At 64.0% G+C, this 57,671-nt stretch carries 51 protein-coding genes and 1 pseudogene (1 of these 52 running past the window's edge); 33 read left to right on the top strand and 19 right to left on the bottom strand.

From position 1 onward, the window contains the following. The first annotated feature begins 43 nt into the window (after positions 1–43). Positions 44–610 (top strand): NAD(P)H-dependent oxidoreductase, encoded by a 567-nt coding sequence (locus ACFWEM_RS12625; protein ID WP_283303672.1) that lies wholly within the window; start codon positions 44–46, stop codon positions 608–610. Positions 611–682: 72 nt separating this feature from the next. Here ACFWEM_RS12625 and ACFWEM_RS12620 read toward each other — a convergent pair whose 3' ends face one another. Beyond that, a complete protein-coding gene (locus tag ACFWEM_RS12620) occupies positions 683–1,510 on the bottom strand; it encodes a siderophore-interacting protein (RefSeq protein ID WP_378533894.1) in 828 nt (275 codons plus the stop codon). A 291-nt stretch (positions 1,511–1,801) separates the two neighbouring features. Between ACFWEM_RS12620 and nrdH the strand changes: the two genes are divergently transcribed. The 3 genes from nrdH to nrdE all read left to right on the top strand — a co-directional run bounded on the left by nrdH (position 1,802) and on the right by nrdE (position 4,735). Continuing rightward, entirely contained in the window at positions 1,802–2,032 is a 231-nt protein-coding gene (gene nrdH, locus ACFWEM_RS12615; protein ID WP_019747886.1) for a glutaredoxin-like protein NrdH, read from the top strand. An 82-nt stretch (positions 2,033–2,114) separates the two neighbouring features. Then, on the top strand, positions 2,115–2,594 hold the full coding sequence (gene nrdI / locus ACFWEM_RS12610; protein ID WP_230812772.1) for a class Ib ribonucleoside-diphosphate reductase assembly flavoprotein NrdI: 480 nt from the start codon (positions 2,115–2,117) through the stop codon (positions 2,592–2,594). Then, positions 2,552–4,735 carry a class 1b ribonucleoside-diphosphate reductase subunit alpha gene (gene nrdE / locus ACFWEM_RS12605; RefSeq protein WP_378449137.1) on the top strand — a complete coding sequence of 728 codons (2,184 nt, stop codon included), beginning with the start codon at positions 2,552–2,554 and terminating at the stop codon, positions 4,733–4,735. The genes nrdI and nrdE overlap by 43 nt, the downstream gene beginning before the upstream one ends. A 62-nt stretch (positions 4,736–4,797) precedes the next feature. Here nrdE and ACFWEM_RS12600 read toward each other — a convergent pair whose 3' ends face one another. After that, a complete protein-coding gene (locus ACFWEM_RS12600) occupies positions 4,798–5,010 on the bottom strand; it encodes a hypothetical protein (protein ID WP_003944723.1) in 213 nt (70 codons plus the stop codon). 12 nt (positions 5,011–5,022) lie between these two features. Beyond that, entirely contained in the window at positions 5,023–5,940 is a 918-nt protein-coding gene (locus ACFWEM_RS12595; RefSeq protein ID WP_378533891.1) for an SPFH domain-containing protein, read from the bottom strand. A 170-nt stretch (positions 5,941–6,110) separates the two neighbouring features. Here ACFWEM_RS12595 and nrdF point away from each other — a divergent pair, with 170 nt between their 5' ends. Continuing rightward, positions 6,111–7,076: a class 1b ribonucleoside-diphosphate reductase subunit beta gene (gene nrdF / locus ACFWEM_RS12590; RefSeq protein WP_003944744.1), complete on the top strand. Its 966-nt coding sequence runs from the start codon at positions 6,111–6,113 to the stop codon at positions 7,074–7,076. 95 nt (positions 7,077–7,171) lie between these two features. Here nrdF and ACFWEM_RS12585 read toward each other — a convergent pair whose 3' ends face one another. The 3 genes from ACFWEM_RS12585 to ACFWEM_RS12575 all read right to left on the bottom strand — a co-directional run bounded on the left by ACFWEM_RS12585 (position 7,172) and on the right by ACFWEM_RS12575 (position 9,851). Next, positions 7,172–7,645 carry an NUDIX domain-containing protein gene (locus tag ACFWEM_RS12585; protein WP_378533889.1) on the bottom strand — a complete coding sequence of 158 codons (474 nt, stop codon included), beginning with the start codon at positions 7,643–7,645 and terminating at the stop codon, positions 7,172–7,174. A gap of 66 nt (positions 7,646–7,711) precedes the next feature. Beyond that, complete coding sequence (locus ACFWEM_RS12580; protein ID WP_378533887.1) at positions 7,712–8,806, bottom strand: iron-siderophore ABC transporter substrate-binding protein; 1,095 nt, start codon at positions 8,804–8,806, stop codon at positions 7,712–7,714. Between the two features lie 49 nt (positions 8,807–8,855). Then, positions 8,856–9,851 (bottom strand): ABC transporter substrate-binding protein, encoded by a 996-nt coding sequence (locus tag ACFWEM_RS12575; protein WP_378533885.1) that lies wholly within the window; start codon positions 9,849–9,851, stop codon positions 8,856–8,858. A 350-nt stretch (positions 9,852–10,201) separates the two neighbouring features. Here ACFWEM_RS12575 and ctaD point away from each other — a divergent pair, with 350 nt between their 5' ends. From ctaD to ACFWEM_RS12555, 4 genes are all read left to right on the top strand, one after another. After that, a complete protein-coding gene (ctaD, locus tag ACFWEM_RS12570) occupies positions 10,202–11,992 on the top strand; it encodes a cytochrome c oxidase subunit I (protein ID WP_020907234.1) in 1,791 nt (596 codons plus the stop codon). A 116-nt stretch (positions 11,993–12,108) separates the two neighbouring features. Then, positions 12,109–13,329: a phosphoserine phosphatase SerB gene (gene serB / locus ACFWEM_RS12565; protein ID WP_020969288.1), complete on the top strand. Its 1,221-nt coding sequence runs from the start codon at positions 12,109–12,111 to the stop codon at positions 13,327–13,329. Between the two features lie 71 nt (positions 13,330–13,400). Further along, positions 13,401–14,147, top strand: coding sequence for a peptidyl-tRNA hydrolase (locus tag ACFWEM_RS12560; protein ID WP_378534555.1), 747 nt, complete (start codon positions 13,401–13,403; stop codon positions 14,145–14,147). Positions 14,148–14,183: 36 nt separating this feature from the next. Then, on the top strand, positions 14,184–14,978 hold the full coding sequence (locus ACFWEM_RS12555; RefSeq protein WP_378533883.1) for a YitT family protein: 795 nt from the start codon (positions 14,184–14,186) through the stop codon (positions 14,976–14,978). On the opposite strand, the pseudogene glgX reads toward ACFWEM_RS12555, so the two are convergent. Continuing rightward, positions 14,891–16,933 (bottom strand): annotated as a pseudogene (gene glgX, locus ACFWEM_RS12550) (glycogen debranching protein GlgX); the annotation flags it as partial. The gene ACFWEM_RS12555 and the pseudogene glgX sit on opposite strands and share 88 nt — an antisense overlap. A 51-nt stretch (positions 16,934–16,984) precedes the next feature. On the opposite strand from glgX, the gene ACFWEM_RS12545 reads away from it, so the two are divergent. From ACFWEM_RS12545 to ACFWEM_RS12525, 5 genes are read left to right on the top strand one after another with little or no spacing between them, the layout of a single operon-like run. Beyond that, positions 16,985–17,806 carry an ABC transporter ATP-binding protein gene (locus tag ACFWEM_RS12545; RefSeq protein WP_003944728.1) on the top strand — a complete coding sequence of 274 codons (822 nt, stop codon included), beginning with the start codon at positions 16,985–16,987 and terminating at the stop codon, positions 17,804–17,806. Positions 17,807–17,862: 56 nt separating this feature from the next. Continuing rightward, positions 17,863–18,681, top strand: coding sequence for an NUDIX hydrolase (locus tag ACFWEM_RS12540; RefSeq protein WP_378533881.1), 819 nt, complete (start codon positions 17,863–17,865; stop codon positions 18,679–18,681). A gap of 10 nt (positions 18,682–18,691) precedes the next feature. Then, on the top strand, positions 18,692–19,471 hold the full coding sequence (locus tag ACFWEM_RS12535; protein ID WP_230812784.1) for an enoyl-CoA hydratase/isomerase family protein: 780 nt from the start codon (positions 18,692–18,694) through the stop codon (positions 19,469–19,471). A gap of 53 nt (positions 19,472–19,524) precedes the next feature. Further along, on the top strand, positions 19,525–20,541 hold the full coding sequence (locus ACFWEM_RS12530) for a class I SAM-dependent methyltransferase (RefSeq protein ID WP_003944733.1): 1,017 nt from the start codon (positions 19,525–19,527) through the stop codon (positions 20,539–20,541). 1 nt (position 20,542) lies between these two features. Next, a complete protein-coding gene (locus ACFWEM_RS12525) occupies positions 20,543–21,700 on the top strand; it encodes a class I SAM-dependent methyltransferase (protein ID WP_378533879.1) in 1,158 nt (385 codons plus the stop codon). Position 21,701: 1 nt separating this feature from the next. On the opposite strand, the gene ACFWEM_RS12520 is transcribed toward ACFWEM_RS12525, so the two are convergent. Then, a complete protein-coding gene (locus ACFWEM_RS12520; protein WP_378533877.1) occupies positions 21,702–23,009 on the bottom strand; it encodes a PQQ-binding-like beta-propeller repeat protein in 1,308 nt (435 codons plus the stop codon). A gap of 137 nt (positions 23,010–23,146) precedes the next feature. Between ACFWEM_RS12520 and ACFWEM_RS12515 the strand changes: the two genes are divergently transcribed. Next, positions 23,147–23,911, top strand: a complete 765-nt coding sequence (locus ACFWEM_RS12515; protein WP_283303684.1) for an acyltransferase — start codon at positions 23,147–23,149, stop codon at positions 23,909–23,911. Between the two features lie 97 nt (positions 23,912–24,008). Next, positions 24,009–24,644 carry a maleylpyruvate isomerase family mycothiol-dependent enzyme gene (locus tag ACFWEM_RS12510; protein WP_283303685.1) on the top strand — a complete coding sequence of 212 codons (636 nt, stop codon included), beginning with the start codon at positions 24,009–24,011 and terminating at the stop codon, positions 24,642–24,644. 2 nt (positions 24,645–24,646) lie between these two features. On the opposite strand, the gene ACFWEM_RS12505 is transcribed toward ACFWEM_RS12510, so the two are convergent. The 3 genes from ACFWEM_RS12505 to ACFWEM_RS12495 are packed head-to-tail and all read right to left on the bottom strand — an operon-like array spanning position 24,647 to position 28,223. Beyond that, positions 24,647–25,891 (bottom strand): glycosyltransferase family 4 protein, encoded by a 1,245-nt coding sequence (locus ACFWEM_RS12505; protein WP_378533875.1) that lies wholly within the window; start codon positions 25,889–25,891, stop codon positions 24,647–24,649. After that, positions 25,888–27,414, bottom strand: coding sequence for a 1,4-alpha-glucan branching protein domain-containing protein (locus ACFWEM_RS12500; protein ID WP_378534553.1), 1,527 nt, complete (start codon positions 27,412–27,414; stop codon positions 25,888–25,890). The genes ACFWEM_RS12505 and ACFWEM_RS12500 overlap by 4 nt, the downstream gene beginning before the upstream one ends. Positions 27,415–27,443: 29 nt before the next feature. Next, positions 27,444–28,223 carry a class I SAM-dependent methyltransferase gene (locus ACFWEM_RS12495; protein WP_378533873.1) on the bottom strand — a complete coding sequence of 260 codons (780 nt, stop codon included), beginning with the start codon at positions 28,221–28,223 and terminating at the stop codon, positions 27,444–27,446. A 271-nt stretch (positions 28,224–28,494) separates the two neighbouring features. On the opposite strand from ACFWEM_RS12495, the gene ACFWEM_RS12490 reads away from it, so the two are divergent. The 9 genes from ACFWEM_RS12490 to ACFWEM_RS12450 all read left to right on the top strand — a co-directional run bounded on the left by ACFWEM_RS12490 (position 28,495) and on the right by ACFWEM_RS12450 (position 38,274). Beyond that, positions 28,495–29,295 carry an electron transfer flavoprotein subunit beta/FixA family protein gene (locus tag ACFWEM_RS12490; RefSeq protein WP_019747906.1) on the top strand — a complete coding sequence of 267 codons (801 nt, stop codon included), beginning with the start codon at positions 28,495–28,497 and terminating at the stop codon, positions 29,293–29,295. Positions 29,296–29,343: 48 nt separating this feature from the next. Then, positions 29,344–30,300, top strand: coding sequence for an electron transfer flavoprotein subunit alpha/FixB family protein (locus ACFWEM_RS12485; RefSeq protein ID WP_003944698.1), 957 nt, complete (start codon positions 29,344–29,346; stop codon positions 30,298–30,300). Between the two features lie 135 nt (positions 30,301–30,435). After that, entirely contained in the window at positions 30,436–31,275 is an 840-nt protein-coding gene (locus tag ACFWEM_RS12480; protein WP_378533871.1) for a GNAT family N-acetyltransferase, read from the top strand. Further along, positions 31,275–32,174 (top strand): lysophospholipid acyltransferase family protein, encoded by a 900-nt coding sequence (locus tag ACFWEM_RS12475; protein WP_378533869.1) that lies wholly within the window; start codon positions 31,275–31,277, stop codon positions 32,172–32,174. The genes ACFWEM_RS12480 and ACFWEM_RS12475 overlap by 1 nt, the downstream gene beginning before the upstream one ends. A 52-nt stretch (positions 32,175–32,226) precedes the next feature. Then, complete coding sequence (locus ACFWEM_RS12470; protein ID WP_378533867.1) at positions 32,227–33,456, top strand: cysteine desulfurase family protein; 1,230 nt, start codon at positions 32,227–32,229, stop codon at positions 33,454–33,456. Then, entirely contained in the window at positions 33,456–34,568 is a 1,113-nt protein-coding gene (gene mnmA, locus ACFWEM_RS12465; protein WP_378449125.1) for a tRNA 2-thiouridine(34) synthase MnmA, read from the top strand. Before ACFWEM_RS12470 ends, mnmA begins: the two co-directional genes overlap by 1 nt. Beyond that, the gene (locus ACFWEM_RS12460) at positions 34,565–35,587 is read left to right on the top strand and encodes a methionine synthase (protein WP_378533865.1); all 1,023 of its coding nucleotides are present in this window, start codon (positions 34,565–34,567) and stop codon (positions 35,585–35,587) included. The genes mnmA and ACFWEM_RS12460 overlap by 4 nt, the downstream gene beginning before the upstream one ends. Before the next feature lie 69 nt (positions 35,588–35,656). After that, positions 35,657–37,738, top strand: a complete 2,082-nt coding sequence (gene ligA / locus ACFWEM_RS12455; protein WP_378534551.1) for an NAD-dependent DNA ligase LigA — start codon at positions 35,657–35,659, stop codon at positions 37,736–37,738. A 47-nt stretch (positions 37,739–37,785) separates the two neighbouring features. Then, positions 37,786–38,274 (top strand): GNAT family N-acetyltransferase, encoded by a 489-nt coding sequence (locus ACFWEM_RS12450; protein ID WP_230812805.1) that lies wholly within the window; start codon positions 37,786–37,788, stop codon positions 38,272–38,274. 13 nt (positions 38,275–38,287) lie between these two features. On the opposite strand, the gene ACFWEM_RS12445 is transcribed toward ACFWEM_RS12450, so the two are convergent. Beyond that, on the bottom strand, positions 38,288–38,938 hold the full coding sequence (locus tag ACFWEM_RS12445) for an amino acid-binding protein (RefSeq protein ID WP_378533863.1): 651 nt from the start codon (positions 38,936–38,938) through the stop codon (positions 38,288–38,290). A gap of 278 nt (positions 38,939–39,216) precedes the next feature. Between ACFWEM_RS12445 and gatC the strand changes: the two genes are divergently transcribed. After that, positions 39,217–39,516 (top strand): Asp-tRNA(Asn)/Glu-tRNA(Gln) amidotransferase subunit GatC, encoded by a 300-nt coding sequence (gene gatC / locus ACFWEM_RS12440; protein ID WP_003944747.1) that lies wholly within the window; start codon positions 39,217–39,219, stop codon positions 39,514–39,516. After that, positions 39,513–40,991: an Asp-tRNA(Asn)/Glu-tRNA(Gln) amidotransferase subunit GatA gene (gene gatA / locus ACFWEM_RS12435; protein ID WP_283303696.1), complete on the top strand. Its 1,479-nt coding sequence runs from the start codon at positions 39,513–39,515 to the stop codon at positions 40,989–40,991. The genes gatC and gatA overlap by 4 nt, the downstream gene beginning before the upstream one ends. A gap of 57 nt (positions 40,992–41,048) precedes the next feature. On the opposite strand, the gene ACFWEM_RS12430 is transcribed toward gatA, so the two are convergent. Together ACFWEM_RS12430 and ACFWEM_RS12425 are read right to left on the bottom strand one after the other, a co-directional pair. Next, a complete protein-coding gene (locus tag ACFWEM_RS12430) occupies positions 41,049–42,437 on the bottom strand; it encodes an alpha/beta-hydrolase family protein (protein ID WP_378533861.1) in 1,389 nt (462 codons plus the stop codon). Beyond that, positions 42,434–43,108, bottom strand: coding sequence for a hypothetical protein (locus ACFWEM_RS12425; RefSeq protein WP_378533859.1), 675 nt, complete (start codon positions 43,106–43,108; stop codon positions 42,434–42,436). Before ACFWEM_RS12425 ends, ACFWEM_RS12430 begins: the two co-directional genes overlap by 4 nt. Positions 43,109–43,272: 164 nt before the next feature. Here ACFWEM_RS12425 and ACFWEM_RS12420 point away from each other — a divergent pair, with 164 nt between their 5' ends. The 4 genes from ACFWEM_RS12420 to gatB all read left to right on the top strand — a co-directional run bounded on the left by ACFWEM_RS12420 (position 43,273) and on the right by gatB (position 47,903). After that, on the top strand, positions 43,273–44,547 hold the full coding sequence (locus ACFWEM_RS12420) for a sensor histidine kinase (protein ID WP_378533856.1): 1,275 nt from the start codon (positions 43,273–43,275) through the stop codon (positions 44,545–44,547). Between the two features lie 9 nt (positions 44,548–44,556). After that, positions 44,557–45,219 (top strand): response regulator transcription factor, encoded by a 663-nt coding sequence (locus ACFWEM_RS12415; RefSeq protein ID WP_007729374.1) that lies wholly within the window; start codon positions 44,557–44,559, stop codon positions 45,217–45,219. 115 nt (positions 45,220–45,334) lie between these two features. Beyond that, a complete protein-coding gene (locus ACFWEM_RS12410) occupies positions 45,335–46,366 on the top strand; it encodes an ATP-dependent 6-phosphofructokinase (protein ID WP_283303701.1) in 1,032 nt (343 codons plus the stop codon). A gap of 25 nt (positions 46,367–46,391) precedes the next feature. Then, on the top strand, positions 46,392–47,903 hold the full coding sequence (gatB, locus tag ACFWEM_RS12405; protein WP_378533854.1) for an Asp-tRNA(Asn)/Glu-tRNA(Gln) amidotransferase subunit GatB: 1,512 nt from the start codon (positions 46,392–46,394) through the stop codon (positions 47,901–47,903). Positions 47,904–47,989: 86 nt separating this feature from the next. Here the strand turns inward: gatB and ACFWEM_RS12400 are convergent, their stop codons facing one another. After that, a complete protein-coding gene (locus ACFWEM_RS12400; protein ID WP_378449117.1) occupies positions 47,990–49,036 on the bottom strand; it encodes an NAD(P)-dependent alcohol dehydrogenase in 1,047 nt (348 codons plus the stop codon). A 60-nt stretch (positions 49,037–49,096) separates the two neighbouring features. Further along, the gene (locus ACFWEM_RS12395; protein ID WP_378534549.1) at positions 49,097–50,227 is read right to left on the bottom strand and encodes a PQQ-dependent sugar dehydrogenase; all 1,131 of its coding nucleotides are present in this window, start codon (positions 50,225–50,227) and stop codon (positions 49,097–49,099) included. A 90-nt stretch (positions 50,228–50,317) separates the two neighbouring features. Here ACFWEM_RS12395 and ACFWEM_RS12390 point away from each other — a divergent pair, with 90 nt between their 5' ends. Next, complete coding sequence (locus ACFWEM_RS12390; RefSeq protein ID WP_378533852.1) at positions 50,318–51,145, top strand: DoxX family protein; 828 nt, start codon at positions 50,318–50,320, stop codon at positions 51,143–51,145. A 65-nt stretch (positions 51,146–51,210) separates the two neighbouring features. On the opposite strand, the gene ACFWEM_RS12385 is transcribed toward ACFWEM_RS12390, so the two are convergent. From ACFWEM_RS12385 to ACFWEM_RS12375, 3 genes are all read right to left on the bottom strand, one after another. Continuing rightward, positions 51,211–52,746: an amino acid permease gene (locus ACFWEM_RS12385; RefSeq protein WP_378533850.1), complete on the bottom strand. Its 1,536-nt coding sequence runs from the start codon at positions 52,744–52,746 to the stop codon at positions 51,211–51,213. Positions 52,747–53,412: 666 nt separating this feature from the next. Next, positions 53,413–55,254 carry a dihydroxy-acid dehydratase gene (gene ilvD / locus ACFWEM_RS12380; protein WP_378533848.1) on the bottom strand — a complete coding sequence of 614 codons (1,842 nt, stop codon included), beginning with the start codon at positions 55,252–55,254 and terminating at the stop codon, positions 53,413–53,415. A 72-nt stretch (positions 55,255–55,326) separates the two neighbouring features. Then, entirely contained in the window at positions 55,327–55,860 is a 534-nt protein-coding gene (locus tag ACFWEM_RS12375) for a PH domain-containing protein (RefSeq protein ID WP_378534547.1), read from the bottom strand. 265 nt (positions 55,861–56,125) lie between these two features. Here ACFWEM_RS12375 and ACFWEM_RS12370 point away from each other — a divergent pair, with 265 nt between their 5' ends. Continuing rightward, positions 56,126–57,671: the 5' portion of an acetolactate synthase large subunit gene (locus ACFWEM_RS12370; protein ID WP_378450048.1), read on the top strand. 395 nt of this gene lie beyond the right edge of the window; 1,546 of the gene's 1,941 nt are visible here — the first part of the coding sequence; it begins with the start codon at positions 56,126–56,128; its stop codon lies beyond the right edge, outside the window.

Raw genomic sequence — 57,671 nt, 5'->3', positions numbered from 1 at the left:
CAACCGGAGCCACCAACCGCACCACTCTCGAAGGAATCTCGTTATGTCACAGACCAATGTTCTCGTTCTCGTCGGCAGCCTGCGCGCCGGATCCGTCAATCGCCAGCTTGCCGAGACGGCTGTGTCCGCCGCGCCCGAGGGTGCTGCGCTGACGGTCTTCGAAGGCCTCGCCGACGTTCCCTTCTACAACGAAGACATCGACGTCGAGGGCGCTTCCATCCCCGCTGTCGACGCGCTGCGCTCCGCTGCGAGCAACGCGGACGCGTTCCTGCTCGTCACCCCCGAGTACAACGGCACCATCCCCGCAGTGCTGAAGAACGCCATCGACTGGATCTCGCGTCCGTACGGCGTCGGCGCAGTCAAGGACAAGGCTGTCGCAGTCATCAGCGCTTCGCCCAGCGGCAACGGCGCCAAGTGGGCACACGAAGACACCACCAAGGCAGTCGGCATCGCCGGTGGCAAGGTCGTCGAGGACACCGCACTGAGCATCGGTGGAACCGGCGCACTGTTCGGCGAGCTGCACCCGCGTGAGAACGCAGAGGTGCTCGCTCAGGTCTCCAAGGTCGTCTCCGACCTCGTCGACGCCAGCAAGCAGCTCGTCAACGCTTGATCCGTTTCACAGCCGAGGGCCATGCCGAAAGGTGTGGCCCTCAGCTGTATGTGGACTAAAGCCCTTGTGTATTTAGAGCCCTTCGCGTTCCATCGCGTCGTCGACGGCGTCGCGCACCGACTCGAAATCCTTGCCCGCCATCATCGCTTCGCCCATCGCGGCATCTATCCGGTCGGCGACCGCGGCGTACCGGCGCTCCCAGTTCTCCTTGTCCTCTCGCCAATAGCCCATCACGTGCATGTGTGCTGCCGGAATGTTGATCGTTCGACGCAGATGGGTGCGGATGCGTCTGGCAGCCGCGGCCTCGACTGCGCACCAGATATAGCCGGTGCCGGGCGGTAGGGGATAGGCGGACAGTTCGGTGAGGAGAGGGCCCGCTGTGTCGAGCCATCGGTAGTGAGCGTCGGCGCGCGTGGTGAACGTCTGCTGTTCGCTCGGCGCGGGCACCTGTGCGATGACGTGGATCGGCAGACCGCCTGGGGCCTCTTCGAGAATTCGCCCGACTGCCGGCAGGGCGGCGTGATCGGCGACGAGTAGGAGCCAGTCGCACTCTTCGGGCGGCCTGAACCATCCGCTGGCAGTCGAGAGGTGGACGGTCTCGCCTGCTTGCGCATTCTCGGCCCAGAGAGCGGCTCCGCCATGGCCGTGGAGAACGAAGTCGATCTCCAGTTCGTTCGTCGACGGTTGCCAGCGCCGGACCGTGTAACTGCGGGCGTGAGGGGGATCGAGAGGGAATCTGACGAGCACCCGTTCGTCGGGGCTTCCGCTCGTCTCGAAGTCGCTCAGGCCGGTGCCGCCGAAGGTGATTCTGCGCATCAGCGGTGTCACCTGCTGCGTTCTCGTCACGGTTGCCTGGTGGCGCGGTGCTTCGTCCTTCGGGGGTGTTTCCACGACGCTCATGGTAGGTCCGCGGCGCGGCTCCGAGAGGCCGGCGAGCACCAAAAGAAAATGTGACGGGCGACACGCCGACGCGCCGGGAAGTGAGGGCGCTGAACTGGGGCGACCTGGGAATTCCAACGATGTGACTCACAACATCTCGCGTTATGTGTTTCTGCCGGCCACTAGGTGTAGTGTCTTGAGCACTGAGAGACCACAACGCGGAACGCCTCGAGCGAGACTCCGGCAATCGGTCGAATCGGTGCTGAACATCACTACATCGGCCTTTGTTGGCTAAGCGAAAGAGGGACTCTCATGAGCATCACCGTCTACACCAAGCCCGCTTGCGTTCAGTGCAATGCCACCTACCGCGCCCTCGACAAGGCCGGTCTCGAATACAACATCATCGACATCACCGAGGATGCCGAAGCCCGCGACTACGTCATGGCTCTCGGGTACCTCCAGGCGCCCATCGTGGTTGCCGGTGAAGATCACTGGTCGGGCTTCCGTCCCGATCGCATCAAGACCCTGACCGTCGCTGCTTGAAGCGCCGCAGTGTCGGCGGTGGACACCTCCGCCGACACATCTGAGTAGTTCCGGGCACCGTACAAGAAAATGGTGACAACCGATGACTTCGCTGGTCTATTTTTCCAGCGTGTCGGAGAACACCCACCGATTCGTTCAACGTCTCGGCCTGCCTGCGACACGTATACCCATCCATGACCGTGACGGCTCATTTCGCGTAGACGAGCCCTATGTGCTGATTCTGCCCACCTATGGTGGCGGAGCCACCGTGACAGGGCGCGACACCAGTTATGTGCCGAAGCCGGTCATTCGTTTTTTGAACAATCCACACAACAGGTCGTTGATCAGAGCAGTGATCGCGGCGGGAAACACCAATTTCGGTGAGTCCTTTTGCTATGCAGGAAACATCATTTCCCAGAAATGCCACGTTCCTTTTCTGTACCGGTTCGAACTCATGGGCACTGCCGAGGACGTAGACCGAGTACGAGAAGGCTTGGGGGAGTTCTGGAATCATCTCGAAACAGAGAAGGAGCACGGGCAGTGGCGCCAACCATCACTGACACGATCGCGGCAGGAAGCGTAGAGCGTGATGCACGCGGCGGTGATTCCACCAACGGTCTCGACTACCACGCACTCAACGCCATGCTCAACCTGTACGGCGCGAACGGTGAGATCCAGTTCGAGATGGATGTCGCTGCAGCCCGTCAGTACTTCTTGCAGCACGTCAACCAGAACACCGTGTTCTTCCACAACCTCGACGAGAAGCTCGACTACCTCGTAGAGGAAAACTATTACGAGCCAGAGGTTCTCGATCAGTACTCACGTACTTTCGTGAAGTTCCTGATCGATCACGCGTATGCCAAGAAGTTCCGCTTCCCGACGTTCCTGGGTGCGTTCAAGTACTACACCTCCTACACGCTCAAAACCTTCGACGGTAAGCGCTACCTCGAGCGTTTCGAAGATCGTGTCTGCATGGTTGCGCTCACGCTGGCCGCAGGCAACGAAGACCTGGCCGTCGAACTCGTCGACGAGATCATCGCCGGACGCTTCCAGCCCGCCACCCCGACGTTCCTGAACTCGGGTAAGAAGCAGCGCGGCGAGCCCGTGTCCTGCTTCCTGCTTCGCATCGAAGACAACATGGAGTCCATCGGTCGCTCCATCAACTCGGCACTGCAGCTTTCCAAGCGCGGTGGCGGTGTTGCCTTGCTGCTCACCAACGTTCGTGAGCACGGCGCGCCGATCAAGAAGATCGAGAACCAGAGTTCGGGTGTCATCCCGATCATGAAGCTTCTCGAGGACTCGTTCTCCTATGCCAACCAGTTGGGTGCGCGTCAGGGCGCCGGAGCTGTGTACCTGCACGCGCACCACCCCGACATCTACCGATTCCTCGACACCAAGCGTGAGAACGCCGACGAGAAGATCCGTATCAAGACGCTCTCTCTGGGCGTCGTGATCCCGGATATCACTTTCGAACTGGCGAAGAAGAACGAGGACATGTACCTGTTCTCGCCGTACGACGTCGAGCGCATCTACGGTGTTCCGTTCTCCGACATCAACGTCTCCGAGAAGTACTACGAGATGGTCGACGACAAGCGAATTCGCAAGTCCAAGATCAAGGCTCGTGAGTTCTTCCAGACCGTCGCCGAATTGCAGTTCGAGTCGGGCTACCCGTACATCATGTTCGAGGACACGGTGAACCGGGCCAACCCGATCGAAGGCAAGATCACGCACTCGAACCTGTGCTCGGAGATCCTGCAGGTTTCGACGCCGTCGCTGTTCAACGACGATCTTTCCTACTCGAAGGTCGGCAAGGACATCTCCTGCAACCTGGGTTCGCTGAACATCGCGAAGACCATGGATTCGCCCGACTTCGCCAAGACCATCGAGGTCTCGATCCGCGGTTTGACGGCAGTGTCCGACCAGACGCACATCTACTCGGTGCCGTCGATCGAGCAGGGCAACAACGACTCTCACGCCATCGGCCTCGGTCAGATGAACCTGCACGGATACCTCGCTCGTGAGCGGATCTTCTACGGCAGCGAAGAAGGCATCGACTTCACGAACATCTACTTCTACACCGTGCTCTTCCATGCGTTGCGTGCGTCGAACAAGATCGCCATCGAGCGCGGCTCGTACTTCAAGGGTTTCCCGGAGTCGAAGTACGCCTCGGGTGAATTCTTCGACAAGTACACCGACCAGGTCTGGGAGCCGGCAACCGACAAGGTCCGCGGACTCTTCGCCGATGCGCAGCTGCACATCCCCACCCAGGACGACTGGCGTGAGCTGAAGGCTTCGGTCCAGAAGCACGGTATCTACAACCAGAACCTTCAGGCCGTCCCGCCGACCGGCTCGATCTCGTACATCAACTACTCCACCAGCTCCATCCACCCGGTGGCATCGAAGATCGAGATCCGCAAGGAAGGCAAGATCGGTCGCGTCTACTACCCGGCGCCCTACCTGACCAACGACAACCTGGAGTACTACCAGGATGCCTACGAAATCGGGTACGAGAAGATCGTCGACACCTATGCTGCCGCAACGCAACATGTCGACCAGGGCTTGTCCCTGACGCTGTTCTTCAAGGACACCGCCACCACGCGTGACATCAACAAGGCGCAGATCTACGCGTGGCGTAAGGGCATCAAGACGCTCTACTACATCCGTCTGCGTCAGATGGCACTCGAAGGTACCGAGGTCGAGGGCTGCGTTTCCTGCATGTTGTAAGGGCTTCGCCCCCCCGTGCGCCTTTTTGGTAGTGACTGCTACCGAAAAGGCGCACAGGGGTATCAGGCCGGCGGACGGCCGGGGCCGTGCATCTTGCCGGCATTCTTCGGCATACGACCGTGTTCGGTGAGTGCGCGCCGAAGGAGAAACTCGATCTGGGCGTTGGTACTTCGGAGGTCGTCGGCCGCCCACCGGGCGAGCGCGTCGTGCACCGCAGGATCCAACCGAAGCAGGATCTTCTTACGCTCGGATCTCGGAGCTGGATCCGTGGCCATGTGGCCTTTCCTTTACTGGTAGAGCGAACCGGTGTTCAGCACCGGTTGTGCGTCGCGGTCGCCGCACAGCACGACCAGAAGGTTACTGATCATCGTGGCCTTGCGTTCCTCGTCGAGTTCGACGACGTGCTTTTCCTCGAGCTGCTTGAGTGCCATGTCGACCATGGACACCGCACCTTCGACGATTTGCTTGCGGGCGGCGATCACAGCACCCGCTTGCTGGCGCCGAAGCATCGCGCTGGCGATCTCCGGTGCATACGAGAGCCTGTTGATCCGTGTCTCGATCACTTCGACACCTGCCGCCCGCACGCGGGCGTGAACCTCCTCCGACAAGGTGGTTGTGATGATATCGGCGTTCTCGCGCAACGAAACTCGGCCTTCGGCGTCGTACGGATAGCTGCCGGCGATATGGCGGACGGCCGCCTCGGTCTGCACCGAGACGAACTCCTCGTAGTCGTCCACCTGGAACGACGCGAGCGCAGTGTCGGCGACTTGCCAGACGACCACCGCCGAGATCTCGATGGGATTGCCGTCGGCGTCATTCACTTTCGCCTGACCGGTCTCGTGGTTTCGGATACGCGTGGAGATCGATCGACGGACGGTCAGCGGGTTCGTCCATCGCAGTCCCGGCGTGCGCAGGGTGCCGCTGTACGAGCTACCCAGGAGTTGAAGGACTCTGGCTTGATTCGGTTGCACCAACGTCAGGCCCATCAGCAGGGGGAGTGACGCGATGAACAGCACCACTCCGACCGGAATCAGGGCGAAGAGTCCCAGAACTCCGCCAACGACGGACAGTGCGATTCCGGCCAGGAACAAAAGGACGCCGCCGAGAAGCATCCACCCGCCGGACAGGTCCCAGCCTGGGCGTTCGGCGATCGTGGTGGTGGCGACACCGGTCGGTTTCTCGGCCACGGTAGGGGTGCTGGTCATGCGAGACTCGCTTTCCATCGGTAAGTGATATTTAATTGATATCACATTTTTGATCCTTGTGGAGGGGCGCGTGCGACACATGTTGTTGTGTTGGCATCGCGGACCCGACACAACGGGTAGTGTTCAGGCAAGCCAACATTCGGCAGTATCTCTCTCGCTAGGTAGGAATTATGGTCAAGCTGGTCAGTCGCGTTTCCGCCATCAACTGGAACCGCGTCCAGGACGAGAAGGACGCCGAGGTGTGGGATCGCCTCGTCAGCAATTTCTGGCTGCCCGAAAAGGTGCCGGTCTCCAACGACATCCCGTCCTGGGGAACGCTGACCGCGCAGGAGCAGCAGCTCACGATGCGTGTCTTCACGGGTCTGACATTGCTCGACACCATTCAGGGGACCGTCGGCGCAGTCAGTCTCATCCCCGACGCAATCACTCCCCACGAAGAAGCGGTCTACACCAACATCGCCTTCATGGAATCGGTGCACGCCAAGAGCTACAGCTCGATCTTCTCGACGCTGTGCTCCACGCCGGACATCGACGACGCGTTCCGCTGGTCGGAGGAGAACCCCAACCTGCAGCGCAAGGCGCAGATCGTTCTCGACTACTACAACGGCGAGTCGCCGCTCAAGCGCAAGGTCGCCTCGACGCTCCTCGAGAGCTTCCTCTTCTACTCCGGCTTCTACCTGCCGATGTACTGGTCCTCGCGCGCCAAGCTCACCAACACCGCTGACCTCATCCGCCTCATCATCCGTGACGAGGCCGTCCACGGGTACTACATCGGCTACAAGTACCAGAAGGGCCTCGAACAGCTCACCGAGGCCGAGCGCGAAGAGCTCAAGAACTACACGTTCGAGTTGCTCTTCGAGCTCTACGAGAACGAGGTCGACTACACGCAGGACCTCTACGACGGCGTCGGTCTGACCGAGGACGTCAAGAAGTTCCTGCGCTACAACGCCAACAAGGCACTCAACAACCTCGGCTACGAAGGCCTCTTCCCGAAGGATGAGACGGACGTCAATCCGGCTATCCTGTCGGCACTTTCACCGAATGCGGACGAGAATCACGACTTCTTCTCGGGCTCGGGTAGCTCCTACGTCATCGGCAAGGCCGTCAACACCGAAGACGACGACTGGGATTTCTAGAGCGACCCGCTCGGGATTTCTAGAGCGACCAATACACCGAAGCCCGATTCCTGCACACGCAGGAATCGGGCTTCGGTCGTCCATGGGGGAGTGGACTAGCGCAGAAACCACGCTTCCGGCTTGTCCTGCAACGCTTTTTCGAGGCGTAGTCGCGAGGTGTCGGTCATGTCCGAGGGCAATTCGCCCGGCGCGAACCATGCGACCTCGAGGTTCTCGTCGTCCGCCACATGCGCTTCTCCGCCGGTCCACTTGGCCAGGAAGCACACGTCCAAGTACTGAGTCACGTCGCCGTTGGGGTACGTAATGGGTTCTGTGACATCGACACTCGTGATCCGAACCAATTCGGCGTCGACTCCGGTTTCTTCCTTCGCCTCCCGCACCGCCGCCGACGACGGTTCCTCGCCGGGCTCGAGAACACCGGACACGACGGCCCATTGACCGTTGTCGGCTCGGCGGGTGAGCAGGACCCGACCGTCGTCGTCGCGAATCACGACGCTCACTCCGGACAGCCAGAGCGGCGCATGACCGACCTTCTCGCGCAGGGCGACAATGAATTCCGGGATCGGCATGATCAGAATCCGAACATCACGGTTGCGGCGAGCTGTCTCGAATGTGGGAGTCGTGTTTCGTTCCGGTCAGCTCGCATATCCGTTCAAGGTTCCCTTCAAATCCGCCAATACGGCATGGGCGGCAGTCATCCCGTTTCCGTTCCAGATTTCGTCTTCCGCCACGAACACACGCCGATCGGAGGCGGCGGCGAGGTCCTGCCACTGATCGCTTTTCATGACCTCGGTGCCGTAGGTACGGCCGTTCGACCCGTCGAAGAGGACGTAGATCAAGTCGCCGTCGGCTGCGCTGAGATCGTCGGCCGGAATCGGTGCAGTGGTCGCATCGGTCAATCGCTGAGCCGGTGGGCGCCGGACGCCGACGTCGCTGAGGATCTGTCCGGCGAAGGATGCGGGACCCTCGATCTGCAGGTCCTTCGAACCGAACCGAACCACTGATGCCTGCGTCTGTGGTGCATTCAATGCGTCGCCGAGCTGCACGACGTCCTGCTGGTATCGATCGAGCTCCGTCGCAGCCGCGGACGAACGGCCAAGTGCCTGACCGGCGAGGGCGAACTGCGCTTTCCAGTACACGGGATCCGAGCCGGCGAACGCGGTGGGGGCAATGGCGTCGAGTTGCCCGTACAAACCGTCGGACGCCGGACTCGACCCGAGGATCAAGTCCGGCGCGGCGGCCTTCACGGCGTTGACGTCAGGTGCGCTCACGGGGCCGACACTCGGAATCTCCGAGATACCGAAACCCAGGTACGACGGTTGAGGCGAGTCGACACCGGTCGCAGCGCCCACTACCCGCTCCCACAGACCGAGGGCGCACACGGCGTCCATCGAGACGCTGTCGAGGACCACGATCCGTTGGGGATCGGAAGGAACCTCGGTTTCACCCGCAGTGTGTACGACTCGACGCTTCACCTCGGGGCCCGCTCCCGGGTCGGCTTGCGTCGGCGTCGGGCACGCGGTGGCGGTGTCGCGTTCGATGCCCATCACGCCGGCACCCGCGATCGACGTGGTGGTCCGGACGATGGTGCTCGCGGGATCGTCCGACGAGTCGGACGAGCAACCACCGAGGACGAGCATCGTGGCGGCGATCCCCAGGATCGAGACACGACGAATGGACGTGTGGGCAGTCGTGCGTGAGAGAACAGTCGTGCGTGAGAGAACAGACAAGTCGACGGCTTCCTGTGTGAGCGGGCGCCGTTCAGGTTAGCTGCTCGACTCAGCTGTTCTGCTTGTCCACCTCGAACGTGTCCGAGAGGTCGTCGAGGATCATGTGCGCGCCCTGGACGCTGACCGGCGACATCCACCGTGAATCGTCCACGTCCACCTTGCGTCCCCGAAGGGTCTGCCACAGCGGGCTCTCGAGGAACGGCTTCGCAGCTTCGGCGCTCTTGCCCTCGGCGTCCTGCCAGGTGCTGATGAAGATGACGTCCGCGTCGGCCTCGTTGATCAGCTCGGGGCTGATCTTCATCATGATGTTGCCGGCATCGGCGGGGTCGGGCCCCTGGTTGTCCGGACGCTTCAGCCCGGCATCCTGAAGAACGATGCCGCTGAACGAGGTGGTGCGGTAGAGGCGTGCGGTCGGTTCACCGGCGAACCGGACCACCGAAATGACCGGGTTGTCGGCCTTCTCGTTGATCTCCTTGCCGACGGCAGCCGCGCGTGTTTCATACTCGGTGATCTTCGACTCGGCCGAAGACTCCTTGCCGAGGGCTTCACCGACCAGGCGAATGTTGTCCTTCCACGTCGGACCGGTCGTCTGGGTGAAGACGGTGGGCGCGATCGCGGACAGCTGTTCGTAGTTCTTCCCGTCGCGGACCTCGGCGGAGATGATGAGGTCCGGCTGCAGTGCGGCGATCTTCTCGAGGCTTGCGCTGCTGACCGTGCCGACCGAGACGGCGTCCGCGGCGAATTCCTCCCGGGAGGATCCGAGGTAGTCGGGCAGACCGGGCTCGCGGTAGTCGACATAGCCGACGAGCGGGGATTCGAGGAGAAGGACGGCGTCGGTGAAGCTGTTGTCGAGCGCGACGATCCGCTGGGGCGCAGCCGGGATTTCGGTGCTTCCGCGGAAATGTTCGACGGTGCGGGGGAATTCACCCGACTCGGTCGAGGTGGTGGTTGCAGCCGGTTCGTCGTTGCGCGAGCAGGCCGGAACGACCAAGGCGATCGAGGCTGCGACCGCTACCAGCGCGGCACGGCGGGGAAAGAATTTCACTGATTGACTCCTGAGATGAGTTAGGCGAGGGTGACCTTATCAGTGGAGGAGTTGGCCGAAAACGGACACTGGCCGAAATCTTCGACGGGTGCGACACGCCGATTCGGAAGTGGGTTCGGACTCCCCAGGGAACATAAACCGCAGGTCGTTCGTTCGGTGCCGTGAAAAACGGATGCTCGAGTACGACGCAGAGTAGGACCGGGTCGCGGTGCCTCGGAGTCACGGTCTACGATTCGATGAGCGCAAGCCAGAAGCCGTTGTCCGCAGCCCGGGCGACGGACCCTGCGGGCGCAACCAAGGGCTCCTTGACGGAGTCTGCGGAGCGACCAAAGGCACATTCAGGAGGATCAGTGACTGCCGTAGCGCCCCAGCCAGTCCCCACGATAGCGCCGGCCAGGCCTTACCCGCCGCGGCAGGGACCCAAGGGCTCATTCATTTTCAAGATGATCACGACCACCGATCCCAAGGTGCTCGGAATCATGTACTTGGCGACTTCCATCGCCTTCTTCCTCATCGGTGGCCTCATGGCACTGATGATGCGTGCCGAACTTGCTGTACCCGGCATGCAGTTCCTTTCCAACGAACAGTTCAACCAGCTGTTCACCATGCACGGCACGATCATGCTGCTGCTGTACGCGACCCCGATCGTCTTCGGCTTCGCGAACTACATTCTTCCGCTCCAGATCGGTGCACCCGACGTCGCGTTCCCGCGTCTGAACGCGTTCAGCTACTGGCTGTACCTGTTCGGCGCGATCATCACAACGGCCGGATTCGTCACGCCCGGTGGCGCAGCAGACTTCGGTTGGACGGCATACACGCCGCTCACCAGCGCGCTGCACAGCCCCGGCGTCGGCGCCGACCTGTGGGTCTTGGGTCTGGCTGTCGCCGGCCTCGGCACCATCCTCGGTGGCGTCAACATGGTCACCACCGTGATCTGCCTGCGCGCACCCGGTATGACCATGTTCCGCATGCCGATCTTCACCTGGAACATCTTCATCACCAGCATCCTGATCCTGCTGGCGTTCCCGCTGCTGACCGCTGCATTCATGGGCCTGTTCGTCGACCGCCATCTCGGTGGACACATCTTCGACCCGGCAACGGGTGGTGTGCTCCTGTGGCAGCACCTGTTCTGGTTCTTCGGTCACCCCGAGGTGTACATCATCGCGCTGCCGTTCTTCGGCATCGTGTCCGAGATCTTCCCGGTCTTCAGCCGTAAGCCGATCTTCGGCTACAGCGGCCTGGTGTACGCAACGCTGGCCATCGCCGCTCTGTCGATCGCGGTGTGGGCTCACCACATGTACGCAACCGGCGCTGTTCTCCTGCCGTACTTCTCGTTCATGACGTTCCTGATCGCCGTGCCGACAGGTGTGAAGATCTTCAACTGGATCGGAACGATGTGGAAGGGGCAATTGACCTTCGAATCGCCGATGCTGTTCTCGATCGGCTTCCTGATCACCTTCCTCTTCGGTGGTCTGTCGGGTGTCATCCTCGCGAGCCCGCCGCTCGATTTCCACGTCACGGACAGCTACTTCGTCGTCGCCCACTTCCACTACGTGGTCTTCGGCACGGTCGTGTTCGCCACCTACGCCGGTATCTACTTCTGGTTCCCGAAGATGACCGGTCGCATGATGGACGAGCGCCTCGGCAAGTGGCACTTCTGGACCACGTTCGTCGGCTTCCACGGCACGTTCCTCGTGCAGCACTGGCTCGGTGCCGAAGGCATGCCGCGCCGTTACGCCGACTACCTGCCCTCGGACGGATTCACGGTTCTTAACTCGGTGTCCACCATCTTCGCCTTCGTGCTCGGTGCCTCGACGCTGCCGTTCATCTGGAACGTCTTCAAGAGTTACCGCTACGGCGAAGTTGTCACCGTCGACGATCCGTGGGGCTACGGAAACTCGCTGGAGTGGGCAACCACCTGCCCGCCGCCGCGTCACAACTTCACCGAGTTGCCGCGCATCCGCAGCGAGCGTCCGGCGTTCGAGTTGCACTACCCGCACATGGTCGAGCGGATGCGCGCGGAAGCGCACGTCGGCCCCGGCCACGGTGGGAAGAACGCCAGCACCGTGCTCGAAGATGCTCGTCACGAGCCGCTGACAGTCGGGGACGAAGGCGACCCCGGCACCGACAGCCGCTCCTGAGCGAAGTAACACACTGAAGTAATCAGCGAAGGCCCCGCCCGAGTAACGGGTGGGGCCTTTCGCTTGGCACAATAGTGACGATAAAGACGCGAACGAAGAAACGATCGGAGTTTTCGGTGGGTGCCTCTGACACCACTGTTCTGGTGACTGTGACCGGGCCGGACCGCCCTGGCGTCACCTCGGTATTGTTCGCGGCGCTGTCGCGGCACGATGTGCGTCTACTCGACGTGGAGCAGGTGGTGATTCGAGGTCGACTGACACTCGGAGTCATGGTGGCCTGCCCGAACGATCCCGAAGCGCTTCAGGAAGAACTCGAACAGGCGATGGCGACGGTCGGAATGAACGTCGACATCGAAATCGGTGCCGATCCCGGACGGCCCGCGGTGTCCACCCACGCGGTAGTTGTTCTCGGCAGCCCGGTCAATGCTCGCGCTATGCGATCGGTTGCGCGCGAACTCGCGAAGCAGGGCGCCAACATCGATTCCATCCGTGGTGTCGCCGATTATCCCGTCACCGGTCTCGAACTCAGCGTCAGTGCCGCGGATACTGTCGACGGCGACGCGAAGTTGCGCACCGGACTCGCCGAGGTTGCTGCACTCGAAAACGTCGACATCGCGGTCGAGCGCGCAGGTCTCGCTCGCCGGGCCAAGCGTCTGATCGTGTTCGACGTGGATTCGACGCTCGTCCAGGGCGAGGTCATCGAGATGCTGGCCGCGAAGGCCGGCGTCGAGGACGAGGTCCGCGCAGTCACCGAAGCTGCAATGCGCGGCGAGATCGACTTCACCGAATCACTGCACCAGCGGGTGGCTACACTCGCCGGCCTCGACGCCTCCGTCATCGACGAGGTGGCAGAGAGCATCGAACTGACGCCGGGTGCTCGCACCACCATTCGCACCCTGCGTCGTCTCGGATTCCACTGCGGTGTCGTGTCCGGAGGCTTCCGGCAGGTCATCGAAGGCCTCGCACACGAACTCGAACTGGACTTCGTACACGCCAACACCCTCGAGATCGTCGACGGCAAGCTGACCGGTCGTGTGATCGGTGAGATCGTCGACCGGGCTGCGAAGGCCGTGGCGCTGCGCAAGTTCGCCGATCAGGTCGGTGTGCCGATGGAACAGACCGTGGCCGTCGGTGACGGTGCCAACGACATCGACATGCTCAACGCTGCGGGCCTGGGTGTGGCGTTCAACGCCAAGCCTGCACTGCGCGAGGTAGCGGACGCGGCTCTGTCGCATCCCTTCCTCGATGCTGTGCTGTTCATTCTCGGTGTGACTCGCGACGAGGTCGAGGCGGCAGACGCAGTCGACGGTGGCGTACGACGCGTACCGATTCCATGAGTTCCGATCCAGCAGCCACCTCCGATCCAGCAGTCACCTCCGATCCAGCTGTGAGTTCAGATCCAACTGTGATGTCCGGCCCCGATTCTCGGTGGCGCCAGCGTCACGCGGTGCTGGCTGCTGGGTACGGTGGGCAAGACGATCCTGCGGATCCGGCGCTGGTGCTGGCGATGCCGATCATTCTCCACATTCCGAAGGCAGACCCGCCGAAACGCACTGCACTCCTCGAGGCTGCGGCAACCGCGGCAGTTGCGCTGTGCCTGGACGAACGCGTCGGGTTCACCGAAGACGGGGAACCCGGCCCGTGGCACGAGGACTATTCGGCGTGGGTGGGTGCCCGGATCCGGAAGGTCTCTCGTCGAGCGCGAGGTGCTCAGTGGCTTGCCGCACAGGAGGTACCGGGCATCACCGTCGACGTGGATGGTGCCCAGGCGCGGGCTTTGGTTCCCAGGCCGGTCGGAGAACTGGACCCCCGAATCAAGAAGTTGCAGATCGGTGGCACCGATCTCGAGCACGACGAACCCGGACCGCCCGAGCCTGGACTGCCGGTGCTGTGGATCGACGCGGCGCTCGAGATGACGGTAGGCAAGGCGTCGGCTCAGGTCGGCCATGCCTCGATGTTGTTGGCAGCGGCCATGTCCGAGGAACAATGCTGGACCTGGGCGCAGAACGACTTTCGCTGCTCGGTCCGCGACGCAAGTCCGAAACAGTGGGCCGAGGCAGTAGATCGATTGAAGAAGTCGGAGGCCGTCGCGGTTCGTGATGCAGGGTTCACGGAAGTCGCACCGGGTTCCATGACAGTCATCGCGGTTCCGTAAGACTCAACCGACCAGTCCAGTATCGGCAACTTGGCTATGGATGAACAGTCCAGTGGCCTTCAGGATGGTCGAGTGTTGATACGGAGATTTGCCTCGCTGTTCGTCGGTCTGTGGTTGTACGGGTTCTCGATGGCCATGATGATCACAGCGGGGCTCGGCCTCGATCCGTGGGATGTGTTCCATCAGGGTGTTGCCGAGCACGTTTCGCTCAGCTTCGGCGTGATCACTGCAATCACCGGTGCGGTGGTACTGCTGCTCTGGATTCCGATCCGTCAGCGCCCAGGATTCGGCACGGTCGCCAATGTCGTGGTGATTGCCATATCGGTGGATACTTCACTGGCCTTCTTGCCGGTCTTCGATTCCATGCCAGTTCGCGCGGCCATCATGGTCGGGGGAATTCTCCTCAACGGACTGGCCAGCGTTCTCTACATCGGCGCCGGCATGGGGCCGGGTCCTCGCGACGGATTGATGACCGGATTGGTTGCTCGCACCGGCCTGTCGGTCAGGCTCGTGCGTACCAGCATCGAAATCGCGGTCCTCGCTACCGGATGGCTTCTCGGTGGAACCGTTGGTGTCGGAACCGTGTTGTACGCTTTCGGAATCGGACCGACCATTCAATTCCTGATCAAGGTGCTGCCGGATTCCATGACAGCAGCGGTGACCGGCGGACGTGAAACCGAACGTAAGGCCAAGACCGTGGGTCCGGTCAACGAAATTTCGGTGCCGACGGAAACTTCCGCGGTCGAGGCAGGCTCTCCGGTGGGTGAAGCCGAATCGAACGAGGCAGTCAAGGTGCCGTCGAACCATTCCGGAGTGCCGACGGTGACTTGAGTCGGTCCGCCGGAATGCAGGATCAGGAGCCAACTGTCGTCACCGAGTGGGCGCCCGGTCCGAGTGTGAGACCGAACGTCGGCTCCGTCGATCCAGGCCTGCAGCGTTCGGTGAGCCTCGTCGTACCATGCGGTGTCGTCGAACTCGATGCCGGCAGCGTCGAACCAGACGAGGTCCGGGTGCTCCAGTCTTCGTCTGCCTTCGAAGAATTCGGGCTGACGCAACGCCGGTGCCGCTCGGCGTAGTCCGAGAGCTCGGGAGACGAATCGCACCAACGACTGATCGGCCGCCGTCCAGTCCAGGGCCCACGAATCGGCTGGGGAGGCAAGTGTGGGAACACAATACGCGTTGTTGTTTCCGCCGAGACTGTGGCCGAACTCGTCTCCGGCGGTGAGCATCGGTGTGCCTGTCGACAGCACGAGCGTGGCCAGTAGCGCCCGTACATGACGTGCCCTGGCGTCCTGAATCTCAGGATCGGTGCTCGGGCCTTCGATTCCGTGGTTGAACGAATCGTTGTGATCGGCGCCGTCACGATTGTCTTCACCGTTGGCTTCGTTGTGCTTGTGGTTGTACGCGACCAGATCGGCGGCGCTGAACCCGTCGTGCGCTGTGACGAAGTTGATCGACGCCCAGGGGCGACGGCCGCTGCCGGCAAAGATGTCCTCGGAACCGGCGAGGCGCGACGCGACCTTCCGGACGCTGGAGCCGCCGTTCCAGAACTGGCGAATGGTGCTGCGGTACTTGTCGTTCCATTCCGACCATTGGAGTCCGAAGTTTCCGACCTGGTAACCGTCGGCAGTGGCATCCCACGGTTCGGCGATGAGCTTGCACCGGGTCAGTACCGGATCGGAGGAGATGGCCGACAAGATGGACGCCCGCTGGTCGAAGCCGCCGCCGCGCGGCCTACCCAACGCGCTCGCGAGATCGAATCGGAAGCCGTCGACACCCATTTCGGTGGTCCAGTAGCGGAGGCTGTCGGTGATCATGCGGACGGCGATGGGGGAGCAGGCGTCGACCGTGTTGCCGCACCCGGTCAGGTCGATGTCGCGGCCGTCGCCGTCGAGAAGGTAGTAGCCCGGGCCGTCCAAACCTCGCCAGCTGACGCTGATTCCGTCGACACTCTGCTCGCAGGTGTGGTTGTAGACGACGTCGAGGATGACCTCGATGCCTGCCGCGTGTAGTGCGTCGACCATGATCCGGAACTCGGTGACTTCGCCGCCCGGAGTTGCCGCGTATCCGGGATGCGGGGCGAAGTACGACGCCGTCGAGTATCCCCAGTGGTTGCGCATCCCTCGCTCGCGGACGCTCTGTTCGGTCAGAAACGCCTGTACGGGAAGCAGTTCCACGGCGGTGACGCCGAGTGAGACGAGGTGATCGATCACGGCCGGTGCCGTCAGGCCGAGGTACGTTCCGCGGTGGGCGGCGGGTACTCCTGGATGACTGGCGGTGTACGCGCCCACATGCAGTTCGTAGATCACGCTTTCCTCCCACGGCGTCTCGAGGCGGGCTCCGGCGGGCACGAGGCCGGGCGTCACCACGGACAGTGGCACGTGGCCGAGCGAGTCGAGCGTCGACGGGTCGCCGAAGGGATCGTCGGCGTACGACAGCAGGGCACGGTGATCACCGAGTTCCCCCTCGATGCGGCGCGCCCACGGATCGACGAGCAGCTTGTGTGGATTCAGTCTCAGCCCGGCGCGCGGATTCCACGGACCGCTCGCCCGAATTCCGTATCGCTGCCCCGCACCGACCCCGGCGATGATTCCGTGCCAGATTCCGTACGTGTGTTGCCGAAGTTCGACGCGATCTTCGTTTCCGGCCTGGTCGATCAGGCAGATGTGGACGCTCGACGCGGCCGGGGCGTGGACCGCGAACTGGGTTCCGGAGTCCACGATGTGGGCGCCGAGGGGGAACGGAGACCCGGGCGTCGGGGTGTGAGTTTCGATGAGAGGCGACACGCAAGATGATCCTGCCGTGAACGGCCGGAGAATGTGCGGGAAGATGTTCGGGTGCCGCTACCTGATCCAGATCTGCTCATCGATTTCGACAACGTACTCATCCGCCGGGGAGGGTCCACTCTCGTGGGTCCCGTCACCTGGAAAGTGGAGCTCGACGAGCGATGGGTGGTGCTCGGACCCAACGGCGCCGGCAAGACTTCGCTGTTGCGCATCGCGGCCGGCGAGACCTTCCCGACCAGTGGTTCCGCCCACCTCCTCGGTGAAGTTCTCGGCAAGGTCGACGTCAACGAGTTGCGCCCACGAATCGGTTTGTCTTCGTCGTCGTTGGCGAACCGCGTTCCCGGCGACGAGAAGGTCAGCGACCTCGTCGTGTCGGCGGGCTACGCCGTTCTCGGTCGGTGGCGCGAGGAGTACGAATCCATGGACACCTCGCGTGCTGTCGAGATGCTCGAAAGCCTCGGCGCCGAGCACCTGGCGGATCGTACGTACGGGACGCTTTCCGAAGGCGAGCGCAAGCGCGTCCTCATCGCGCGAGCCCTGATGACCGATCCCGAACTTCTTCTTCTGGACGAGCCCGCCGCCGGGCTCGACCTCGGTGGCCGTGAGGAACTTGTGGCCAGACTCGCCGAACTGGCTGCCGATCCGGACGCCCCGGCAACCGTTCTGATCACCCATCACGTCGAGGAAATCCCGCCGGGATTCACTCACGCACTCCTTCTCAAGGAAGGTGAGGTCGTCTCCCAGGGGCTTCTGGACGACGTCATCACCGCCGAAAATCTGAGCGCGGCATTCAGCCAGTCCATCAGCCTCGACAAGGCGGACGGCCGATACTTCGCACGCCGTGCGAGGCCGTCCGGAGCTCATCGCGCGTGAGCTTCAGTGGGACCTGAAATGCGGCCCAGATCACAGATCGCGTAGGTTCGCGAAGCATGGCTAACGAGAATGCAAACGCTGTCCCCGACCCCAAGGACGCGTCGACCGTCATCTTGGTGCGCGATGCCGAATCCGGTATCGAGATCTTCCTGCTCCAACGAGTACAGGGGATGGCGTTTGCCGGGGGCATGACGGTCTTCCCCGGCGGCGGCGTCGACAAGTCCGACGCGACGGCCGAGGTCGAGTGGGCCGGCCCGTCGGTCGAGTGGTGGGCCGAGCGGTTCAGCACGGATGTGGCTCGGGCGAAGGCCCTCGTCTTGGCTGCGGTTCGGGAAACGTTCGAGGAGTGCGGCGTCCTGCTCGCCGGACCGACCGCGGACACCGTCGTGGCCGACACGGCCGGCTACGCGCAGGACCGGGTTGCTCTCGAAAAGCACGAGTTGTCGTTCAGTGATTTCCTGAAAAAGGAGAACCTGGTCCTGCGAACGGATCTGCTGCGGCCGTGGGCGAACTGGATCACGCCGGTGGGCGAGACCCGCCGCTACGACACACGCTTCTTCGTCGCAGCGTCACCGACCGGACAGATTGCGGACGGCGTCACCTCCGAGGCCGCCGAGGTTCGTTGGCAGAGCCCGCAGGACGCTCTTGCGCATTGGCGCGAGGGTGGCAGCATCCTGTTGCCGCCGACATGGAGTCAGCTGACCGAATTGGCCAAGTTCAGCTCGGTGGCGGAGATACTCGCAGCCGAGCCGGAGATCCCCGTCATCCTTCCTACGCTGATCACCGACGAGGAAACCCTGCGCGTGGAATTCCCGAACCAAGACGGCTACTACACCGCCGGACCGCATCCGTGGTCGATCAAGGCGGCAAAGTAGATTCTCGATCATGGCTGAATTTGTGACTCTCGAAGTTTCCGAAGGCATCGGCACCATCCGTCTGGCGCGCCCGCCCATGAACGCGCTGAACCGTCAGGTGCAGGACGAGTTGGCAGCTGCCGCACACGCTGCGACCGTCGACAAGGCGGTCAAGGCCGTCATCGTCTACGGCGGGGAGAAGGTCTTTGCTGCCGGCGCCGACGTCAAGGAAATGGCGGAGATGGACTACGGCCAGATCCGTGACGCGATCGGTGGCATGCAGGCAGGGCTCGGCGCCGTGGCGTCCATCCCGAAGCCGACCGTGGCCGCGATCACCGGATACGCACTCGGTGGCGGACTCGAAGTTGCACTTTCGGCCGATCGCCGGATTGTCGGAGACAACGCCAAGCTCGGAGTTCCGGAGATTCTGCTCGGAATCATTCCCGGTGGCGGCGGAACGCAGCGCCTCGCTCGCCTGATCGGGCCGGCCAAGGCCAAGGATCTGGTCTTCACCGGCCGTTTCGTCGGGGCTGACGAGGCGTTGGCCATCGGGTTGGTCGACGAGGTCGTCGCTCCTGACGATGTCTACACCGCAGCCCGCACGTGGGCCTCGCAGTTCGTCGGAGGCGCGTCGCGCGCGTTGGCTGCTGCCAAGGCGGCCATCGACGAGGGTCTGAACACCGACCTGGAATCCGGCCTCAAGATCGAGCAGCATCTGTTCGCCGGATTGTTCGCGACCAAGGATCAGACGATCGGCATGGAATCGTTCATCGCCAACGGTCCGGGCAAGGCCGAGTTCACGGGCGAGTAGGCTCCCCTAAACTAGAACTTGTTCATCTCTTACCAGCGAGTAGGATAGCCGCCATGACAGCCAGCCCGAATGACGACGCAACCGTCACGCCGCCCGCCGCTACCGATACCTCGGTAGTCGACCCCGCGCCGCGGCCGCACGCCACGGCCGAAGAGGTCGAGGCCGCTCGTAAGGACACCAAGCTCGCCCAGGTGCTCTACCACGACTGGGAAGCCGAAACTTACGACGACAAGTGGTCCATCTCGTACGACGAGCGCTGCATCGACTACGCACGTGGTCGTTTCGACGCCGTCGCGGGCGACCAGCCGCTCCCGTACGAGCGCGCCCTCGAACTGGGTTGCGGCACCGGATTCTTCCTCCTCAACCTGATGCAGGGTGGAGTCGCCAAAACCGGTTCGGTCACCGACCTCTCGCCCGGCATGGTGAAGGTCGCGCTGCGCAATGCCGAGAGCCTCGGCCTGCCGGTCGACGGCCGTGTCGCCGACGCCGAGACCATTCCGTACGAGGACAACACCTTCGACCTGGTTGTCGGCCACGCCGTGCTGCACCACATTCCGGACGTCGAGAAGTCGCTGCGTGAGGTCCTTCGTGTCCTCAAGCCCGGCGGACGTTTCGTCTTCGCCGGTGAGCCCACCACTGTCGGCAACTTCTACGCTCGCTGGCTCGGCCGCGCGACGTGGGAAGCAACCACACGCGTGACCAAGCTGCCGTTCCTCGCAGACTGGCGTCGCCCGCAGGAAGAGCTCGACGAGTCCTCCCGCGCAGCAGCTCTCGAAGCTGTCGTCGACATCCACACGTTCGATCCCACGGACCTCGAGAACATGGCGAAGTCAGCTGGCGCCGATCAGGTCCACGCTGCCACCGAGGAGTTCGCCGCGGCTCTTCTCGGCTGGCCTGTCCGCACCTTCGAGGCGGCTGTTCCGCCGGAGAAGCTCGGTTGGGGCTGGGGGCGTTTCGCTTTCGGTGGTTGGAAGACGCTCAGCTGGGTCGACGAGAAGGTACTCCGCCACGTCGTTCCTCGCGGATTCTTCTACAACGTCATGATCACCGGCGTGAAGCCCGGCAACTGAATTGGGCTATGACTTCACCCTCGGCGACGTCGACTATCTCGGAAGTGATTCCGGCGTAGCGGCCTTGGCCGAGGTGGATCAGCTCGAACTGTCCACGCGTACGCGTCTGGCCGACATCGGCCGGGCGCGTACGCGTTTCGGTGATCACATGCCCGCGCTCGTGGACACCGTCCTACTTCGGCGTAAGGCGGCCGCGAAACTGCCGGGCAGTGAGCAGTGGTTGTTCACGGACGACGCGATGCAACAAGCCACTCCTGGCGTTGTCGCGGCCCACCGGGCGCAGCGTCTGATCGGGCGCGACGTCCATGACGTGACGTGCTCCATCGGCGCCGAACTGCACGCATTGACCGGCGTTGCGCATCGCGTGATCGGCAGCGACATCGATTCCGTTCGGCTGGCGATGGCGCAGCGCAATGTGCCGAGTGCAGCATTGTTGCGCGCCGACGCTCTCCGCCCGACGACCCGCGAAACCGTCGTACTGGCAGATCCCGCAAGGCGATCGGGCGGTCGCCGCACTCATGATCCCGCAGCGCTGATGCCGCCGTTACCAGACCTCATCGAGGCGTACTCCGGGCGAGATCTCGCCGTGAAGTGCGCTCCCGGACTCGATTTCGACAACCTCGGTTGGGCAGGCGAAGTCGAGGTCGTCTCGCTCGACGGCGGCGTCAAGGAAGCCTGCCTGTGGTCGACGGGACTGGCCGAGTCCGGCGTCACGCGTCGAGCGTCGGTGCTTCGCTCCGACGGGACCGGTTGGGCGATCACCGACGCCGAGGACGACGTCATCCCGGAGCAGGCACCGGGGGAGTGGATCGTCGACCCGGACGGGGCGGTAGTGCGCGCGGGCCTCGTGCGCCACTACGCGGCCAGACACGGCCTGTGGCAACTGGATCCGCGGATCGCTTATCTGACCGGTGACAGTGTCCCTGAGGGCGTTCGCGGATTCCGGATCCTCGAGCAGATCAAGTACTCGGAGAAACTGCTCAAGCAGACGCTGGCCAAGCGGGACTGCGGTGTCGCCGAAATCTTGGTGCGGGGAGTCGACGTCGATCCGGCAGTGCTGCGTCCGCGGCTCAAGCTGAAAGGCTCGCTCGCGCTGAGCGTCGTGATCGTTCGGATCGGACGATCGGCGTCGGCCTTCATCTGTGAGGCATCCCGCTAGATCACTTGAAGACGAACAGCTCACCGATTGCGCTGGGCGTCAACACTTCGCCCTTGGGTCCGATGGAGGTGCCGACGGTGAAGCCGACCGCGCCCGGCAACGTGTCCTGATCCACCGTCTCGCCGGTTTCGGTGTCGAAGGTGATCAGGCTCAGTCCGTTCTCGCCCTCGCGCACGACGGTGTATCCGGTGTTTCCGGCGGTCTGTGCCGGAACACCCAGCTGCAGAAGGTCTTTACGCTCCCAGACCAGTTCGGCGTGATCCCCCTCGTCGCGCACGGCAAGGAGATGCCCCTTGTCGCCGCCGGCGGGGATGATCAGGCCGTCGTCGGACGTCGAGGCGCTGCCCGCCGAGTTGAAGCCGATGTCGTAACTCCACCGCGGGTCACCGGTTTCGGCGTCCACCGCCCAGAGTGATCCGTTGTTGTCGGTGGCGTACACGGTCTTGCCGTCCTTCGACAGGTCCGGGCTCGACGCAGTCCCACCGGGAAGCGCGTCGGTGGACCACTCACGGGTGATGGACGGGTTGTTGCCGCCCGTGTACTTCATGGCGACCAGATCGGCTGCCTGCGAACTGGGTCCGTAGAAGGTGAAGTAGAACTTGCCGGTGCCCAGGTCGACTGCCGGCGTATTGGCCACCGGGCAACCGGACGTGCCGAGGAAGCACTCGTTCAAACCCTTGTTGTCGGGAATGAGTTCTGCATTCGCGCCCTGGTCGATCGTCGGCGGCGGGATCAGGTCGAACGACGGAAGAACCTTTGCGCCGGTCTGCGGATCGAGCACGTTGATCTGGCCCAGTTGCGTGATGAAGAGCAGGTTCCCGTCGCCGGTGAACTGCGACGAGAGCGGGGTGCCGACAACAAGAGTGCGCCAACGTACTTGGCCGGTCTCAGTGAACGACATCATCGCGCCGCTCTCGCCGACGTAGACATTGGTGGCCGTGTCGACGATGGGCGTCGAGGCGACTACTCCGTCGTTGAGTCGAGCGCACCACTTCTTGCGACCCGAATCCATCTGGAACGAAAAGAGATTGCAGCCGTTCTCGGTGCGGGCGGTGACGAAGCTCTGACCGTTCGCGGCGACCGAGGCGTAGGCGGCAACAGGACCGCCGAGGGGCCGTGACCACGCGAACTCGATATCGCGTGATCCGGTGACCGGACTCGTGTCGCTGTTGCGTGCGTCGGCATGCATGGCCGGCCAACCCGCCGACGCGTACCGGTCCACCCGGCCGTCGTCGCTGCCGCAACCGGCGATCAGGACCGCAGCGATCGCCGTCGACACCATCACGGACGACCGTAGGACCCGCCGCATCACAATCTCCCTGCCTTCACTTCGTCAAGAGCCTTCGACAACTGCACAAGCCCGGACCAGAGACTATCCCGACCGGGGCAACGTGACGGGGCACACCCCGAGGGTCGGTGAGTCGGCCCCACGTAGGCTGAACACTCATGACGAGCATGTGGGGCGCACCGTTGCGCACTCGATGGCGGGGATCACGCCGAGGCGACAGCGATCAGGCCAAGTTCTTGACGGTCGATTCCCTCAAATGGGTTCTGGCGAACAAGGCGTACACACCCTGGTACCTGGTGCGGTACTACCGTCTCGCCAAGTTCAAGATGGCCAACCCGCACGTGATCCTGCGCGGCATGGTGTTCCTCGGCAAGAACGTCGAAATCCATTCCACCCCCGACCTGTCTCGCCTCGAGATCGGGCGCTGGGTGCACATCGGTGACGGCAATGCGATCCGGTGCCACGAAGGCTCGCTGCGCATCGGCGACAAGGTCGTCTTCGGCAAGGACAACGTCGTCAACACCTACCTCGACATCGAAATCGGTGCTTCGACGCTCGTAGCCGACTGGTGCTACATCTGCGACTTCGACCACCGCATGGACGACATCAACACACCGATCAAGGACCAGGGCATCGTCAAGGGCCCCGTCCGTATCGGCCCGGACACCTGGGTTGCCGCCAAGGTCACCGTGCTGCGGAACACCCGCGTCGGACGTGGTTGTGTCCTCGGGGCGCACGCCGTCGTCAAGGGAGACATCCCGGACTACAGCATCGCCGTCGGCTCGCCCGCGAAGGCGGTCAAGAACCGCAAGTCCGATTGGGAAGCCGGCGCTGCCGATCGCGCGAAGTACGTCGCCGCGCTCGAGGACATCGCGCGCAAGAAGGCTGCCGCAGACGCTGCCGACGCGTCGTCGACGTCGTAAGCCACTTTTCGACAGATCCCGCGATTACTTTCGGCGCCGCCACCGGTCTGTATCGGTATCGGCGCCGAAAGTCTGCGCCGGTGAAAGGAGTGCCGACATGAGCGAACAGACACCCGAATGGGTCGTGGCGCAGCGCCGCGAACTGGTGGGATTTCTCGAAGGCCTGAGCGCAGAGCAGTGGAACGCGCCGACCCTGTGCGACGGGTGGCGCGTCCGCGAAGTGATCGCGCACATCACCATGCCGTACCGATACTCGGCGCCGCGATTCGTCGTGGAAATGGTCAAGTCACGCGGAAATTTCAACAAGATGTCGAATCGGCGAGCGCTCGCCGACGCGTCGGAAGTTGGTGAGCAACAACTGCTCGCCTCGCTTCGTGACAACGTTGCACACCCGTGGAAGCCGCCGGGCGGCGGCTTCGAGGGCGCGCTTTCGCACGACGTGATCCACGGTCAGGACATTCGCGTGGCACTCGGCGACGATTACGTGGTGCCGGAAGACCGGCTCAGCCGCGTCCTCGGCGGCCTCTCACCCAAAACAGTGAAGTATTTCGGGACGGACCTCGACGGCGCGCGTCTGCGCGCCGACGACCGGGACTGGGAATACGGTGCGGGCGCCGAGGTCCACGGAGCGGCGCAGGATCTGCTGCTGGTGCTGTGCGGTCGGATGCTGCCGCCAGGCCATCTGCTCGGGGATGCGAGTTCTCGCTTCACCGCGCCGCTCCCGACCCCTTGAGGTCAGCGCCCAGGCAGCGGACGCTCGGGTATCTGCGGACGGGCCAGGGGCTGCCGCACCCGACGCTTTGCGCCCGCGTAGACGTGCGCAGTCTCCTCGGCGACCTGATGCCAGTCGAAGTCCGACGTCAGGCGTGCCCGGGCGGCCACGGCCCGCTCCTGTGCCCCGGCGGGATCGTCGAGAACCTCGCGAACTGCCGAGGTGAGTCCGGCGATGTCGCCCGGTTGGAAAGACATGCCTGTCACGCCGTCGACGACGGCCTCGCCCAGTCCGCCTGCGGTGGACGTGATCAGCGGAGTGCCGGCTGCCGCCGCTTCGAGGGCGATGATCCCGAACGGCTCGTAGCGTGACGGCAGGACGATGGCATCCGCGCCGTGCAGCCAGCTGAGCAGTTCGGTGTGATCGAGGTTGCCGAGAAAGTCGACGGCCCGCGCGACGCGATGCGTGCGTGCCTGTTGGTAGAGCCAGGTGAACTGGGTACCTTCGCCTGCGATCGCGAGGGTCGTGCCGGGGTGGCTACGACGGATACGGGGGAGTGCCGCGATGGCGTCCTGCACACCCTTCTCGTATTCCAGGCGGCCGACGAAGAGGAGTTTCGGCGGTCCGGATCGCGGTCCTCGTTCGCGAAAGTTCCACGTGGTCACGTCGATTCCGTTGCGGATGACGGTGATCGGTGGAAGCGTCGGGCCGTAGAGCTCGGTCACTTCTTCCTGCATTGACGCCGAACAGGTTATGAGAGAGTCGGATTCGTTTGCAAGCCACCATTCGACGGAGTGGACCTGGCGGTTGATTCGGCCGGAGATCCAACCGCTGTGCCGACCGGCTTCGGTGGCGTGAAGCGTGGAAACCAGTGGTACGTCGTAGAATTCGGCCAGGGCGATCGCCGGATGTGCAACCAACCAGTCGTGGGCGTGCACCACATCCGGTTGCCAACCTTCGCCGACGCCCGGCCTGTGCAGCGCCATTCCGGCACGGACCATCGCATGGCCCATGGCCAGGGTCCACGCGAGCATGTCCTCACCGAAGACGAAGTGCGCCGGGTCCTCGGCCACCGCGACGACGAGAACGCCCTCGGAAATGTGCGTGACTGTCGGGTGGGTCGATGAATCGGTGCCGGACGGGCGGCGTGAGAGCACCACGACCTCGTGGCCCGCCGCTGCCAATTCGGTGGCGAGATGGTGGACGTGTCGACCGAGCCCGCCGACGACGACCGGTGGGTACTCCCACGAGACGATGAGAATTTTCACGACGGACTCAGTTCTGTGTCAGGTAGACGGCGAGCATCCAGTCCCGGGAACAACCCGTCGGCGCGATTCCAGCCTTCGGCGAGTCGCACGGCGACGGCATCGCGGCCGGATACCAGCGCTTCGGAGATTTCCCTGGTCGCATGGGCGTGCTTGTGCGCACGTTCGCGGGCGTACCCCGCGGCCGAATCCTTGCTCACCATGAATGCCCAATCGCTCGAAACTGTCATCAGTGTCTCGCGAAGTATCTGATCGTTGACGCGGTTTCGCAGTTCCGGTCGTCCGGGTGCGTTGGCGCGTCCGCGAGACTTGTCCACGGTGCCGAGCGCGGTCTCCACCACTTCGGAGTTCAGTTGCACCAGGTCGGATACCTGATCGCCGGCCCACACGCGCCAGTCCTTACCCGATCCCCAGGACGAGTCCTCGAGCTGAACGGGTTCGCCGACGTATCCCGATGCCTTGGCGTCGGCGAGGGTGCCGACGCGGATTCCGGCTTCGGGGAGCGCGCGCAGGAGTTTCTCGAGCCACTGCGGACCTTCGTGCCACCAGTGCCCGAACAGTTCGGTGTCGAAAGCGGCGACCACGAGTGCGTCGCGGCCGATGCGGGCGGATTCACTGCGCAGACGCGCCCGAACGGTTTCGACGAAGTCGGCGACATGCTTGTCGACGGCGGCAGCGGCGAGTTCGGGGTCGTACGGCAACTTGTCGGCGGAGTCGACGGTCCGTCCGGTGACCCGCGACGGCTTGAGGCCTGTCGCGTGGTCGTAGGTGTGGAAGTCGCGGTAGGCAGCGTGGCCCGGGTATCCGGACTTGGGGGACCAGACACGGTAGCTGACCTGCAGGTCGCGGCCGAAAGCGACGACGTCGGATTCTCGAACCGGTCGGCCGAGGGACGTGTCGCCGCGCAGGGCGGGGCCGTCGACCATGAAGTGAGTGACGCCGGCTTCGGCGTAACCGCGCTCCATGCCCGGGGTGTACCCGCACTCGGGTCCCCAGATCCCGGTAGGGGTGTGGTTCCACCGGGCATGCGCGTCGGCGAGACCTTCGCGGAGGGAGAAGGCGCGCAAGCGGGGATCGAGCAGTGGTTGGAACGGATGGGCCAGCGGCCCGCCGAGAAGCTCGAATGCCTCACGATCGATGAGGTCGCGAAATACCGGCGAGGCACCGTGCTGCCAGTGAGTCTCGAAATCTTCGAGAGCGGCTGCTGACGCCCGGTGTTCGCGCGCTCCGAGTTCGCGGTGCGCTGCGTCCGGCATGCCGGCGGCCTCGTGGGCGCGGATCTGCCAGTTGCCGAGCCAGTGATGCATTCCGGCGAGGCAGTGGGGATCGTCCAACTGGGCTGCGAGTACCGGCGTGATTCCCAGCGTCAGCAAGTGCGATCGGCCCTCGTCGGCCAAGCGTCGTAGCGCCGCGGCGAGCGGAATGTACGACGCAGCCCAGGACTGGTAGATCCATTCCTCGCCGACGGGCCATCTGCCGTGGTTGGCGAGCCACGGCAGATGGGAGTGCAGAACCAGGGCGAACATCCCCGGTTCGCTCACGGGTGTTGCGTTACTCACTCGCCGGTTTCCTTCACGGCAATAGCGACGAGGTCGAGGCTTGCGTCGATGTCAGGTTCGCTGATGCTGAAGTCGTCGACGGTGATGCCCTCGACGTCGCGGGTGAGATCTTCCGGCCAGGGCTCACCGGCCAGCGCGCGGTCGATCTGCGCATTGATGAACGATCCGCCGTGCTTGGCGTCGAGTTCCTTCAGACGCGAACCGTGGTGCACACCGGTCATCAACTGAACGCGGAATCCGGCGTCTTCGAGCAATTCGGTCATTTCGGCGGCGTTGAGCTCACGAGTGTGGAAAGGGTTGAGCGCCGTGTCGCGGCCGGGGGAGAAGGTGATCCGGTTGGGGGTGCTGATGAGAAGTTCACCGCCGGGAGCGAGAACTCGGAAGCACTCGCGCAGGAACTGACCCTGATCCCACAGGTGCTCGATCACCTGGAAATTGACGACGACGTCAACGGAGTTGTCGGCCAGTGGAAGCTCGGCGAGGTTGCCGTGAAGCATCTCGACGCGGGGGTAGCGGGCACGGACGTGTTCGACCGCGGAGATGTCGTAGTCGAGGCCGGTAACCTTCGTTGCGACGTCGGCAATCATGTTGGCGCCGTAGCCTTCTCCGGATCCGGCTTCGAGGACGCGACGATCCGTACAGCGCTCCAGAAGTGCGCGGTACACCACTTCGTGGCGTCGGAACCAGTAGTTCTCCTCGGGGATTCCTGGCACTGTTCGTTCGCCCGTCAGGGGCAGGGGTGCGTCCTCGTGGTTGCTGACACTCGTTTCACTCACCCGTGCGAGATTAGTGCCATCCGAGTAGAACGTGTTCGCCGTGGTCCAGATCACTGCTGTCAATTCCTGTTCGTGCCGTTATGGTGGACGAGGTTCCACGTTAAGTTACCCACCGGTAACTTAACGTGGGGTAATCTAACGCACAGCCGACGTGAACCGAGAAATCCGCCCGTAGGGAGACCTGTCGGACTCTCTTTTCGGACGCTCGGACTGCGCGAGCACCACAGACGATTTATCAGGTGAATTACACACAGGAGGTCGACGAAGACCCATGACGAATATCGTTGTTTTGATCAAGCAGGTCCCCGACACATGGTCCGAGCGCAAGCTGACCGACGGCGACTACACGCTTGACCGTGAAGCCGCCGACGCAGTCCTCGACGAGATCAACGAGCGCTCCGTCGAAGAAGCACTCCTCATCAAGGAAGCTCAGGGCGGTGAGGTAACGGTGCTGTCCGCAGGTCCCGACCGCGCCACCGACGCTATCCGCAAGGCTCTGTCGATGGGCGCCGACAAGGCTGTCCACATCAACGACCCGGCACTGCACGGCTCCGACGCGATCCAGACCGCATGGACCCTCGCTGCTGCTCTCGGACAGATCACCTTCGAGAACGACGAGCCTGCCGACCTGATCATCGCCGGCAACGAGGCCACCGACGGCCGCGTCGGCGCTGTGCCGGCCATCATCGCCGAGTACCTGGGCATCCCGCAGCTCACACAGCTGCGCAAGGTCGTCGTCGCCGACGGCAAGATCACCGGTGAGCGCGAGACCGACGAGGGCGTCTTCGGCCTCGAGGCTTCGCTGCCCGCGATCGTCTCGGTCACCGAGAAGATCAACGAGCCGCGCTTCCCGTCCTTCAAGGGCATCATGGCCGCGAAGAAGAAGGAAGTTCTCGTCTACACGCTGGCCGACCTCGGAGTCGACCCGGAGACCGTCGGAGTTGCCAACGCCGGCACCACCGTGACGTCCTCCACCCCGAAGCCCCCCCGTACCGCTGGTGAGCGCATCGCCGACGAGGGAGACGGTGGCACCAAGATTGCCGCTTACCTCGTCAGCAACAAGGTCATCTGATCGCGCCCTTCTAGACATCCAGCAGAAGAACTCAGGGAGAGTTAAGTCATGGCAGAAGTACTTGTGCTCGTAGAGCACGCAGAGGGTGCGCTGAAGAAGGTCAGCACCGAACTCATCACCGCTGCACGCGCACTCGGTGAGCCGTCGGCAGTTGTCGCCGGCCCCGCAGGCACCGCAGCAAAGCTCGCCGACGCGCTGGCAGCAGCCGGCGCCGAGAAGATCTACGTCGCCGAGTCCGACGACATCGACGGCTACCTCGTCACCCCCAAGGTCGACGTTCTCGCCGCTCTGGTCGAGTCCACCAGCCCGGCAGCAGTCATCACCGCAGCCGGCACCGAGGGCAAAGAGGTTGCCGGTCGTCTGGCCGCACGTCTGGGCTCCGGACTGCTGACCGACGTCATCGAGATCAAGGCTGACGGCACCGGCGTCCACTCCATCTTCGGTGGCGCGTTCACCGTCGAGGCCAAGGCCAACGGCGACGTTCCCGTCTACTCGGTTCGTCCGGGTGCGGTCGAGGCTGCTCCGCAGGCCGGCGCAGGCGAGCAGATCACCGTCGAGGTTCCGGCTCAGGACGAGAGTGCCGTCAAGGTCACCTCGCGTGAGCCCATCGTCGGCGGCGACCGCCCCGAGCTCACCGAGGCGTCGGTTGTCGTCTCCGGTGGACGTGGCGTCGGCAGCGCGGACAAGTTCTCCGTCGTCGAAGAGCTGGCCGATTCCCTCGGCGCTGCAGTCGGTGCTTCGCGTGCCGCTGTGGACTCGGGCTACTACCCCGGACAGTTCCAGGTCGGTCAGACCGGTAAGACGGTCTCCCCGCAGCTGTACATCGCGCTCGGCATTTCCGGTGCCATCCAGCACCGCGCCGGCATGCAGACGTCCAAGACCATCGTCGCGGTCAACAAGGACGAAGAGGCACCCATCTTCGAGATCGCCGACTTCGGCATCGTGGGCGACCTGTTCAACGTCGCACCGCAGCTCACCGAAGCTGTGAAGTCCCACAAGGGCTAAAGAGCACAATCTGCTGTGCGCCTTTATCAACCCCCCGCGGTTGATAAAGGCGCACAGTGCTTTATTCACCCGGCCTGCATCGGTATGTCACTTCGTCGATACCGGGATGCCGTTCGCGCTCGATAAACCTTGCGCATGACAATTACGTCAGTCCTTCGCTCCGCGAGTGACAATCTCGGCCGTGAGGTCGCCCAGCCGAGATATTCCCTGATCGTCTCCTCCGACCGCGAGCATCGTGTCGCTGCGCAGCGTCTTCGATACCGAGTGTTCGCCTCCGAGCCTGGCTTCTCCCTCCCGGCAACAACGGCTGGGGTGTTCGAACTCGACGCCGACGCCTTCGACGAATTCTGTGATCATCTTCTCGTTCGTGACAACATCACCGAGGAGTACGTCGGCTGCTACCGAATGCTGCCGCCGGATTCCGCTGCGGCGGCCGGTGGGTATTACACCGCAACGGAATTCGACATCTCCGCGCTCGACCCGGTGGCGAACAGAATCGTCGAGATGGGTCGCGCGTGCGTCGATCCCGCTCACCGCACCGGATCCGTCCTGAGCCTGATGTGGTCGGGCATCCTGCACTACCTCGAACTGACAGGATACGAGTGGGTGATGGGGTGCGTCTCCGTGCCCATCCTGCCGCGCCCCGACGCCATCGCCGGCGCAGATGTCCGCGGCGTGCGTGACTTCGTGATGAACAAGCACGCCAGCCCGGTTTCGCGACGGGTGACACCTCGAAACCCGGTGGTCCTCGGCGGCCGGACGCTCGACGAGATCGCCGCACCGGAACGCCACACGATGCCGCCGTTGCTCCGCGGCTACCTACGGATGGGCGCGACGATCTGCGGGGAGCCTGCTCACGATCCCGAGTTCGGTGTGGCTGATTTTGTTGCGCTGCAAGGCCTTCACTCCGCAAACAAGCGTTATCTCGAACGGCTGCGATCGGCGGCCGCCGCACACGAGTCGGGGATCGGCTGATGACCGCGTCGGTGCCGTACTGGGTGCCGACGAGCCCCTGCGGCGACGGGTGTCTACCCGCGGACGCACCCGGTGTGTCGAGTATCACCGTGATTGCCCGCGGGGTCATGGTCGGTGCCGCACTGGTGACTGCGCCGGTGCTGTCCGCCGGCTGGCTGCTCCCACGCACCTGGCGAACGGAGATGCAACGCGGATACTCGCGGGCGTTGCTGCGCTGTCTGGGGATGAAGCTCACGGTCGACGATCAACGGTTGGGGCGCGCCGAACCGGAGGGCGTGATGGTTGTCGCCGGTCACGTGTCCTGGACCGATGTACTGGTCGCGAGCGCCGTTGCTCCGGCCAACTTCGTCGCACGCGCCGACCTGCTCGACTGGGCAGTGCTCGGCGGTCTCGCGCGGCGGATGCGCGTCGTACCCATCGATCGAGCACGACTGCGGGACCTCCCCGGAACCGTCGACGTCGTGCGCGAACGCCTGCAGCGCGGTGTCCGCGTGATGGTTTTTCCCGAGGGAACGACCTGGTGCGGCAGAGCGTACGGCGGTTTCCGCCCGGCGATGTTCCAAGCTGCCGTCGACGCCGAATGCCCGGTTCAGCCGATGGCGATCCGATACGAGAACGCCGACGGTTCGCTGTGCACCGGACCCTGCTTTGTCGGCACCGAAACGATCGGTCAGTCCATCCGCCGGATCCTGCGTCAGAAGAACGTCGAGGTGAAGGTCAGGCTGGCTCCGCTCGAGGAGGCAGGGGAGTGCCGAGCCGATCTCGCGCAGCGATGCGAGAGAGCCGTACGCGGCGTCGACGTCATCGATCTGGCAGCTCACGACATCTTCGACCCCGCACCGGAACTCGTGACACAAGCCGTGGGACAAATCGATCCCTCCCCGGCGATGAGCGCTTAGCCTGCTGAGCGAGGCTGGGCGAGCTCTCGTGCTGGGCTATCCTTGTCAAGCCATGACTCTGCCTGCACACAGTGCCCACGCCGGATTTCCGGTGTACCTCGATCATGCCGCCACGACTCCGATGTCGGCAGCCGCTATCGAGGCGATGACCGATACCTTCAAAACCGTGGGCAACGCGTCCTCGCTGCACGGCTCCGGCCGTGCGGCCCGGCGCCGCGTCGAGGAATCGCGCGAATCGATCGCCGCCAGCCTGGGCGCGCGGCCGTCGGAGGTCATCTTCACCTCCGGGGGAACCGAGAGCGACAACCTCGCGGTCAAGGGCATCTACTGGGCTCGCCGTGACGCCGATCCACGACGCACTCGCATTCTGGCCAGCCCCGTCGAGCATCATGCTGTGCTCGACGCCGTCGAGTGGCTCGAGCAGCACGAGGGCGCGCGCGTGACGTGGTTGCCGGTCGACGAGAACGGTGTGGTCGATCCGCAGACGTTGCGCGACGAACTGTCCGTCCACGCCGACGAAGTAGCACTGGTGACGGTGATGTGGGCCAACAACGAGGTCGGCTCGATCATGCCGATCGTGGAGTTGGCGGAGGTCTCGGCCGAGTTCGAGATTCCGATGCACAGCGACGCGGTCCAGGCCGTTGCCCAATTGCCCGTCGACTTCGCGGCGAGCAAGTTGTCCGCGCTGAGCATCGCCGCACATAAATTCGGTGGTCCGCACGGCGTCGGTGCACTCTTGCTCGGACGCCAGGTTCCCTGTGTGCCGCTCCTTCACGGCGGTGGGCACGAACGTGATCTGCGTTCGGGCACTCCGGATACCGCGGGAGTTGTCGGAATGGCTGCGGCGCTGCGCGCAAACGTCGAGAACTTCGATTCCAGCACAAGGGAATTGGCGCAGCTGCGTGACCGTTTGATCGAGGGAGTCCTGGAGATTCTTCCCGAGTCGGTGCTCAACGGCCCGACCGGTTCCGACCGGCTTCCCGGTAACGCGCACTTCACCTTTCCCGGCTGCGAGGGCGATTCGTTGCTGATGCTCCTCGACGCAGCCGGTATCGAATGTTCCACCGGTTCGGCCTGCACTGCCGGTGTGGCCCGGGCCAGCCACGTGTTGATCGCGATGGGCGTCGAATCGCCCGTAGCGCGTGGCTCACTGAGATTTTCGCTCGGACATACGTCGAGTGTCACCGATGTGGATGCGCTGCTCGCAGCGCTTCCACAAGTAGTAGAGCGCGCTCGGGCCGCCGGTCTTGCCGGTGCCGGTTCGCGTGGAGGGGATCGCTGATGCGAGTACTCGCAGCCATGAGCGGAGGTGTCGACTCCGCTGTCGCCGCCGCCCGCGCTGTTGCCGCCGGACATGACGTCGTCGGCGTTCATCTTGCGCTGTCCACGGCGCCGGGCGCATTGCGTACGGGTTCGCGGGGTTGCTGCTCGAAGGAAGATGCCGGCGACGCCAGGCGCGCCGCCGACGTCCTCGGAATACCCTTCTACGTCTGGGATTTCGCCGATCGCTTCAAGGAAGACGTGATCGACGACTTCGTGGCGTCGTACGCGGCAGGTGAGACCCCCAACCCCTGCCTGCGCTGCAACGAGAAGATCAAGTTCACCGCACTCGCCGATCGCGCGGTCGCTCTCGGCTTCGACGCCGTGGCGACCGGTCACTACGCACGCCTCGAAGACGGCGTCCTGCGCCGGGCGGTCGACGCGGACAAGGATCAGTCGTACGTCCTCGGTGTGCTGACGGCAGAGCAGCTTTCACGCGCGATGTTCCCGATCGGTGACACCCCGAAGGAACAGATCCGCGAGGAAGCGGCCGAGCGCGGGCTCGCTGTGGCGAACAAGCCTGACAGCCACGACATCTGCTTCATCCCGACCGGCGACACACGAGCATTCCTGGGTGCGCGCATCGGCGTTCGTCCCGGAAGCGTTGTCGACGCCGATTCCGGTGAAGTCCTCGCTGCGCACGACGGCGTCCACGGCTTCACGATCGGACAGCGCAAGGGTCTCGGCGTCGAAGGTCCGGCGGGTGACGGCCGTCCGCGGTATGTGACCGCGATCGAGCCCGAAACCGGAACGGTCCGAGTGGGATCGGCCAAGAACCTCGACGTCTGGGCCATCTCGGCGCAGCGTGCGATCTGGACTTCGGGCCAGGCGCCGGAAGGCCCCGTCGAATGCATGGTGCAGGTTCGTGCGCACGGCGGACTGGCGCAGGCCGTCGCGGAGGCCGTCGATGACGGTACTTCGAGTGGCGGTATCTCGATCTCGTTGCGCGAACCACTGACCGGCGTCGCGAAGGGACAGGCTGTCGTGTTGTATCGCCCCGACAGCGAACTGGGCGACCAGGTTCTCGGCAGTGGCACCATCTCGGGCACCGAATCCGAGCCGAACACACTGTGACGCAGCAGGTTTCCATCGGTGGCCTCGTCACCGGAATCGGATCCTGGCCGGGCACCGATGCCCGCGAAAGTGCCGCAACCATCCTCGGCGAGCTTGGCGGTTTCCCACATCTGGTGGAGTTGCCGGGCCGCGGTCTCGGCGCAGACATGGTCGGCCGGGCAGGGGCCATTTTGGTCGACATCAACCTCGACGCCTCGACGCGTGCCTATCGCGTCGTGCCTCGGCGGGGCAACGTCGCGAAGCGGGCCGAGGACTTCCTGAATCAGGATCTCGACGCACTCGAGGAAGCCTGGGAGTCGGCCCGCTTGGTCGGTGGAGATCACGTGATCAAGCTCCAAGCTGCCGGCCCGTTGACGCTGGGCGCCGAGATCGAGGTCGCGAACGGCTCGCGAGTTCTCGTCGACCGCGGGGCGCTCCGCGACATCGCCGAATCACTCGGTGAGGGTCTCGCGCGTCATGCGGCCGAGGTCACTCGTCGGACCGGCGCCGCAGTGGTGATCCAGTTGGACGAGCCCCAGATCGCGGCCGTACTGGCCGGTTCGCTGCCTGGGCGCACCAAGATGGAGAGCGTTCCGGCTTTGCCCGAACCCGAGGCGCTCGCCGTTCTCGACTCGACGATCAGCGGTTGCGGGCTGCCCACGATCGTCCACAGTTGCGGCGCCGACATACCGTGGGATCTATTGAGGCGAAGTCAGGCGTTCGGCGTGAGCTTCGACATGTCGCTCATCGGCTCACGCGATCTCGACGGTATCGGCCAGTTGTTCGACGCCGGCAAGGAATTGGCGCTCGGTCTGGTTCCGTCCGTGGAGCCGGAAAAGCCGGTGACGTGGAAAGAGTGCGCGATGCCCGCCGTCACGCTGATCGATCGTCTCGGATTCTCGCGTGAACTCCTGCAGACCCAGGTCGCGGTGACCCCACGCTGTGGTCTTGCGGGAGCGAGCCTGGAGTGGGCTCGTGCTGCTCTTCGACTGAGCACAGACGTCGGCAAGGCATTGGTGGACGATCCGTCGGCGTTCTGATGCGTGGAGTCATGTGGTGTGTCGGTGTGACCCGATAATCTTCTAGCTGTGACTGAAACCGCGGATGCAATGCAGCCAGCGCCCAACGAGGCGCGCGAGCAGTGGACGGAGCTGGCCGAAGAGGTACGCCAGCATCAGTTCCGCTACTACGTTCGTGATGCGCCCGTCATTTCGGACGGTGCATTCGACACATTGCTCGGGCAGCTCAATGCTCTCGAAGAGCAGTATCCGGATCTGCGGACTCCCGACTCTCCGACGCAACTGGTCGGCGGCGGATTCGCGACGGACTTCACCTCCGTCGATCACCTCGAGCGGATGCTCAGCCTCGACAACGTCTTCGACGAGTCCGAGCTCCGTGGATGGATCGCCAAGGTGGAGCAGGAAACCGGGCCCGAACTGCACTATCTGTGCGAAGTGAAGATCGACGGCGTCGCCCTCAACCTCGTCTACGAGAACGGCAAACTCGTGCGCGCCGCTACCCGAGGCGACGGTCGCACCGGCGAGCTGGTCACACTCAACGCCCTGACGATCAACGACATCCCGGAGCGGCTCACCGCCACGGACGAGTACCCGATTCCGAGCCTGCTCGAGGTGCGCGGTGAGGTGTTCTTCCGCCTCGAGGACTTCGCGGCACTCAATGCCTCGCTGGTGGAGGAGGGCAAAGCGCCGTTCGCCAATCCGCGCAACTCCGCGGCGGGCTCCCTACGTCAGAAGAATCCGGCCGTCACCGCGCGTCGCCGCCTCGGCATGATCTGCCACGGGTTCGGACGCATGGAAGGTTTCGATCCGGCTTCGCAGTACGACGCCTACGTGGCCCTCGCCGCCTGGGGTCTGCCGGTCTCCACGCACACCTCGCGGGTGGTCGGCGCCGACGCCGTGGTCGAGAAGATGAAGTACTGGGGAGAACATCGCCACGACGTCGAGCACGAGATCGACGGCCTGGTGGTCAAGGTTGACGAGATGTCGTTGCATCGACGTCTGGGCACCACGTCTCGCGCACCGCGGTGGGCGATCGCGTACAAGTACCCGCCGGAAGAGGTCACGACCAAGCTCCTCGACATCCGGGTCAGCGTCGGGCGCACCGGACGCGTGACGCCGTTCGCGCACATGGAACCCGTCACGGTGGCGGGTTCCACTGTGTCCTTGGCCACGCTGCACAACGGATCCGAGGTCAAGCGCAAGGGTGTGCTGATCGGCGACACCGTGGTGTTGCGTAAGGCCGGAGACGTTATCCCCGAGGTCCTCGGGCCCGTGGCAGACGTGCGCGACGGTACCGAGCGCGAGTTCGTCATGCCGACGCACTGCCCCGAGTGCGGCACGTTGTTGGCACCGGCAAAAGAGGGCGACGTCGACGTGCGATGCCCCAATCAGCAGTACTGCCCGGCGCAGTTGCGCGAGCGCGTGTTCCACGTTGCCGGTCGCGGGGCATTCGACATCGAGGTGCTCGGATACGAGGCCGCGACCGGTCTGCTGGAAGCGAAGGTCATCGGCGACGAGGGTGATCTCTTCTCCCTCGACGCCGAGAAACTGATCGACGTTCCGATCTTCCGTACCAATGCGGGAGCACTGTCCGCCAACGGAAAACGCTTGCTGGCCAATCTCGATTCGGCCAAGGACAAGCCGCTCTGGAGAGTGCTTGTGGCACTGTCGATTCGGCACGTCGGCCCTACTGCCGCCAGGGCGTTGGCCGGCGAATTCGGTTCGTTGCAACGCATTCGGGAAGCGTCGGTCGACGAGTTGGCTGCAGTGGACGGCGTCGGATCCACGATCGCGGCGGCGGTCGTGGAGTGGTTCTCCGTCGACTGGCACCAGCAGATCGTCGACAAGTGGGCTTCGGCCGGAGTACGCATGGAGGACGAACGAGACGATTCGATTCCGCGCAATCTCGAGGGTCTCTCGATCGTCGTCACCGGTTCGCTCGAGACGTACTCGCGAGATCAGGCGAAGGAAGCGATTCTGGTGCGCGGGGGCAAGGCGGCAGGTTCGGTGTCGAAGAAGACAGCCTTCGTCGTCGTTGGTGAAGCGCCCGGTTCCAAGCACGACAAGGCCGTCGAATTGGGTGTGCCGGTGCTCGACGAGGACGGCTTCCGGCGGTTGCTCGAAGATGGCCCGGATGCAGTCGCTCCCACCGAATTGGACGCAGCAGAGTGACTTTGTCCGATTTCTGAGATTGACGTGTGGGGTGCCATAGTGACGCCATGATCGAGATTCGTGAAGTTCTGCCGGCTGAGTTCGAGACCGTCGGTGAGCTGACTGTGCAGTCGTACGTGGGCGGCGGATTTGTCGCCGACGGATCCCCGTACGCGGAGCGCCTGCGCGACACCGCAACTCGGGTGGAGCAGGGGCGGGTGCTGGTTGCCGTCCTCGGCGATCAGGTCGTGGGTTCGTTGACGATCGCAGAGCCCGGTACGCCCTTCGCCGACGTCGCGCAGAAGGGTGAACTCGAATTCCGCATGCTCGCGGTCTCTCCGCAAGCTCGAGGATCGGGCGCCGGAACCGCATTGGTTCGCGCAGTGATCGCCGACGCTTACGATCGCGGCGATCACTCGGTGGTCATTTCGACGCAGCCCGAGATGGTCGATGCGCGTCGTATCTACGACCGCAACGGTTTTGTCCCGGATCCCGAGCGCGCGTGGGAGCCCATTCGCGGCATGGAACTGACCGTCATGGTTCGCGGTCTGGCCTGACTATCCAGCCTGGCTAACCCAGCACCGTCGCTACGATTCCTGCAAGGTAGCCGAGGCGGGCTATCTCCGAGGGGCGGAATTCGGGTCCACCGGGGCGGCCGAGCATGAGGACTCGATTGCCGGAACCGAGAGGTGCGGCAGCGAGGCTGGTGTTCATGTCGCGCCATACGTCCGGAACCCAATCCGCCTCGCCGTCGAGGGCGGTGGGCTTGTCCAGCGGCATCCACGGAATATCGGTCGCATGAGTCTCCGGAGCGCCTGCGCTACCGACGACACGGTAAGCCCCGTGCTTGCCGATGTCCGCGATGACGCACCAGCCGACACGGAGGACACGCGGCGCGCCGTCGACGAGAACCTGTAGTCGATCGTTTCTGGCGGTGGCGACGGAGTCGATCAGCTCGAGTTCGCGGTGAGTGTCGAGAATCCCGGCGTAGGGGCGGATCGAATCGACCAGCACGTCGGGCAGATGCTCCGCAGCGGTGATCAAAGTGTCGGGCAGTGCGCCGGGTTCGACGTCGACCACGAGGTCGTCGATGGCAAATCCGTCGCCCCGTTCCACGACGTCGAGAGAGAGGATGTCTGCGCCGACGGAACCGAGTGCCACGGCGAGAGCGCCGAGGCTACCGGGTCGGTCGGGCAGTTGGACGCGAAGCAGGTACGACACGTGCGTGCCTTTCGCTGATCGGTTCTCGCCCGGATCACGTCGACCCGGGCCACACCCATCTTTGCACTTGCTCAGCACCCGTTGGTGGGCGCCGCGGCGGGGTCACACCGGGTGCACATGCTTGTCACACGAGCGAAACACGAGGTGGATTCGACGTGGCGGTGGACACAGTGGGCGTGCATACCGGTCGACACAGCAGGCGTGCTTACAGGTCTGTGTCGGTGAGGAACTAGGCTGGACCGGCAATGTTCACGTCCTCTTCCGAAAGGGGCCCCGCGGTGCCTGCCATCTCCCGTGACGAGGTCGCGCACCTCGCGCGGCTGTCCAGACTCGCCCTGTCCGATGCCGAACTCGACGAGTTCGCCGGTCAGTTGGATTCGATTCTCAACCACGTCAAGGTGGTCACCGAGGTTGCGGCCGACGACGTCCCGCCCATGGCGAACCCCAATGCCGTCACCAACGTGACGCGCCCCGACGTGATCGTGCCCGGGTTGACCCCCGAGCAGGCATTGTCCGGAGCACCCGCAGTCGAACAGGATCGCTTTGCGGTTCCGCAGATCCTTGGAGAGGGCGAATGACCGATCTGACCACGCTGGACGCCGCTGAGCTGGCCGGCAAGATCCACTCGCGTGAGGTGTCCTCGGTAGAGGTCACGCAGGCGCATCTCGACCGCATCGCTGCCGTCGACACCGAGTACCACGCATTCCTGCACGTCGCCGGCGAGCAGGCTCTCGAAGCTGCCGCAGCAGTGGACAACTCGCTCGCAGGCGGAAACGAACCCGCTTCGGCACTCGCCGGTGTTCCGATCGCGTTGAAGGACATCTTCACCACGACGGACATGCCGACCACCTGTGCGTCGAAGATTCTCGAAGGCTGGGTTGCGCCGTACGACGCGACCCTGACGTCCAAGCTGCGCGCTGCCGGCATCCCGATTCTCGGCAAGACGAACCTCGACGAATTTGCGATGGGCTCCTCGACGGAGAACTCCGCCTACGGTCCGACGCGCAACCCGTGGGACGTCACCCGCATCCCCGGCGGATCCGGTGGTGGCAGCGCGGCAGCACTCGCGTCTCGTCAGGCTCCACTGGCGATCGGTACCGACACCGGCGGTTCGATCCGTCAGCCGGCTGCGGTCACCGCGACGGTCGGAACCAAGCCGACGTACGGAACCGTCTCACGCTTCGGACTCGTCGCGTGCGCGTCCTCGCTCGATCAGGGCGGCCCCTGTGGTCGCACCGTGCTCGACACCGCTCTGCTGCACGAGGTCATCGCCGGACACGATCCGCGTGATTCCACCTCCATCGACGCCCCCGTGCGTCCGGTGGTTGCCGCAGCACGTGAAGGTGCAAACGGCGACCTGCGCGGCGTGAAGGTCGGTGTTGTCAAGGAACTGCACTCCGACAGCTACCAGCCCGGCGTCATCGCCTCCTTCGACGCCGCAGTCGAGCAGCTCAAGGCTCTCGGCGCCGAGGTTGTCGAGGTCTCGTGCCCGAGCTTCGAGCACGCGCTCGCGTCGTACTACCTGGTGCTGCCGAGTGAGGTGTCGTCCAACCTGGCTCGCTTCGACGCCATGCGCTACGGACTGCGTGTCGACGAAGGCAACATGAGTGCCGACCAGGTCATGGCCGCAACTCGTGCCGCCGGTTTCGGCCCGGAGGTCAAGCGTCGCATCATGATCGGTACCTACGCACTGTCCTCGGGCTACTACGACGCCTACTACGGCTCGGCGCTCAAGGTTCGCACGCTCATCGCGCGCGATTTCGACAAGGCCTACGAGAAGGTAGACGTACTGGTCTCGCCGACCAGCCCGTTCACCCCCTGGAAGTTGGGCGAGAAGGTCGGCGATCCGCTGGCCATGTACCTCTCCGACCTGTGCACGCTGCCGACCAACCTGGCCGGACACTGCGCGATGTCGGTGCCCTCGGGTCTGTCCGCGGACGACAACTTGCCGGTGGGCCTGCAGATCATGGCGCCCGCCATGGCTGACGAGCGCCTTTACCGTGTCGGTGCCGCCTACGAAGCTGCACGCGGCCCGATCGCGACTGCAGTCTGACCTGTTTGCTGTGCGCCTTTATTAACCCCCCGCGGTTAATAAAGGCGCACAGCAGTTTCAGGAGCAGGTCCCCAAAGCCGTCCCCTGATCGGTTCCGTAGCGATGACCGTGGCCGGCGGGAACACCGAGCGAACCGAGCATGTCTGCGGTCGTCTGCAAGAACGTGACGCCTGGAATCCACTGCGGGATCGGGGCGTCCTGGACGGCGCGGCTCAGGTCCGGCTTCTGCGTCGCGAGGGCGGGGGACCACCACACCACCGGGTCTGACGTGTTCGCGAGGACGGTTGCGCCCTCCGTCCGCGTCGCGCCCGCCGGGGGACCTGCCCACAACACGTCGCACGCGGTGGTGGGGCTTTTCTCCATCAACGCAGCACTGCCCCCGACGGCGCCCAGGCTCTGTCCGTAGAGGAACAGGTCCGGTCGCTCTTCGGTCGGCATCGAGGCGATGTGTGTACCCACCGCAGTGAACAGAGCGGTGGCTGAATCTTCGGCCTCGTCCAGGCTGAACAGGAACGTCGCCCAGCTGGGTGCGTCGGAGTATTGCTGGCCGACTATCGCGACGTCGCCGCCGAACCGTTGCTCGATACCGTCGACTGCGTGCGTGTCGATCCACCCCGAGCCGGTCGGAACCGCCACCACGACGCTGTTGCGGGCAAACCCACCGACGCGATCGAGTTCACTCACGGCGAGAGCGGCACGCGATGCGGCATCGGGTGCGGAATCCAAACCGGCGTAGACGCGCACCGAGTCTTCGCCTGCTGCGACGAATTTGCGTCCCTCCGCCCCCATCGACGTCCAGGAGATAAGAGATTCGGGGCTGCCTGACACGGAGGCCGAAAGTGGCTGCGTCAGAGCGGTGTCGATGTACGCGTTCGACTTGTCGAACGAATCGGCGAGGCCGTTCCACACGACGGGGCCGACGACCAACTGCACTCCGAGGACTCCCATGACCAGTGCACCCACGCTCCGCGCGAAACCCATCCACCGCAGCGCCTTCGAAATTCCGACCCCGATGCCCCAGAGGCCAAGTGCGGTCAGTGCTGCAATGCAACCCGCCTCCGCCCAGTGGAGAAGTCCGGCAGACGGTGCGCCCATCGCCGCTCGCAACGAGTTCTGCCAACTGGAGGCGGCGAAGACAGCAATCGCGGTGGCGGCCGTCGACAACCCCAACGCGCTGATGCGCCAATGATGTTCGTCGAATCGGGCCTTCACGCGATCAGAGACGAGCCGACGCGCAACCGCGGAGAACGCCCACATCGCCAGTAGTCCGGCCGCGACGAGCAGACCGCTGAACACACCCTGGAGCACGGCTGATCTCGGCAGCAGTCCGGGAGCAAGTGAGATGGCGGACATCGCTGCCACGGCGACGCTCGTCGACACTCGGGGGAGTGCGAGCGCCCCGACTCGGGCGAGGGCAGGGGTCCGTGACGCATTCAGAACACTCATGCTGCAACCGCTTTCGGGGAGTAGGAGAACCCGTTCGACGGATCGAGACGCCGCGACCGCACGAGGGTGAAGCCGAGGGCGGAGACAGCGAGGACTCCGGCCGCGCCGTAACCGAAGCCTGATTCAGCGACCGGTGTCAGATAGCTTTGGCGCCAAGAATTTCCGTTCACCGCTGTGACGGCTACATCGGCCATCGCGAAGCAATACCCTCGTGAGAGAAAGGACGTGCGGTCTTCACACGCGGCATGCATTCGCTCGTCGAGCTGACCGTCGAGGACCTGACGTGCCCACGGCCCCAGTTCAGTTCCGTGCGAATGCGCGTAGCGGAGCAGGTCGTAGCCGAGATCGTGCGCTTTGCAGGCCGAGTCGAATTCGTCGGGAAGTGGGACCGGCGACGAGCAGTCGCCGTGAGGATTGGCGAGATATCCATCGACGACGGTGGGGGTGTAGCCCGCGAATGCCGCAAAGTCCGCCGGGATGGTGGTCACAGCGTCAGAGGCATCCGCGGTAGTCACGGTGGCGATCGCCCTGGATGCGTTCGAGTTCTCGGTGCGCGGCGGCTCGGCGCCGCTCGATCCGGCAGTGACGATGATTGCCGCCGTTGCCGCCAAGGCCAGGGCAGCCCAGGTGCCGCCGCTTCGAGAGAGGTCTTTCACTCGTGTGATCCGCATGCCGTTCACGCTATGAACGGACAATCCTGGCGGTCATCGCTCTGTGGAGGGGTTCTCCGAGGCCGATTCGGGTGAGAATTCCCTCCCCTGTGATACCTCGGAGGTAGGGGGATCTCACTCTGCAGTATGAGGACTTTCGGGGTTCGCCTTCATAGGCTTGACGGGTGATCAAGGTCCGAAGGAAGAACAGGGGTGCACCGGATGCGCCCGCACCGACATTCGCCACTGCCGGGTCGATGCTGTCCGGCCTCGACGGGGCGGTAGTGCATTCGGAGAAAGTGCGCCGCGCAACCCGTTTCGTGGCCCACGGTCAGTTCTGGAACTTCGTCATAGTCGCGGTCACCTTGATCCTCTACGCGATCGCGTGGCCGACACTGCAACTGACGCATCATGTTTCGCCGCCGATCATGCCGTTCGTCGCCGCGTTGGCCGCCTTTCCGTTTGTCCTGATCCGGATCAACGCACCGTTGGGGTGGGCGGTGTCGGCGGTGTCGGCGCTGATCATCCCGTTGGTGTTCGACAACACGCCCGGTTACGACTATCCGTGGCAGGTCGTCCACATCATCGTGCTGATGTGTTTGCTCGCCGCGGTGAGCCTGCGAGCGCCCATTCAGGTTGTCGGTGTCGCCTGGATCGCCACGGTGCTGCTCTTCCTCGGCAACGCCCCGGGAAGCGACGGAGCGGGTTGGGCTGTCGGGCTGAGTGCCCTGGTGGTCTTCTGCCTGTTGATCCGCTGGTTGGTTCTCTCGCGCCGCCAGTTGGCCAAGCAGGAGGAAGTCAGTGAACTCGAACGCACTCGGCGAACGATCCTCGAGGAGAAGGCGCGGATCGCCCGCGACTTGCACGACATCGTGGCCCACCACATGTCGATGGTGGTCGTGCAAGCGCAGAGTGCGCCATACCGACTCGATGCCGTCACTCCGGAGATCCGGACCGAATTCGAATCGATAAGTGAGACAGGGCGAGCCGCGCTCAACGAGATTCGTGGTCTCCTCGGAGTGCTGCGCAGCGATGGTGACTCTGTGGTGACGGCCCCGCAACCGGGCGTCGACCAGTTGGACGAACTGCTGCTCGGCAGTACCCGTGCCGGACTTCCGGTGTCGTGGCGAGTCGACGGAGATCGAGCGTCCGTCTCGGAATCCACGGGACTTGCGCTGTACCGGATAATTCAGGAGTCGATCACCAATGCGGCCAGGCATTCACCTGGCGGACCCATCGAGGTCGCTGTGGCGTTCGGCCCGCAATCGGTGAGCGCGCTCGTGAACAACGGACCTTCGCCACTGGGTGGCAATCAGCACTCGGTGTCGGAAACCACTGGTGGCAATGGAATACGCGGAATGCGTGAGCGGGCTTCGGCCGTGGGCGGCATGCTGTTGGCAAACCGGCGCGAGGACGGAGGGTTCGAGGTCCGGGCCGAGTTGCCGTCGATGCCCGCCTAGGCTGTCCGAGTGCCCATCACAGTATTCATCGCAGACGACCAGGCGATGGTTCGACAAGGGTTCGGAGCCCTACTCTCCGCCCAGCCCGACATCAGCGTGATCGGCGATGCGCCGGACGGCAAGATCGCCGTCGCCGAGGTCGCGCGATTGCGTCCGGATGTGGTGTTGATGGATGTTCGCATGCCCGAGATGAACGGACTCGACGCTGCCCGCCAGATTCTGTCCGCCGGATGGGAACCGCCGGTGCGAGTCCTCATGCTCACCACTTTCGACATCGACGACTACGTCTACGAGGCCCTGAGCGTCGGGGCGAGTGGGTTTATGCTCAAGGATGCACCGGCCGAGGAACTGATTCGGGCGGTACGCGTGGTCGCCGAAGGGCAGGCCTTGCTGGCGCCGACGGTGACGCGTCGGCTGATTGCCGATGTGACCAGCCGGCGGGCGGCCCCGCGCGCACGGCCCGCAGCGCTCGACGCCCTGACCCCGCGTGAGCGCGAGGTCCTCGAACTGATCGCCCGCGGATTGTCCAACGTCGAGATCGCCGAGCGACTGTTCGTCGCCGAGCAGACCGTCAAGACCCATGTCGGGAAGGTGCTGTCGAAGCTCGATCTACGAGATCGCGCCCAGGCAGTCGTGTTGGCGTACGAAAGCGGGCTCGTCACGCCAGGTTAGCGATCCCGTACGGCGCGGCGTTGCGGCTCGGCAACGCCGCTATCCTGCGGCAATACGGTGACTGGGGGAAGATGGACACCAAGATCCACAATCCGGTCACGAGAGGTGCTGCACTATGCGAATCGGAATCCTCACGGGCGGCGGCGACTGCCCGGGCTTGAACGCGGTCATCCGCGCCGTCGTACGTACGTCGGCCGGTCGTTACGGCAGTACCGTGGTCGGATTCCGGGACGGCTGGCGAGGACTTCTCGAGGACCGCAAGGTCCCTCTCGATGCGGACGATCGCATCAACCGCATCCTCACTCGCGGCGGCACGATCCTCGGCACCGCTCGCGTGAACCCCGACAAACTGCGCGCGGGCCTCGATCAGATCAAGCAGACCCTCGACGACAACGGGATCGACGTCCTGATCCCGATCGGCGGCGAAGGCACACTCACCGCGGCCAGTTGGCTTTCCGAGAGTGGCGTGCCCGTGATCGGCGTGCCCAAGACGATCGACAACGACATCGACTGCACCGACGTGACTTTCGGTTTCGACACCGCCTTGGCCGTCGCCACCGACGCCATCGACAGACTCCACACCACGGCCGAATCACACCAGCGGGTCATGCTCGTCGAGGTCATGGGCCGGCACGCGGGCTGGATCGCGCTGCAAGCCGGACTGGCGTCGGGGGCACACCTGACGCTGGTTCCGGAACAGCCGTTCGACGTCGACGAGGTGTGCGCGATGGTCAAGAAGCGCTTCCAGCGCGGTGACTCCCACTTCATCTGCGTCGTCGCCGAAGGTGCGATGCCCGATCCCGCGTCGATGACTCTGCGCGAAGGTGGCATCGACGAGTTCGGCCACAAGATCTTCACCGGAGTCGCGCAGCAGCTCGGCAACGAGATCGAGCGTCGGATCGGCAAGGAAGTTCGCACCACCGTCCTCGGGCACATTCAGCGCGGCGGCACCCCGACGCCGCACGACCGCATCCTCGCCACCCGCTTCGGCGTACATGCCACCGACGCAGCTCACCGCGGAGATTTCGGTCAGATGGTCGCCTTGCACGGAACGTCCATCGACCTCGTTCCGCTCGCCGAGGCGACCCGCAAACTCAAGACGGTGCCCAAGGAGCGCTACGAGGAGGCAGCCGCATTCTTCGGCTGAGCCGCAGACGCATAAACTGATCACCATGACTGCTGTCGATGCGCCCGACATCCTCGATTACGACGAAGTACTGACCAAGTACGAGCCTGTGATGGGTATGGAGGTGCACGTAGAACTCGGCACCGCGACCAAGATGTTCTGCCCGTGCCCCACCGAGTTCGGTGCCGAACCCAATACCCAGGTGTGCCCGGTCTGTCTGGGCATGCCCGGTTCGTTGCCGGTGGTGAACGCAGCTGCTGTCGAATCCGCGATCCGGATCGGCCTTGCGCTCAACTGCTCCATCACACCGTGGGGTCGATTCGCGCGTAAGAACTACTTCTACCCGGATCAGCCGAAGAACTACCAGATCTCCCAGTACGACGAGCCGATCGCAACCGAGGGCTACCTCGACGTGATCCTCGACGACGGCACGACGTGGCGTGTCGACATCGAGCGCGCGCACATGGAAGAGGACACCGGAAAGTCCCTCCATGTCGGCGGTGCTACCGGCCGTATCCACGGCGCAAGCCACTCACTACTCGACTACAACCGTGCCGGTGTGCCGCTGGTCGAGATCGTCACCAAGACCATCCACGGTGCCGGCGAGCGCGCTCCCGAGGTTGCCCGTGCCTACGTGACGGCGCTTCGTGATCTGCTGAAGTCCCTCGACGTCTCCGACGTGCGGATGGATCAGGGATCGATGCGTTGCGACGCCAACATTTCGCTGATGCCGATCGGCGCCGAGGAACTCGGAACGCGTACCGAGACCAAGAACGTCAACTCCCTCAAAAGTGTCGAGGTCGCGGTTCGCTACGAAATGCGCCGTCAGGCAGCAGTTCTCGACGCCGGCGGTGAGGTCATCCAGGAGACCCGTCATTTCCAGGAAGCCGACGGCACCACCGCCGCCGGACGCCGTAAGGAAACGGCCGAGGACTACCGCTACTTCCCGGAGCCCGATCTCGAGCCTGTTGCCCCGAGCGCCGAGTGGGTGGAAGAACTGCGCGGCACCTTGCCGGAGCTTCCCTGGATTCGCCGCGCGCGGATCCAGAAGGACTGGGGAATCTCCGACGAGGTCATGCGCGACCTCGTCAATGCCGGTGCCATCGATCTGGTGATCGCGACCACCGAGGCCGGTGCGTCGCCCGAGGCAGCGCGGTCGTGGTGGCTGTCCTACCTGTCACAGCAGGCCAACACCCGTGGCGTCGAACTCGGTGCTCTGCCGATCACCCCGGCGCAGGTTGCGCAGGTCGTCGCTCTCATCGACAGCGGCAAGCTCAACAACAAGGTCGCTCGCCAGGTCGTCGATCACGTCCTCGACGGCGAAGGTGATCCGGAGCAGGTTGTCGCGGCGCACCCGGAGTTGGTCGTCGAACGTGACGAAACCAAGCTCAAGGCAGCCGTCGACGAAGCGCTCGCAGCCAACCCCGACATCGCGGACAAGATCCGCAGTGGCAAGGTGCAGGCCGCCGGAAAGATCGTCGGCGACGTCATGAAGGCCACCCGTGGGCAGGCAGACGCGGCTCGTGTGAAGGAACTTGTCATCGAGGCGTGCAGCTAATCCTCGGTAGCGAACGCTGATGCCCGGCCGAATCGAATTCGGCCGGGCATCAGTGTTTTACCGCTGTCGATCTGGATACTGTCGATCTACAGACCAGGGACCACAACCGCGCGGCCGCTGAGCGTTCCGGCGGCCAGTCGTCGATACGCTTCGGCTCCGTTGTCGAGGCTGAAGGTCTCCACCGCTATGTCGAAGATGCCGGCGTGGGCGAGGTCGATCAATTCGATCAATTCGTTGCGGGCACCCCAGTAAGGAACGGTCACCGAAGCCTCGTAAGGACTTTGGAAGAACCCGACCTTGGCATGCGCCTGCCCATCGCCGATCCCGACGATGGTGACGTCGGATCCGACGCCGGCGACAGCCATCGCGGTGTCGATGGTGGGCTGGTAGCCGACGAAGTCGAGAACCAGTGCGGCGCCCTGACTTCCGGTGATCTTGCGGACGTTCTCGGCCGCATCCTTGTCGGAGAGCACCACTTCGTGGGCGCCGACCTTGGTTGCCAGTTCGAGCTTGTCCGCGCTCACGTCGAGTGCGATGACCGTGGCTGCCGAGAGGTGGCGGAGGAGCTGAATGGCGACGTGGCCGAGACCACCGGTGCCGATGACAACCGCGTACGAGCCTCCGCGAAGTTTCGGCAGAGAACGCTTTATCGCGTGATAGGGCGTCAGGCCAGCGTCGGTCAGTGGCACTGTCTTGATCGGGTCGAGGTCGCCGATCGGGACGAGATGGCGAGGTGAGTCGACGATCATGAACTCGGCCAACGCGCCGGGGGCGCCGAGACCGGGAGGATTGATGCCGAGTTCTTTTGCGCGAGAACAGTAGTTCTCCAGTCCCTGCGAGCAGTGCCAACAGTTGCCGCAACCCCAAGGCCCGTAGACGACGACATTGGTTCCGATGTCGAGTCCCTCGACACCCTCGCCGACGGCGGCGACCCGGCCGGCGCCTTCGTGACCGAGAGTAAGCGGAAGGCCGTAGGTGTACTGCTCTTCGGGCAGGCTCATGATGAAGTCGTCCGAGTGACAGACGCCGGCCGCGGTTACTTCCAGGAGCACTTCACCGGGACCGGGCTCGGGTTTGGGAATCTCCGTGAGTTCGGGCTCTGCGCCGATTCTCGTGTACTGGATTGCCTTCATTCCGACTCCTTTGTCGTGGTTGGCCAACCGGTCCTGGAAGTGCGTATGGAAATCAGAGGCTCAGTCGATCCCGCCGCTGCCACTCGGCATCGGGATCTTGACCACCTTGTCGTCGTTCGGACCCGGCTCGCCTGCGGTTTTGTTTATCGTGCTCGCCCACATCAAACCGTCGGATCCGAGTGCCAAACCGCCCAGTTGGCCGTACGTGTCTTTCGCCACTGCCGACGGCGCGGTCGTGACGGCACCTGTTCCTGGATCTGCGGCCAGCGCCGAGATCGCTTTGCCGACCCCCAACGCGACAGCTACCACTCCCTGCGCCGCAATGCACCCTCCGACGCCGGGTCGGTCAGGCCACGTCCAAGCGGGGGACGTCACCGTTCCGTCGGAGCCGACACGTTGGAGGCGATCCTCGAGAGTGGTTCGGTCGGTCACCCACGTCGCGATACCCGGATCCACACACACGCCGCCGCCGTTCCCGATTCCGGACAGAACAACTTCCGGGCGAGGCGGCGCTGCGTTGGGCGTCAACGATCGGACTCGCAACAGTTTCCCCGCCAACGAGCCGGGATCCTGAGCAACCGCAGGGTTTCCGGTATCGCCCGTCAGGACCATGAGCTGGTCCGGGGCCGCGAACTCCAGTGACCCGCCGTTGCCACTCGCGCCGCGTGGAATTCCACCGAGGACTTCCTTTGCGGTGTCGCCCGGCGCGATGCGGACCACCCGGTTGTCGGTACCGGTGGTGACGTAGGCATAAATCAGATTGTCTTCGACAAATGTGGGGGAGAGGGCGATGTCGAGCAGTCCGCCGTCGCCGCTGCCGTCAACGTCGATCTTGGCGACCTCGACGGGCGTCGTGTTGGGCGCCACCTGCATGATTCGGCCGGTCCGACGTTCGGCGACCAACCCCGAGTTCCCGTCCGGGAGTGTGACGAGCCCACCCGTGGTGTCGAGACAGGTTGCGATCACGGCAGTGTCGGCGTCCTGACAGGGGCCGAGAGGGCCGGTACGCGGCGCCGGCGGCGTGGTCGAGGGCGGCGGATTCTCCGGCTGCACTTCGGCGCTGGCCTGGTTGGTCGGCTCGGGTGTGAACGGCGAGGCAGTCGATTCGTCGAAGTCGGCGCAACCTGCGAGCAACGATGTCCCGAGCACCAGAGCCAGTGCGCCCAGCGCTGCATGCCTACCCGTAGTCATGCCCAAGACGTTACGTAACCCACGGCCGATGCCGCCACGCCGGACCAAGGTTCCCCGTCGAGTTCGTGAATCGGTCATAGGCTCACCTACGTGACTGACGAGCGAAAAGATCCCAGCGAGTTGTCGGATGCGGACAAGCCGACGGGCAATGTGTCCAGTCCGTATGATTCGCCCACCGAACAATTTCCGACGGTGAGCGCCAAAAACCCGTTGCCGCGTACCGACGACGATCTTGACTTCGGTTCCACGAACGCCAACTCCCTCACCGAACAGATACCGACGTATCGCGCACCGGGCGCGGATCAACCGACGGTGGCTCTCGAGCGTGAGACGGCGTACGACGCTCCGATCGCCGCTGTCCCCACCGCCGAAGCGGTGGCAGGTACAACGGAGGCTCCGCGGAGTCGAGGCACTCTCGACCTCGGCTTGCTTGCCTTGCGGTTGGCCGTCGGTGGAACTGCGTCGGTGCACGGTCTGCAGAAGTTGACCGGTATCTGGAACGGGCCGGGTCTGGGCGGGTTCGAGGCGATGCTGGCGGATGCCGGGTTCCAGCAGGCGAAGTGGATGGCGATACTCGGCGCCGTCGGTGAGGTCGCGGGTGGCGCGCTCCTGATCCTCGGGTTGCTGACTCCCGTTGCGGCAGCGTCGGTTCTGGCCGTGATGATCAACGCGTGGGCGCTGCGTCAGGCGAGCGCCCCGGGTCTCGAGTACTTCGCCCCGGCCGGTACCGAATACGAGATGCTGCTGGGAATCTGCGCCGGCGTCATCATCTTGACGGGTCCTGGCCGAATCGCACTGGATGGTCGTCGGGGCTGGGCCACCCGCCCGTTTGTCGGGTCGCTCGTGGTCTTGATTCTCGGCATCGCTGCCGGCGTCTGCACTTGGATCTTCCTGAACGGTGCCAATCCGCTCATCTGAAATTCGCACAACCAAAACGAACCGCCGCCTTCCGAATCGGAAGGCGGCGGTTCGTTTGTGAAGGGTCAGTCCTTGACGAGTACCGGATCGGCATTCGCAGACGGGATGGCCGTCCCGTCCTTGAGCTTGCGACCGAGGACCGACTTGCGGTGTCCGTACGCGAAGTACACGAGCACACCGATGGCCATCCAGACGAGGAAGCGGATCCAGGTCTCGACCGAGAGGTTGAGCATCAGCCAACCGCAGGCGAGCACGGCGACGATCGGAACGAACGGAACCAGCGGGACGCGGAATCCGCGCGGCAGGTCGGGGCGGGTGCGGCGTAGGACGATAACGCCGACGCAGACGAGGACGAACGCGAAGAGCGTGCCGATGTTGACCATTTCTTCGAGCGTGCCCATGGGGAAGAAGGCTGCCAGGACGGCGACGATGCCGCCGACGATCAGCGTGATGCGCAGTGGGATGCCCTTGGCGTTGGTCTTGGCCAGGCTGCGCGGCATGAGGCCGTCACGGGACATGGCGAACAGGACGCGGGTCTGGCCGAGCATCATGACCATGACGACTGTTGTCAGGCCGGCCAGGCCACCGAAGTTGATGGCCGTCTGTGCCCAACCGATTCCGTTTGCCTCGAATGCGGTGGCAAGGGTGGCGCTGGAATCGCCGACCAGCGGGCTGCCGTCCTTGAGTTCGGTGTACTTGACCATGCCGGTGAGGACGAGTGTGACGGCAACGTAGAGCACGGTGACGATGGCGAGCGAGCCGAAGATTCCGCGCGGCAACGACTTCTGCGGGTTCTTGGTTTCCTCGGCCGTGGTCGCAACCACGTCGAATCCGATGAATGCGAAGAACACCAGGCTGGCGGCGGCGAGCAATCCGTATGCGCCGTAGCTGCTTCCACCGGCGCCGGTCAGCCAGGAGAACAATGTCTGGTGGATTCCGCTGGCAGAGCTCTCGGCCCCCTCGGACGGCGGGATGAAGGGGGAGTAGTTCTCCTTCTTGATGTAGAACGCGCCGACGACGATGACGAGCAGTACTACCGCGATCTTGATTGCGGTGATGACTGCGGAGACTCGCGAGGAAACCTTGGTGCCGATCGCGAGGATCAGCGTGATCGCTCCGATGATGAGCAGTGCGCCCCAGTCGAAGCTGATCGATCCGATGTGCGCGGTGGTACTGCCGCTGGCACCGATGACGTTGCCGAGATAGAGCGACCAACCCTTGCCGACGACAGCGGAGGCGAGTGCGAACTCGAGGATGAGGTCCCAGCCGATGATCCAGGCCGCGAACTCACCGAACGTCGCGTAGGAGAACGTGTATGCGCTGCCGGCGACCGGAACAGTGGAGGCGAACTCCGCGTAACACAGTGCGGCAAGGCCACAGGCAATGGCAGCGAGAACGAATGCCAGTGAAATGGAGGGTCCTGCGACATTGCCTGCGGTTCGAGCAGTCAGCGTGAAGATGCCTGCGCCGATGACGACGGCGACTCCGAATACCGTGAGGTCCTTCGCGGTCAATTCCTTCTTGAGCTTTGTCTCAGGCTCGTCGGTGTCCGCGATCGATTGCTCGACGGATTTGGTGCGCCATATGCCGACTCCGGGCATGTATTGCTCCTTGGTTGTTTCCTCGTCGACCTTGTGGGTGACGGGCGGTGGCTGACTGTCGTCGTTGTGATGTGCGTCTCAGCGACCTGATGAGGGAACCACTGGTGAGCGCCGTGTGCAAGTCAGCTCGCTCGAACTGACCGAAATGATCACCTGACTGAAAGTCATCCCCCCTCATGTATCTGAATTGATCAGCTGGTGTCTGGAACCCTACGTCCAAGTGAATTCGCTCACGAGTCGGACGCGCGATTCGGTCTGAAATGTCTGATAGCTCATATCGTTCCGTTGGTGCTCCGCGTGTCGCCCGGTTATTCGGTACCTGTCGGTCGGTCTTGCTCTCGATGAGTTGCATCAACCCAACTGGTTTCACCTCGCCGGAGCAACACCGCGTACCTGGATGCACTCGAGCGTCAATCACGCGTCGTGGCAGAGTGTGTCGGCGACGGGATGATCGGATTGGGTTGTGGTTCAGGCTCATACAACACCGAAGGGGTATGGCGTGTTCGGACGCGGTCGATCCCGCGTTCTTCTCCGACAGCGTCAGGCGTGACATGGCGAACTCCGAGGCGAGATGAACCCGACTCTGTCGCGAGCCGCACGCACACTGACAGAAAAGATCCCCGGCCGAAAAGCGGCCGGGGATCTATTCTCGATTCTTGGCAGAACTTACGGAACGTAGCGAACCGCGCCCTTGTCGGCGGACGTTGCCAGAGCGGCGTAGGCGCGCAGCGCTGTCGTCACGGTGCGCTGACGATCGACCGGCTGCCACGGGCGCTCCGAGGTCTCCATCTTGGCGCGTCGCTCGGCGAGGACGTCGTCGTCGACAAGGATCTCCAGCGTGCGAGAGGCGACGTCGATGCGAACCTGATCGCCGTTCTGGACGAGACCGATGATTCCGCCTGCGGCAGCCTCGGGGGAGATGTGACCGATGGACAGCCCGGAAGTTCCGCCCGAGAAACGACCGTCGGTGATCAGTGCGCATTCCTTACCGAGGCCCGCGCCCTTGAGGAAGGCGGTGGGGTGCAGCATTTCCTGCATGCCGGGTCCGCCCTTGGGGCCTTCGTAGCGCACGACGAGAACGTCGCCGGCCTTGATCTTCTTCTGCAGGATGACCGAGACGGCTTCTTCTTGGGATTCGACGACCAGCGCCGGGCCCTGGAAGGAGAACAGTTCCTCGTCGATGCCGGCCGTTTTGAGGATTGCGCCGTCGAGTGCGATGTTGCCGCGCAGGACAACCAAGCCGCCTTCGACGGTGTAGGCGTTCGCGACGTCGCGGATGCAGCCGCCGGCCGCATCCGTGTCGAGGGCAGACCAACGGTTGTCCGTGGAGAACGGTTCGATGGTACGCACGCCGCCGGGAGCCGCGTGGAAAAGCTCGATTGCTTCGTCGGTTGCCTTGCCGGAGCGGATGTCCCAGTCGTCGAGCCACTGATCGAAGCTCTTGGTGTGCACGGTGGAGACATCGGTTTCGAGGAGTCCGCCGCGGCGAAGCTCACCGAGCAGTGCGGGGATTCCGCCGGCGCGGTGGACGTCTTCCATGTGATAGTCCGAGTTGGGGGAGACCTTGGACAGGCACGGCACCTTGCGGCTGATCGCGTCGATGGTGTCGAGGTCGAAATCGACCTCGCCTTCCTGCGCCGCAGCCAGCGTGTGCAGGACGGTGTTGGTGGAACCGCCCATGGCGACGTCGAGAGCCATTGCGTTGCGGAACGCTGCCGGGGTCGCGATGTTGCGCGGCAGAACCGACTCGTCGCCGTCGCGGTAGTACTTGAGGGCGGCCTCGACCACTGTGGTGCCCGCACGAGAGAAGAGTGCGTGACGCGCTTTGTGAGTTGCCAGAGTGGAGCCGTTGCCCGGCAAAGCGAGACCGAGGGCTTCGGTCAGGCAGTTCATGGAGTTGGCGGTGAACATGCCGGAGCAGGACCCGCACGTCGGACACGCGCTGCGCTCGACCTCGTCGAGGCCTTCGTCGGACACGGCATCGTTGGCAGAGGCGGAGATCGCGGTGATGAGGTCGGTGGGGGCTTGGGCCACGCCGCCGACGACCACTGCCTTACCGGCCTCCATCGGACCACCGGAGACGAAGACGGTCGGGATGTTCAGACGCATCGCGGCGTTGAGCATGCCGGGAGTGATCTTGTCGCAGTTGGAGATACACACCAGTGCGTCGGCCGTGTGGGCGTTTGCCATGTACTCGACCGAGTCGGCGATGATCTCGCGGCTCGGGAGCGAGTAGAGCATTCCGCCGTGGCCCATTGCGATGCCGTCGTCGACTGCGATGGTGTGGAACTCACGAGCGACGCCGCCGGCTGCACTGATGGCCTCGGCAACGATCTCGCCCACGTTCTTGAGATGCACGTGGCCGGGTACGAACTGGGTGTACGAGTTCGCTACGGCGACGATCGGCTTGCCGAAGTCGGAATCCGTCATTCCTGTGGCGCGCCACAGGGATCGGGCTCCGGCAGCATTACGTCCGATGGTGGTGGTGCGTGACCTCAACGGGGGCATGGGCGTGTTCCTTATGTGATCGTTGCTGGTCCACTCAAATAGAAGCGAGGGCCTTTCAACGCTACTCGCGTGCTATTGGCGCTTCTCTTCGGGCTGGACCGAACCGTTGTCGGTGTTGTCGGACTCGACCTCGGCTTCTGCTTCGGCTTCTGCCGCTGCGTCTTCCTCTTCGGCTTCCTTGGCCGCGAAGGCTTCTGCGGCCGATGCGTAGGGATCGGTGATGCGGCCGCCGCTGGCGATCGCGATCTCGGGAAGCCTGACGAAGCTGACCGCAGGCAAGGTCACCTCGGTTCCGTCGGTGAGTTCTGCGCGCGCCCAGCTGCGCTTCGGGAAGCGGAAACCCTTGACGTCGTCCCAGGCGAGGGTGCGCTTGGAGAACGTCGAGCGGACCTCGAGACCGTCAGGGCTGACGGTGGTGCGCAGTCGCGCGACGAGATAGACGGCGATGATCGGAAGGATCAGCAACCAGCTGAAGGCGACGGGCCACCCGAAGATCGGGAAGCTGACCGCGAACAGAAGGAACGCGCACGCCATGTAAGCGAGCTGCGAAATGCGGATGACGTGCCGAAGGGGTTTCGGCGTGTGGGATGATTGAGCCGGTGGCACGGGCTGCTGCGAAGTTGACACCTCTACATCTTCGCATTGCAGCCGATGTATCTCAGATTCTGGGACGGTCGACTCACCAAGTTTGCCGTTCGCGACTAGCGCCTCTACTGTCGAGTGCGTGAAACAGAATGAGTTGCTCGTAATCGGCCGGCGCGTCGTCGCCTGAGTCGATTTTTCAACTCACCAGATAACGACGCGCCACCCTCGCTCAGCAGATGCTGACGGGGGTTTTTTGTTGCCCGGAGCCAAATCAGAGGATTTCCCAGTGAGCGCACCAACAGCACGGCCTCAACCAACGCCGCGCAAGTCAGGGACACCGAGCCCGACAACCGCGGCTGCCGCAACCCAGACGGCCAACCGTCGCCAGCTCCCGCCCGAGCGGGTAACCGGCGCGCAGTCTGTGGTTCGAGCCCTCGAAGAGCTCGAGGTCGACACGGTATTCGGCATTCCCGGCGGTGCCGTGCTCCCGGTTTACGACCCACTCTTCGATTCGGTCAAGGTCCGCCACGTGCTCGTGCGCCACGAGCAGGGTGCAGGCCACGCTGCCACCGGTTACGCCCAGGCGACCGGCAAGGTCGGCGTGTGCATGGCTACCTCGGGTCCCGGTGCGACCAACCTGGTCACGCCGCTGGCCGACGCGCAGATGGACTCCGTTCCGATCGTCGCGATCACCGGACAGGTGGCGCGCTCGCTCATCGGTACCGACGGCTTCCAGGAAGCCGACATCTCAGGCATCACGATGCCGGTCACCAAGCACAACTTCCTGATCACCGACGCGATCGACATCCCGCGCATCATGGCCGAGGCGTTCTACCTCGCAGCCAGTGGTCGCCCCGGCGCCGTCCTGGTCGATATCCCGAAGGACATCCTGCAGTCGCAGACCACGTTCTCGTGGCCGCCGGAGATGCGTCTGCCGGGATACCGCCCGGTCACCAAGCCGCACGGCAAGCAGGTACGTGAAGCTGCACGTCTGATCGCCGACGCCAAGTCGCCGGTGCTGTACGTCGGTGGCGGCGTCATCAAGTCCGACTCCTCGCCGGAGCTGCTCGAATTGGCCGAGCTGACCGGAATCCCCGTCGTCACCACATTGATGGCCCGCGGCGCGTTCCCGGACAGCCACGACCTCAACTGCGGTATGCCCGGTATGCACGGCACCGTTGCCGCGGTCGCCGCTCTGCAGCGCAGCGATCTCCTGATCACCCTCGGCGCGCGTTTCGACGACCGCGTCACCGGTCAGCTGAATTCCTTTGCGCCCGATGCCAAGGTCATCCACGCTGACATCGATCCGGCCGAGATCGGCAAGAACCGATACGCGGACGTCCCGATCGTGGGCGACTGCAAAGAGGTCATCACCGAACTCATCGAGGCGATCCGTGCCGACATGGCCACGGGTACCACGTTCGACCTCACCGTGTGGTGGGCGTACCTGAACGACATCCGTCGTACCTACCCGCTGAGCTACGACCGCCCCACCGACGGTCAGCTGAGTCCGGAGTACGTCATCCAGACCGTCGGCAAGCTCGCCGGACCGGATGCCATCTACTGTGCCGGCGTCGGACAGCACCAGATGTGGGCCGCGCAGTTCGTCGGTTACGAGAAGCCCCGCACGTGGCTCAACTCGGGTGGACTCGGCACCATGGGCTACGCGGTTCCCGCGGCCATGGGCGCCAAGATGGGCATGCCCGACACCGAGGTGTGGGCGATCGACGGTGACGGCTGCTTCCAGATGACCAATCAGGAACTCGCAACCTGCGCACTCGAAGGTATTCCGATCAAGGTTGCCCTGATCAACAACGGCAACCTCGGCATGG

The organism is Rhodococcus sp. NPDC060176 (genome assembly GCF_042728675.1).
Lineage (GTDB): Bacteria > Actinomycetota > Actinomycetes > Mycobacteriales > Mycobacteriaceae > Rhodococcus_F.
This window is presented reverse-complemented; position numbering and strand designations above follow the sequence as displayed.

Excerpts from the sequence above, each read along its gene's own strand:
- ACFWEM_RS12625 (WP_283303672.1), top strand. The coding sequence starts at position 44 with ATGTCACAGACCAATGTTCTCGTTCTCGTCGGCAGCCTGCGCGCCGGA.
- ACFWEM_RS12620 (WP_378533894.1), bottom strand. The coding sequence starts at position 1,510 with ATGAGCGTCGTGGAAACACCCCCGAAGGACGAAGCACCGCGCCACCAG.
- nrdH (WP_019747886.1), top strand. The coding sequence starts at position 1,802 with ATGAGCATCACCGTCTACACCAAGCCCGCTTGCGTTCAGTGCAATGCC.
- nrdI (WP_230812772.1), top strand. The coding sequence starts at position 2,115 with ATGACTTCGCTGGTCTATTTTTCCAGCGTGTCGGAGAACACCCACCGA.
- ACFWEM_RS12600 (WP_003944723.1), bottom strand. The coding sequence starts at position 5,010 with ATGGCCACGGATCCAGCTCCGAGATCCGAGCGTAAGAAGATCCTGCTT.
- ACFWEM_RS12595 (WP_378533891.1), bottom strand. The coding sequence starts at position 5,940 with ATGACCAGCACCCCTACCGTGGCCGAGAAACCGACCGGTGTCGCCACC.
- nrdF (WP_003944744.1), top strand. The coding sequence starts at position 6,111 with ATGGTCAAGCTGGTCAGTCGCGTTTCCGCCATCAACTGGAACCGCGTC.
- ACFWEM_RS12585 (WP_378533889.1), bottom strand. The coding sequence starts at position 7,645 with ATGCCGATCCCGGAATTCATTGTCGCCCTGCGCGAGAAGGTCGGTCAT.
- ACFWEM_RS12560 (WP_378534555.1), top strand. The coding sequence starts at position 13,401 with ATGTCCGGCCCCGATTCTCGGTGGCGCCAGCGTCACGCGGTGCTGGCT.
- ACFWEM_RS12555 (WP_378533883.1), top strand. The coding sequence starts at position 14,184 with ATGGATGAACAGTCCAGTGGCCTTCAGGATGGTCGAGTGTTGATACGG.
- ACFWEM_RS12540 (WP_378533881.1), top strand. The coding sequence starts at position 17,863 with ATGGCTAACGAGAATGCAAACGCTGTCCCCGACCCCAAGGACGCGTCG.
- ACFWEM_RS12535 (WP_230812784.1), top strand. The coding sequence starts at position 18,692 with ATGGCTGAATTTGTGACTCTCGAAGTTTCCGAAGGCATCGGCACCATC.
- ACFWEM_RS12530 (WP_003944733.1), top strand. The coding sequence starts at position 19,525 with ATGACAGCCAGCCCGAATGACGACGCAACCGTCACGCCGCCCGCCGCT.
- ACFWEM_RS12520 (WP_378533877.1), bottom strand. The coding sequence starts at position 23,009 with ATGCGGCGGGTCCTACGGTCGTCCGTGATGGTGTCGACGGCGATCGCT.
- ACFWEM_RS12515 (WP_283303684.1), top strand. The coding sequence starts at position 23,147 with ATGACGAGCATGTGGGGCGCACCGTTGCGCACTCGATGGCGGGGATCA.
- ACFWEM_RS12510 (WP_283303685.1), top strand. The coding sequence starts at position 24,009 with ATGAGCGAACAGACACCCGAATGGGTCGTGGCGCAGCGCCGCGAACTG.
- ACFWEM_RS12500 (WP_378534553.1), bottom strand. The coding sequence starts at position 27,414 with ATGTTCGCCCTGGTTCTGCACTCCCATCTGCCGTGGCTCGCCAACCAC.
- ACFWEM_RS12490 (WP_019747906.1), top strand. The coding sequence starts at position 28,495 with ATGACGAATATCGTTGTTTTGATCAAGCAGGTCCCCGACACATGGTCC.
- ACFWEM_RS12485 (WP_003944698.1), top strand. The coding sequence starts at position 29,344 with ATGGCAGAAGTACTTGTGCTCGTAGAGCACGCAGAGGGTGCGCTGAAG.
- ACFWEM_RS12480 (WP_378533871.1), top strand. The coding sequence starts at position 30,436 with ATGACAATTACGTCAGTCCTTCGCTCCGCGAGTGACAATCTCGGCCGT.
- ACFWEM_RS12475 (WP_378533869.1), top strand. The coding sequence starts at position 31,275 with ATGACCGCGTCGGTGCCGTACTGGGTGCCGACGAGCCCCTGCGGCGAC.
- ACFWEM_RS12470 (WP_378533867.1), top strand. The coding sequence starts at position 32,227 with ATGACTCTGCCTGCACACAGTGCCCACGCCGGATTTCCGGTGTACCTC.
- mnmA (WP_378449125.1), top strand. The coding sequence starts at position 33,456 with ATGCGAGTACTCGCAGCCATGAGCGGAGGTGTCGACTCCGCTGTCGCC.
- ligA (WP_378534551.1), top strand. The coding sequence starts at position 35,657 with ATGCAGCCAGCGCCCAACGAGGCGCGCGAGCAGTGGACGGAGCTGGCC.
- ACFWEM_RS12450 (WP_230812805.1), top strand. The coding sequence starts at position 37,786 with ATGATCGAGATTCGTGAAGTTCTGCCGGCTGAGTTCGAGACCGTCGGT.
- gatA (WP_283303696.1), top strand. The coding sequence starts at position 39,513 with ATGACCGATCTGACCACGCTGGACGCCGCTGAGCTGGCCGGCAAGATC.
- ACFWEM_RS12430 (WP_378533861.1), bottom strand. The coding sequence starts at position 42,437 with ATGAGTGTTCTGAATGCGTCACGGACCCCTGCCCTCGCCCGAGTCGGG.
- ACFWEM_RS12425 (WP_378533859.1), bottom strand. The coding sequence starts at position 43,108 with ATGCGGATCACACGAGTGAAAGACCTCTCTCGAAGCGGCGGCACCTGG.
- ACFWEM_RS12410 (WP_283303701.1), top strand. The coding sequence starts at position 45,335 with ATGCGAATCGGAATCCTCACGGGCGGCGGCGACTGCCCGGGCTTGAAC.
- gatB (WP_378533854.1), top strand. The coding sequence starts at position 46,392 with ATGACTGCTGTCGATGCGCCCGACATCCTCGATTACGACGAAGTACTG.
- ACFWEM_RS12400 (WP_378449117.1), bottom strand. The coding sequence starts at position 49,036 with ATGAAGGCAATCCAGTACACGAGAATCGGCGCAGAGCCCGAACTCACG.
- ACFWEM_RS12395 (WP_378534549.1), bottom strand. The coding sequence starts at position 50,227 with ATGACTACGGGTAGGCATGCAGCGCTGGGCGCACTGGCTCTGGTGCTC.
- ACFWEM_RS12385 (WP_378533850.1), bottom strand. The coding sequence starts at position 52,746 with ATGCCCGGAGTCGGCATATGGCGCACCAAATCCGTCGAGCAATCGATC.
- ilvD (WP_378533848.1), bottom strand. The coding sequence starts at position 55,254 with ATGCCCCCGTTGAGGTCACGCACCACCACCATCGGACGTAATGCTGCC.